Annotated in this window: 51 protein-coding genes (2 of these 51 only partly in view); 9 read left to right on the top strand and 42 right to left on the bottom strand. The window is 52.9% G+C overall.

The genetic code is table 11. From position 1 onward, the window contains the following. The 6 genes from nrdF to CBE73_RS18400 form a co-directional block, all read right to left on the bottom strand. A protein-coding gene (nrdF, locus tag CBE73_RS18425) for a class 1b ribonucleoside-diphosphate reductase subunit beta (protein WP_094095473.1) crosses the window boundary here: on the bottom strand, nt 1-551 show its 5' portion. It extends 409 nt beyond the left edge of the window; 551 of the gene's 960 nt are visible here — the first part of the coding sequence; it begins with the start codon at nt 549-551; its stop codon lies beyond the left edge, outside the window. A 90-nt stretch (nt 552-641) separates the two neighbouring features. Continuing rightward, a complete protein-coding gene (gene nrdE / locus CBE73_RS18420) occupies nt 642-2,726 on the bottom strand; it encodes a class 1b ribonucleoside-diphosphate reductase subunit alpha (RefSeq protein WP_094095472.1) in 2,085 nt (694 codons plus the stop codon). Further along, nucleotides 2,713-3,072 carry a class Ib ribonucleoside-diphosphate reductase assembly flavoprotein NrdI gene (gene nrdI, locus CBE73_RS18415; RefSeq protein ID WP_094095471.1) on the bottom strand — a complete coding sequence of 120 codons (360 nt, stop codon included), beginning with the start codon at nt 3,070-3,072 and terminating at the stop codon, nt 2,713-2,715. The genes nrdE and nrdI overlap by 14 nt, the downstream gene beginning before the upstream one ends. A 282-nt stretch (nt 3,073-3,354) precedes the next feature. Beyond that, nucleotides 3,355-3,906, bottom strand: coding sequence for a mismatch-specific DNA-glycosylase (locus CBE73_RS18410; protein ID WP_094095470.1), 552 nt, complete (start codon nt 3,904-3,906; stop codon nt 3,355-3,357). A gap of 128 nt (nt 3,907-4,034) precedes the next feature. Next, a complete protein-coding gene (gene chrS, locus CBE73_RS18405) occupies nt 4,035-4,511 on the bottom strand; it encodes a chromate efflux transcriptional regulator ChrS (protein ID WP_094095469.1) in 477 nt (158 codons plus the stop codon). Between the two features lie 123 nt (nt 4,512-4,634). After that, nucleotides 4,635-5,840, bottom strand: coding sequence for a polysaccharide deacetylase family protein (locus tag CBE73_RS18400; protein ID WP_094095468.1), 1,206 nt, complete (start codon nt 5,838-5,840; stop codon nt 4,635-4,637). Between the two features lie 236 nt (nt 5,841-6,076). Between CBE73_RS18400 and CBE73_RS18395 the strand changes: the two genes are divergently transcribed. Then, complete coding sequence (locus tag CBE73_RS18395; protein ID WP_094095467.1) at nt 6,077-6,754, top strand: futalosine hydrolase; 678 nt, start codon at nt 6,077-6,079, stop codon at nt 6,752-6,754. Nucleotides 6,755-6,775: 21 nt separating this feature from the next. Continuing rightward, on the top strand, nt 6,776-7,624 hold the full coding sequence (locus CBE73_RS18390) for a 1,4-dihydroxy-6-naphtoate synthase (protein WP_094096410.1): 849 nt from the start codon (nt 6,776-6,778) through the stop codon (nt 7,622-7,624). Between the two features lie 371 nt (nt 7,625-7,995). Here the strand turns inward: CBE73_RS18390 and CBE73_RS18385 are convergent, their stop codons facing one another. The 3 genes from CBE73_RS18385 to CBE73_RS18375 form a co-directional block, all read right to left on the bottom strand. Then, the gene (locus CBE73_RS18385) at nt 7,996-8,295 is read right to left on the bottom strand and encodes a Dabb family protein (RefSeq protein WP_094095466.1); all 300 of its coding nucleotides are present in this window, start codon (nt 8,293-8,295) and stop codon (nt 7,996-7,998) included. Between the two features lie 214 nt (nt 8,296-8,509). Further along, the gene (locus CBE73_RS18380) at nt 8,510-8,965 is read right to left on the bottom strand and encodes a kanamycin nucleotidyltransferase C-terminal domain-containing protein (RefSeq protein WP_157739621.1); all 456 of its coding nucleotides are present in this window, start codon (nt 8,963-8,965) and stop codon (nt 8,510-8,512) included. A 70-nt stretch (nt 8,966-9,035) separates the two neighbouring features. Further along, nucleotides 9,036-9,914 carry a helix-turn-helix transcriptional regulator gene (locus CBE73_RS18375; protein WP_094095464.1) on the bottom strand — a complete coding sequence of 293 codons (879 nt, stop codon included), beginning with the start codon at nt 9,912-9,914 and terminating at the stop codon, nt 9,036-9,038. Nucleotides 9,915-10,070: 156 nt separating this feature from the next. Between CBE73_RS18375 and CBE73_RS18370 the strand changes: the two genes are divergently transcribed. Then, nucleotides 10,071-12,266 (top strand): alpha-galactosidase, encoded by a 2,196-nt coding sequence (locus CBE73_RS18370; RefSeq protein WP_094095463.1) that lies wholly within the window; start codon nt 10,071-10,073, stop codon nt 12,264-12,266. Between the two features lie 191 nt (nt 12,267-12,457). Here CBE73_RS18370 and CBE73_RS18365 read toward each other — a convergent pair whose 3' ends face one another. From CBE73_RS18365 to CBE73_RS18325, 9 genes are all read right to left on the bottom strand, one after another. Next, nucleotides 12,458-12,910: a cupin domain-containing protein gene (locus tag CBE73_RS18365; RefSeq protein ID WP_094095462.1), complete on the bottom strand. Its 453-nt coding sequence runs from the start codon at nt 12,908-12,910 to the stop codon at nt 12,458-12,460. 157 nt (nt 12,911-13,067) lie between these two features. Continuing rightward, nucleotides 13,068-13,670, bottom strand: a complete 603-nt coding sequence (locus CBE73_RS18360) for a hypothetical protein (RefSeq protein ID WP_094095461.1) — start codon at nt 13,668-13,670, stop codon at nt 13,068-13,070. A gap of 140 nt (nt 13,671-13,810) precedes the next feature. Beyond that, nucleotides 13,811-14,791, bottom strand: coding sequence for an ABC transporter ATP-binding protein (locus tag CBE73_RS18355; RefSeq protein WP_094095460.1), 981 nt, complete (start codon nt 14,789-14,791; stop codon nt 13,811-13,813). A 118-nt stretch (nt 14,792-14,909) separates the two neighbouring features. Next, a complete protein-coding gene (locus tag CBE73_RS18350; protein ID WP_094095459.1) occupies nt 14,910-15,710 on the bottom strand; it encodes an ABC transporter permease in 801 nt (266 codons plus the stop codon). Continuing rightward, a complete protein-coding gene (locus CBE73_RS18345) occupies nt 15,707-16,483 on the bottom strand; it encodes an ABC transporter permease (protein WP_094095458.1) in 777 nt (258 codons plus the stop codon). The genes CBE73_RS18350 and CBE73_RS18345 overlap by 4 nt, the downstream gene beginning before the upstream one ends. 237 nt (nt 16,484-16,720) lie before the next feature. Further along, entirely contained in the window at nt 16,721-17,980 is a 1,260-nt protein-coding gene (hflX, locus tag CBE73_RS18340) for a GTPase HflX (RefSeq protein WP_094096409.1), read from the bottom strand. A gap of 689 nt (nt 17,981-18,669) precedes the next feature. After that, nucleotides 18,670-20,592: an ABC transporter ATP-binding protein gene (locus tag CBE73_RS18335; RefSeq protein ID WP_094095457.1), complete on the bottom strand. Its 1,923-nt coding sequence runs from the start codon at nt 20,590-20,592 to the stop codon at nt 18,670-18,672. Next, nucleotides 20,573-22,522 carry an ABC transporter ATP-binding protein gene (locus CBE73_RS18330; protein WP_094095456.1) on the bottom strand — a complete coding sequence of 650 codons (1,950 nt, stop codon included), beginning with the start codon at nt 22,520-22,522 and terminating at the stop codon, nt 20,573-20,575. The genes CBE73_RS18335 and CBE73_RS18330 overlap by 20 nt, the downstream gene beginning before the upstream one ends. A 7-nt stretch (nt 22,523-22,529) precedes the next feature. After that, on the bottom strand, nt 22,530-23,312 hold the full coding sequence (locus CBE73_RS18325; protein WP_094095455.1) for an HAD family hydrolase: 783 nt from the start codon (nt 23,310-23,312) through the stop codon (nt 22,530-22,532). Nucleotides 23,313-23,508: 196 nt separating this feature from the next. Here CBE73_RS18325 and CBE73_RS18320 point away from each other — a divergent pair, with 196 nt between their 5' ends. Beyond that, nucleotides 23,509-24,450 carry a hypothetical protein gene (locus tag CBE73_RS18320; protein ID WP_094095454.1) on the top strand — a complete coding sequence of 314 codons (942 nt, stop codon included), beginning with the start codon at nt 23,509-23,511 and terminating at the stop codon, nt 24,448-24,450. An 83-nt stretch (nt 24,451-24,533) separates the two neighbouring features. Further along, nucleotides 24,534-25,067 (top strand): hypothetical protein, encoded by a 534-nt coding sequence (locus CBE73_RS18315; protein ID WP_094095453.1) that lies wholly within the window; start codon nt 24,534-24,536, stop codon nt 25,065-25,067. Between the two features lie 136 nt (nt 25,068-25,203). On the opposite strand, the gene CBE73_RS18310 is transcribed toward CBE73_RS18315, so the two are convergent. The 3 genes from CBE73_RS18310 to CBE73_RS18300 all read right to left on the bottom strand — a co-directional run bounded on the left by CBE73_RS18310 (nt 25,204) and on the right by CBE73_RS18300 (nt 27,489). Beyond that, a complete protein-coding gene (locus tag CBE73_RS18310) occupies nt 25,204-25,773 on the bottom strand; it encodes an isochorismatase family protein (RefSeq protein ID WP_094095452.1) in 570 nt (189 codons plus the stop codon). A 70-nt stretch (nt 25,774-25,843) separates the two neighbouring features. After that, nucleotides 25,844-26,287, bottom strand: a complete 444-nt coding sequence (locus tag CBE73_RS18305) for a MarR family winged helix-turn-helix transcriptional regulator (RefSeq protein WP_094095451.1) — start codon at nt 26,285-26,287, stop codon at nt 25,844-25,846. Between the two features lie 206 nt (nt 26,288-26,493). Beyond that, the gene (locus CBE73_RS18300; RefSeq protein WP_094095450.1) at nt 26,494-27,489 is read right to left on the bottom strand and encodes a Gfo/Idh/MocA family protein; all 996 of its coding nucleotides are present in this window, start codon (nt 27,487-27,489) and stop codon (nt 26,494-26,496) included. Nucleotides 27,490-27,703: 214 nt separating this feature from the next. On the opposite strand from CBE73_RS18300, the gene CBE73_RS18295 reads away from it, so the two are divergent. Then, nucleotides 27,704-28,471: an SGNH/GDSL hydrolase family protein gene (locus CBE73_RS18295; protein WP_094095449.1), complete on the top strand. Its 768-nt coding sequence runs from the start codon at nt 27,704-27,706 to the stop codon at nt 28,469-28,471. A gap of 153 nt (nt 28,472-28,624) precedes the next feature. Here the strand turns inward: CBE73_RS18295 and CBE73_RS18290 are convergent, their stop codons facing one another. From CBE73_RS18290 to CBE73_RS18265, 6 genes are all read right to left on the bottom strand, one after another. Then, nucleotides 28,625-29,209 (bottom strand): SLOG family protein, encoded by a 585-nt coding sequence (locus CBE73_RS18290; protein ID WP_094095448.1) that lies wholly within the window; start codon nt 29,207-29,209, stop codon nt 28,625-28,627. A 66-nt stretch (nt 29,210-29,275) separates the two neighbouring features. Continuing rightward, nucleotides 29,276-31,096 carry a methyl-accepting chemotaxis protein gene (locus tag CBE73_RS18285; RefSeq protein WP_094095447.1) on the bottom strand — a complete coding sequence of 607 codons (1,821 nt, stop codon included), beginning with the start codon at nt 31,094-31,096 and terminating at the stop codon, nt 29,276-29,278. 156 nt (nt 31,097-31,252) lie between these two features. After that, on the bottom strand, nt 31,253-32,101 hold the full coding sequence (locus CBE73_RS18280) for a MetQ/NlpA family ABC transporter substrate-binding protein (protein ID WP_094095446.1): 849 nt from the start codon (nt 32,099-32,101) through the stop codon (nt 31,253-31,255). A gap of 144 nt (nt 32,102-32,245) precedes the next feature. Continuing rightward, entirely contained in the window at nt 32,246-32,914 is a 669-nt protein-coding gene (locus tag CBE73_RS18275) for a methionine ABC transporter permease (RefSeq protein WP_094096408.1), read from the bottom strand. A 65-nt stretch (nt 32,915-32,979) separates the two neighbouring features. Then, complete coding sequence (locus CBE73_RS18270) at nt 32,980-33,774, bottom strand: methionine ABC transporter ATP-binding protein (protein WP_094095445.1); 795 nt, start codon at nt 33,772-33,774, stop codon at nt 32,980-32,982. Nucleotides 33,775-34,037: 263 nt separating this feature from the next. Beyond that, complete coding sequence (locus CBE73_RS18265; RefSeq protein WP_094095444.1) at nt 34,038-37,064, bottom strand: efflux RND transporter permease subunit; 3,027 nt, start codon at nt 37,062-37,064, stop codon at nt 34,038-34,040. Between the two features lie 289 nt (nt 37,065-37,353). On the opposite strand from CBE73_RS18265, the gene CBE73_RS18260 reads away from it, so the two are divergent. Both CBE73_RS18260 and CBE73_RS18255 read left to right on the top strand, forming a co-directional pair. After that, the gene (locus CBE73_RS18260; RefSeq protein ID WP_094095443.1) at nt 37,354-37,851 is read left to right on the top strand and encodes an RrF2 family transcriptional regulator; all 498 of its coding nucleotides are present in this window, start codon (nt 37,354-37,356) and stop codon (nt 37,849-37,851) included. Nucleotides 37,852-37,965: 114 nt separating this feature from the next. After that, nucleotides 37,966-38,883, top strand: a complete 918-nt coding sequence (locus CBE73_RS18255) for an NAD(P)/FAD-dependent oxidoreductase (RefSeq protein ID WP_094096407.1) — start codon at nt 37,966-37,968, stop codon at nt 38,881-38,883. A gap of 170 nt (nt 38,884-39,053) precedes the next feature. Here the strand turns inward: CBE73_RS18255 and CBE73_RS18250 are convergent, their stop codons facing one another. From CBE73_RS18250 to CBE73_RS18235, 4 genes are all read right to left on the bottom strand, one after another. Beyond that, a complete protein-coding gene (locus CBE73_RS18250; RefSeq protein WP_094095442.1) occupies nt 39,054-39,752 on the bottom strand; it encodes a DsbA family oxidoreductase in 699 nt (232 codons plus the stop codon). 40 nt (nt 39,753-39,792) lie between these two features. After that, the gene (locus CBE73_RS18245; RefSeq protein WP_229752538.1) at nt 39,793-40,263 is read right to left on the bottom strand and encodes a GNAT family N-acetyltransferase; all 471 of its coding nucleotides are present in this window, start codon (nt 40,261-40,263) and stop codon (nt 39,793-39,795) included. Nucleotides 40,264-40,371: 108 nt separating this feature from the next. Beyond that, entirely contained in the window at nt 40,372-41,586 is a 1,215-nt protein-coding gene (locus CBE73_RS18240; RefSeq protein WP_094095441.1) for a threonine synthase, read from the bottom strand. A 224-nt stretch (nt 41,587-41,810) separates the two neighbouring features. Beyond that, nucleotides 41,811-42,581 carry a protein-glutamine gamma-glutamyltransferase gene (locus CBE73_RS18235; protein WP_229752537.1) on the bottom strand — a complete coding sequence of 257 codons (771 nt, stop codon included), beginning with the start codon at nt 42,579-42,581 and terminating at the stop codon, nt 41,811-41,813. 96 nt (nt 42,582-42,677) lie between these two features. Here CBE73_RS18235 and CBE73_RS18230 point away from each other — a divergent pair, with 96 nt between their 5' ends. Continuing rightward, nucleotides 42,678-43,073 carry a DoxX family protein gene (locus CBE73_RS18230; RefSeq protein WP_094095440.1) on the top strand — a complete coding sequence of 132 codons (396 nt, stop codon included), beginning with the start codon at nt 42,678-42,680 and terminating at the stop codon, nt 43,071-43,073. Nucleotides 43,074-43,152: 79 nt separating this feature from the next. On the opposite strand, the gene CBE73_RS18225 is transcribed toward CBE73_RS18230, so the two are convergent. From CBE73_RS18225 to CBE73_RS18175, 11 genes are all read right to left on the bottom strand, one after another. After that, complete coding sequence (locus CBE73_RS18225; protein WP_094095439.1) at nt 43,153-44,121, bottom strand: aldo/keto reductase; 969 nt, start codon at nt 44,119-44,121, stop codon at nt 43,153-43,155. A gap of 74 nt (nt 44,122-44,195) precedes the next feature. Further along, nucleotides 44,196-44,438, bottom strand: coding sequence for a hypothetical protein (locus CBE73_RS18220; protein WP_094095438.1), 243 nt, complete (start codon nt 44,436-44,438; stop codon nt 44,196-44,198). A gap of 153 nt (nt 44,439-44,591) precedes the next feature. After that, nucleotides 44,592-45,776, bottom strand: a complete 1,185-nt coding sequence (locus CBE73_RS18215; RefSeq protein WP_094095437.1) for a YecA family protein — start codon at nt 45,774-45,776, stop codon at nt 44,592-44,594. Nucleotides 45,777-46,202: 426 nt separating this feature from the next. Then, nucleotides 46,203-48,821, bottom strand: coding sequence for a discoidin domain-containing protein (locus tag CBE73_RS18210; protein WP_094095436.1), 2,619 nt, complete (start codon nt 48,819-48,821; stop codon nt 46,203-46,205). A gap of 105 nt (nt 48,822-48,926) precedes the next feature. Further along, nucleotides 48,927-50,444: a glycosyl hydrolase gene (locus CBE73_RS18205; RefSeq protein WP_094095435.1), complete on the bottom strand. Its 1,518-nt coding sequence runs from the start codon at nt 50,442-50,444 to the stop codon at nt 48,927-48,929. A 197-nt stretch (nt 50,445-50,641) separates the two neighbouring features. Continuing rightward, on the bottom strand, nt 50,642-52,066 hold the full coding sequence (locus tag CBE73_RS18200) for a sugar phosphate nucleotidyltransferase (protein WP_094095434.1): 1,425 nt from the start codon (nt 52,064-52,066) through the stop codon (nt 50,642-50,644). A 14-nt stretch (nt 52,067-52,080) separates the two neighbouring features. Beyond that, nucleotides 52,081-53,421, bottom strand: a complete 1,341-nt coding sequence (locus CBE73_RS18195; protein ID WP_094095433.1) for a UDP-glucose dehydrogenase family protein — start codon at nt 53,419-53,421, stop codon at nt 52,081-52,083. After that, complete coding sequence (locus tag CBE73_RS18190; protein ID WP_094095432.1) at nt 53,418-54,530, bottom strand: glycosyltransferase; 1,113 nt, start codon at nt 54,528-54,530, stop codon at nt 53,418-53,420. The genes CBE73_RS18195 and CBE73_RS18190 overlap by 4 nt, the downstream gene beginning before the upstream one ends. Nucleotides 54,531-54,558: 28 nt before the next feature. Beyond that, nucleotides 54,559-55,701: a glycosyltransferase family 4 protein gene (locus tag CBE73_RS18185; RefSeq protein WP_094095431.1), complete on the bottom strand. Its 1,143-nt coding sequence runs from the start codon at nt 55,699-55,701 to the stop codon at nt 54,559-54,561. Continuing rightward, the gene (locus tag CBE73_RS18180) at nt 55,698-56,903 is read right to left on the bottom strand and encodes a glycosyltransferase family 4 protein (RefSeq protein ID WP_094095430.1); all 1,206 of its coding nucleotides are present in this window, start codon (nt 56,901-56,903) and stop codon (nt 55,698-55,700) included. The genes CBE73_RS18185 and CBE73_RS18180 overlap by 4 nt, the downstream gene beginning before the upstream one ends. Beyond that, nucleotides 56,890-57,671 carry the 3' portion of a glycosyltransferase family 2 protein gene (locus CBE73_RS18175; protein WP_094095429.1) on the bottom strand. 76 nt of this gene lie beyond the right edge of the window, so only the last 782 of its 858 coding nucleotides appear in the window; the start codon falls outside the window, past its right edge; the stop codon is at nt 56,890-56,892. Before CBE73_RS18175 ends, CBE73_RS18180 begins: the two co-directional genes overlap by 14 nt.

Below are 57,671 nucleotides of genomic sequence, written 5' to 3'. Positions count from 1 at the left end.
CCGCTGCAGGTCATTTTGCCTTGGCCCGCCAAATAAAGCGGGTAGAAAAAGCCGCTGTAGAACAGGTAGCTTTCCAGCAGCACGGATGCCGCCATCGCCAGGAACAGCTCCTTAGGCGAATTGATGTTGTTGTAATATTGGCGAATCGTCTCCGCTTTGGTCTGCAGATAAGTGTTCTGCTCCACCCAGCGGAAGACGGAGTCGATTTCTTCCGTAGAAGCCAGTGTCGTAAAGATGCTGCTGTACGATTTGGCGTGAATTTGCTCCATCATACCCATGAAACCAAGCACGGCTTTGCGCTGCAGGCCGTCCACATGCTCCATGATCTGAGGCATGCCGACGCCGCCCTGAATCGTATCCAGCAGGGTCAATCCGCCCAGCACTTTCATATAGGCGTCCTTCTGATCGTCGTTAAGCGTCAGCCAGGACATTTTATCGTCAGACAGCGGAATTTCATCGTCCGTCCAGAACTGCATGATATTCTGGTTCCAGAACATCAGCGTGAAATCGTCGTCCGGACGGTTCCAGTTCACCGCTTTGATTGCATTCATCCTTAATTCCCCTTCCTTTGATACCTGTCAAATGATACTGCCAAAGTTAAGGCGCTGCAGAAGCAGCGCCATGTCTCCCTCTCTTCTCAATCAGACGGAGCAAGTCAGACATTCTTCTACGGACAGCTTTTTGGTCCGCGTGTAATACAAGGATTTCAGTCCTTTATGAGCCGCGTACAGATAGAAACGAGCCAATTGACGTGTTGTCACGTTGCTGTTCACGTGCAGGATGGTCGAAATACCTTGGTCCACGTGCGGCTGAATCTCGGCGATGAGGTCCAGCACCTTGAACTGATCCATGTTATAAGAAGATTTATAGAAAAAGATATTATCGCGCTGCAAATAAGGCATTGGATAATAAGTCGTTGAATTCGCATAAGTCCGCGTTTCGATCTGCTCCACGATCGGCATTACGCTGGAAGTGGAGTTCTGGATATAGGAAATGCTGGCCGTCGGCGCAATCGCCATCCGGTAAGCATGGTACAGCCCGTTCTTCATAACAGCTGCTTTCAGCTCGGCCCAATCCTGCGGAGAAGGAAGCTCCAGGCCTTCGAACAAAGCCTTCACGCGGTCGCTGGTCGGACGGTAGTCCGTGTCCAGGTAGCGCTCGAAATAATGACCGTTAGCGTATTCGGATTTCTCGAAGTCCGCAAACGTTTCGCCGGTTTCAACGGCGATCATCATGCTTTTTTCGATCGAATAATAGTTCATGGCCATAAAGAAGGCACGTGCGAATTCTTTGGCGTCTTCGCTTTCATAAGCGATTTTGTTCTTCGCAAAATAGCCGTGCAGGTTCATCACACCGAGTCCAACGGAATGCATTTCGCGGTTGGCTTTCGCCACGCCCGGCGCATTGCCTACGTCGGTCATATCGCTGACGGAAGTCAAAGCGGTCATGCCTTCGTGAACGGACTCGCGGATCTTCTTCGACTCCATCACGTTTACGATGTTCAGCGAAGCCAGGTTGCAGCTGATGTCGCGGCGGATCTGGTCTTCCATGCCGTAATCGTTAATTTCGGAAGTTTCCTGCAGTTGGAAAATCTCCGTGCACAGGTTGGACATTTTGATCTGTCCGATGCCTTTCAAGGCGTGGTCCTTATTGGCGTTGGTTTTGTTCATAATATAAGGATAGCCGGATTCCAGCTGGACCATAGCGATCTTCGTCAGCATGTCGCGCGCGTTCATGACGGCTTTCTTCTGCACGCGGTCGTCTGCCATCAGCTTGTCATACATTTCGTCCATATCCATGTCATCGAGATGTACGCCGTAAGCTTTAAACACGCTGTAAGGACCAAACACATGCAGCGGCTGGTTGTCCTTCGCAAGCTCATAGAAACGGTTAGGGACAATCAGGCCGATGGACAACGTTTTGAGGCGGGTTCTTTCGTCCGCGTTGATCTTTTTGCTGTCCAGGAACTCGATAACGTCCCAGCCGAAAATGTTGTAGTAACCTGCGCCCGAACCTTTGCGTTGTCCCATTTGATCCGCATAGGAGAAAGCATCCTCCATCAGCTTCAGGACCGGCATGATGCCTTTGGCTGCGCCTTCCACGCCTTTAATGGCTTCGCCGCGTCCGCGCAGCTTGGACAGGTTGACCGCTACGCCGCCGCCGATTTTGGACAGCTGCATGCAGGTGTTCAGCACATAGTTAATGGAGTTGAGGGAGTCGTCCATTTCAAGCAGGAAGCAGGATACAAGCTCGCCGCGGCGGCTTTTGCCCGCGTTCAGGAACGTCGGGGTCGCAGGCTGCAGGCGCTGCTCCATCATCGAATGCGCCAGCGTGCAGGCTGTTTCGGCGTTGCCGCGTCCAAGATGGAGCGCAACTACCGCCACACGATCCGGATAATGCTCCAGATACTTGGAGCGGTCGTTGGTTTTTACCGCATAATCGGTATAAAACTTCGAAGCCGCCATGTAGGACTGGAACTGGAAGTTGTAGCTGTGCGTTATATCATAAACCCGCTCTACTTCGTCAGGTGTATATTTCTCGTAGAAATCCTCATAATAATCATTCTGAATCATATAAGCGACTTTCGCCGCCGTGCTTTCAAATTTCAGGCTCTTCGACTCGACATCCGCCAAAAACTCGCGAACCGCCTCGCGATCCATTTCCAATTGGAAAAATCCGTCTTCGCCCGTTTTCATCAACATGTTATTTAACTCAATATGCCGCAAACCGGCTCACCTCCTGTTTAAATCGTTCTGCATCTCCAAACGTTCCGGACAGCTCAAACTTGCTGATGACCGGAACATCATATTTTTCTGAAATAATGTCCGCGCTCTTCGCGAACCTGTCACCCCAGTTGCGATTGCCACTTGCCGCTACCCCGACCAGCCGGTCGTGATTGCGCTGCAGAAAAGAAGCGACCCGCTCCGGAACCTGTCCGAAGCCAGTCGTATATGTAACCAGTACAAAGGGCTCGTCAATAGTCATCGACTCGTCGATTTGCACGGCCTGCATTTTCAATTTGTTGATAAATCTTCTAACATTTCCTGTCTTGGAATCGTAGGCGATCAGCACTCGAAATCATCCTTTCACCCTTATCGGACGCGCTCTGGTGAGGATTTTGTCCTCTTGTGTCATTAAACGTATTCCCGGGCTTCAAAACCCAAGATCTAGATGCTGATATTAAATTTAACCTCTAGATATAGTGATGTCAATCCTACCAAAAGCCCGATAAGAGGGGGTTGTCCGCCGAAATTCCGCTCCTTAGCTGGGTTTCTGACCATTTTTCGAGGCGAAAAAAAAATAGAGAAAGCGGTTCGCTTTCTCCTGAAAACGTTTCCTGCCAAACTATGAAAATCAAATGTGATCTCTTTCAGAAACAGCCTCAGTCAGCCTTCCATAAATGCCCACAATTTCCTTCATCGGCATCCTGACAAGTCCGCTTGAAGACGGGGCCACAAACTCGTGCATGCCTTCGAGGAAAGGTTCCGGCTGAAATCCCCATTCCACCTTGTTCCGTCTGCTGTACTCCTTGTACACGCCTTTGCCGACGAAACAGACGACCCGCGGCCTGTAATTCAGCAGCTTCGCTTTCAGGATCTCGCGGCCTTCCTTGTAATCCTTCCGCGTTAAGTCATCGATGCCCTTTGTCGGCCTGGCCACAATATTCGTAAACCCGTAGCCCAGCTTCAGCAGCTCGCCGTCCTCGGACGGGTCATACAGCCGCGGCGTCAGGCCGGACTGGTACAGAATCCGCCAGAAGTTGTTCCGGGGATTCGCATAATGATGACCGGTTTCGCCGGAAATCAGACTCGGGTTAAAGCCGACGAATACAATCTGAAGGCCGCTGTCCAGATGATCCGGCACGCCGCCGGAGTCTGTGCTGCCTTTTTGCCCATAAATGTCCATGCTTGTCCCCCTCCTTGCTCCTGCAGGGTAAGGCTTCTGCTTCCGCTTTTGCTTCTGCTTTCTGCATCAATCTGATCCGATACGGTTACCTTTACCGGTTCCCTTACCGTTCTCTTTTTACTTTACCGTTACAGCCGCATGCCCATCCGACTCTTGTAGCGGTTTATGAGCACCTGTGAATCGACGCTCGTGATGCCTGGAAGAATGTACAGCTTCTCTTTCATGAATTCTTCCATCTCTTTGTTATCCGTGAACAGCGCATGCATATGAAGCTTGGACGGCCCGGTCATATGGTACAAACTCGTTACGACTGGCTCCTCAGCCAAAGCCTCTGCAACCCGCTGCAAATATTTAGGCTCCACCTCGACGTTAAAAAAAGCCGATACGGAAATTCCTATTCTCTCAGGATTTATGACGGCTGTAAAGCGTTCAATAACGCCTTCCTCCATTAAAGCATTAATGCGGGTCTGTACCGCTACACGCGACAGCCCGATCTCCTTGCCTAAATCTGTATACGAAATTCGGCCGTTGCTGTTCAGCTCTTTGATAATTTTGCGGTCGATCTCATCGAGCGTTACCCGGCCCTGCTCATCCATTCTCGACATCCGATTCACCTGCTTTTCAAAGATTCTGGATTGGTACTTATACCAGTCTCACCTTTTTCTCTGCCTATTAATATATCCTTTTTCAGTGAAAAAGCCAGTTCCTTTCGGATAAAAGTCCTCCCTCTACCGCTCGTCGTTCCAGAAGTTCACCGGCTTCTGCTCCGCCGTAATCACCGCAAATGCATAACCTTCTTTCTTGAGCTCGGCAAGAATCTTCGGCAGAACCTGAATGGTGGTGGGCAGATCATGCATGAGCACAACCGGGGATGTTTTATGGGCCGATATCGTTTTCACCTGCTTCATGACGTTCGCATAGGTTGAAGCGATATCCTCTTTAAACTTCCAATCCTGCGAATCCACGTTCCAGTCCCACAGATGGTAGCCCGCTCCCAGCACTTTATCCCGGAAGTCCTCCGTAAAATAAGGTTTGCTGCCGTAAGGCGGCCGGACCAGCGCCGATTTGACGCCTGCGGCTTTATAGAGTCTCTCGTTATCGTCGTCCATTTCCTGGAGCGCAGCTTCCGGCGTCTTGTAGAACAGTTCCTTCTGATGGGTCATGCCGTGCAGCCCTACCGCGTCCCCTTCTTTGACCATACGTTTTACCGAATCGGAATAAGAGCTGATATGATTGCCGAGCATAAAGAAGGTAGCTTTGACCTCATACCGGTCCAGAATATCCAGCAGCTGCCCGGTATGGGCGCTTGGACCGTCATCAAACGTCAGATAGAGGGTTTTGCCGGAATCGCCATGTCCGGATTTCGGGGGAGCCGGCTTGGCCTGCTGCTCCGCTTCCTTAACTGCCTTGAGATGGCTGTCGATTTCCGATTTGTGGGCGGCATCAAACTTTTCATTGTCCAAGGCTCCTTTGGCCGTCACTACCCGCAGCAGACGCTTGTCTGCCTCATAGGTAATCGGATACCCAAAGGATCTGGCCAGCAGACCGAGCTGCACCCGGGTGGAACCCTTTTCTACAAACATAGAGGTTTCTGCCTCCATACCATCCGGCTTAACCGCTTTCCCTCCGTCAGGTTCCAGAAGCAGTACAGCTCCGCCAGCCGAGGTCAGCACAATCTCTTGCGGTGTGCCCGTAAGCTTGAGACCAAGCAGCTGCGCGGCCTCACGTACCGGCACATAATAGCTGCCGTCCTTAAATACCGGAAGCAGGTCCGTCAGCTCGTCATTAAGCCCAAGCAGGGCGGTGGATGCGGCTGGGGCGGCTTTTGACGAAGCTTTTAATGAACCAGACGCTGCATTTGCCTGCGGGCCCGGCAGTGCCGCCAGCAGCAGACAGGAGACGAGCACCATCCAGAACGTGCGTTTTCCAGGCATAAATCCTTTCCCTCCAATCTCGTATTGGGTTAATCCTTTTATATCAAAAATAAAAAAACAAAACAAAATTTAAGATAAAAAATACTAGATTAGCCGCGTTTTCAGCGGCTTTGTCCGCAGCTCATCCAACCATCCAGCAGCGCGTCATGCTTGTTCCGCCAAGCGGCCGAGCGCTATAATAGATTCTATGAGGTTGAATACGAGAACATGAATGAAAGACAGGAGTTTGTGCCGAGATGCCCCAATTTCACCATAATGAGAGCCATAAAATATTGGTCATGACCGCCGTCGAGGCGGAAGCGGAAGCGGTGCTCCGCGGCTTGGGCGGAGACGGCCGTTTTGAGGTGGCCCTGGCCGGCGTAGGCCCGGTCCAGGCAGCCATCAGCACGACGAAACTGCTGGCCGCAGGGAGCGGCCGCTACAGCCTCGTCGTGAGCGCCGGCATCGCCGGCGGTTATGCGGGCCGGGCGGAGATCGGCTCGCTGGTTGTGTCCAGCGAGATTGCTGCGGCCGACCTCGGCGCGGAGACGCAGGAGGGCTTCAGCAGCCTGGACGAGCTGGGCTTCGGCAGCGCGGTCGTGCCTGTAGACCGCGCTTTGGCGGAGCGGGCGGCCGGCATGCTGGCCGCCGCGGGACTGCCGGTCACACTGGGACCGGCATTGACGCTGGCGACCGTCACCGGCTCGGCCGCCACCGCCTCCATGCTGGCCGCGCGGTTCCCCGGCGCGGCCTCCGAAGGCATGGAGGGCTTCGGCGCCGCCGCGGCAGCCGCTGACTTCGGGCTGCCTGCCCTCGAGCTGCGGGCCATTTCGAACGCCGTCGGCCCGCGCGACAAATCCTTGTGGCGGATCGGGGATGCCTTGAAAGCTTTGGAAGCTGCTTTTGCAGCGATCACACAATCTTGGAGGGATTAACGGATGAGCAACACTAGCATCATGAACATCGCTTATTCACCGTGTCCAAACGACACGTTTGTGTTTCACGCCTGGGCGCACGGCCTGGTTCCAGGTGCACCTAAATTAAACGTAACCTATGCGGATATTGATATTACGAATCATTTGGCTGCCCGCGGCGAAGGCCCTGAGGTGCTTAAAATCTCTTATGCAGCCCTGCCATGGGTATTAAAGGATTACGCCCTGCTGCCATGCGGCGGAGCGCTGGGACGCGGCTGCGGCCCGCTCGTGCTGACACGCAGCGGCCTGTCCGCTGAAGCCGACCCTGGGCTGCTCTCCGGCAAACGGGTAGCCGTACCGAGCGACCGCTCTACAGCCTATCTGCTGTTCCGCCTGTGGGCCGCGCAGAAGGTGCCTGGCGGTGTAGGCGAAATCGTCGTCATGCCGTTTGACGAAATTATGCCGGCCGTCCGCGACGGCAAAATCGACGCAGGTCTGGTCATCCACGAAGCACGCTTCACTTACCCGTCCTACGGACTGGCCCTGCTTCAGGATCTAGGCAGCTGGTGGGAAGAGGATACCGGCACTCCGATTCCGCTGGGTGCGATCATTGCCCGGCGTTCCCTTGACCTGGCACCAATCCCCGGCTGGGTACGCGCCTCAATCGATTACGGCTGGGCCCATCCGGAGGCTTCCAAAGCCTACATTCTGGAGCACGCCCAGGAGATGGATCCCGATGTAGCGCAGCAGCACATCAACCTGTACGTTAACGAGTTTACGCGCGATCTGGGTACAGACGGCTACAAAGCCATCTCTTCCCTGCTCGGCCGGGCCGGTGCGGAAGGATTGATTCCAGAGTTTGATCTGGGACTGCTCAAATTCGAAGCGTAGAAAGCAAAGCTGATGGCTGTTGCAGCGGAGCAGATTGCTATTGAAACGAAAGAACCTATTGCTAACCAAGCAAACTTATTGCTATTGAAGCAAACCTGTTGCTATTAGAGCGAACCTCATACTAGTGAAGTGAATAACACACTTAATAGTAGAAAGCGGTATAGCAGACAGCAGCAGACAGTCATTCAAGACAAAGAATCAAGCCGCTTAAGCTAAGGCATAAGCGCAGCAAAAAAAAGGGCGGGCACATCAAGTGCCGCCCTTTTCTTTTTCGAGTGTGATGTTTCGTGCATTATGTTTTGAGCGTTATTTCAAGCTTTTATTCTCCATATATCCTGCTTTACGCTCACTTGCTGCTGAGCTAATACGAATTAAAAAGGATAATCCGCAATGATAATATCTTCCGTATACGGCCCGATTTCCTGCAGAAACGCCTGATGAGCCGGATGGGCATCATAATCGAGACAAGCCTGCTTGTCTTCAAAGGTGAGGCGGAGGGCAAGCGCAAAGCCCTGTTTATGCTGAGGATTCTCCGTTTCGATGATCCCGGCACTAATGCTGAGGATGCCCGGAACGGCTTCTTTAAACGCGAGCGCCTTCTTTACGGCTGCTTCCTGCTGCTGAGCGGTAAAGCTGTCTTTTACTTTTAATAGAACAAGATGTTCATACATCGGACTTTTTCCTCCTAAATGAGATGTGAAGCTGAAGAAAGCTTTTTTTATTATACGACTTTATTATACAACTATTGGCGGCATATTTTAAACAAGAGTCCAATACACGGGCTCCAGAAGGCAAAAGTCCCCCGAAGGCAGTAAGGTTAGATCGTCGGTTTAGATCGTCAGCTTAGATCACCAGCTTAGATCGGCAGTTCCCTGCTTATGTAAGCTACCCATGCTCCTCGATCCACTCGTTCAAACCTGTCCATAGCCGCTCGCACAGCTCATAAACTTGCTGCTTATCGCTTAATTCCCCGTCCATGATCCGCTCGGCAAGTTCTACGTACCCCTCCGGTTTGCTGGACATAGCCACCGACTCCTCTAAGGTTTTGGCGCGTGTACTGTAGTAATGTCGGTTGGCCAGGCCGATCAGCTTGGCTGTCTGCCACTTCAAATCATAAGCTGCCCTGGGCAGATAGCTGAAGCTGCCGGTTTGGCGGCTGTTTCTGAGTTTCCCCATCGTTTCATAGGGCTCCCAAATCATAAACTCACGCATAACCTCTTTAATTGAAGCTTCCGATATCGAAAGGGCAAGGGATCTCGCCTGCTCAAAAAGCCCTTGTGGATCAAACAGAGAAACCACGTTTATGAAAGCTCCAGCTTCAATGGGCCAGGAATCATCCACGGCTGCTGCCCGCTCCAGCCGGGTAATGAAACATCGGCTTTAGCCCCCTTTAGCTCCTGATGGGTCGGTTTTAACTTGGAAAAAGCATCCGCCGGATCTCATAGAGATCGCTGCCGTGCCGGAATTCGCCGGGTGACATACCAGTATGCCTGCGGAACACCTTGCCGAAATAATTGGCATTCGAGAAACCCGTCATCGCCGCTACCTCCTCCAGCGTCCATGCCTCCGGCGAGAGCAGCAGCACCGAAGCGCGCTCAAGCCGTACCATCGTCAAGTAGCGGCCTGGTGTAGCTCCGAGGGTACGCTCGCATTCCCGGGTCAGGTGATATTTGGAGCAGCCCGCCGCCTGCGCCATTTCGTCCAGCCCGACCGGTTCGCTGAAGCGCTCCTCAATGAACAGCTTGCATTTCTCGACCGCGGCTGGCAGCCTGCGGTTCCCCCGGCGGCTCTCAAACAGACTGGCCAGCTGCATGACGATCGAGTAGGCAGCCTCGGAGCATTGATAAATGTCTTTATAGCGGTCTTGCACTGCCTCGTCGTAAATTCGCCACATCAGCTTCATGAAAGCCGAGTCCAGCCCGATCCGGACAACCGGTCCCTCAGCAGCTATCAGTTCCTTCCAGAAGCCCAGCGCATCATGCGACAGCTCCACATACAGCAGTTCCCAGCTTGATGAGCTCTCAGGCAGCCGGTAGACGTGACTGCCCGGCACATCTACCAGGAAGACATGGCCAGGTTCAAGAACGTGCTTCCGCCCATTCAGCTCAATCTCGCCCCGCCCTGCCAGCGTGATCTGCAGAATACAGTGATCGCCGGGCCGGTTCCGGCCATCCCATACATATTCATGACTCGTTACCATCTCCCAGCCGATGGCCTTGAGCATCATCATCGGCATAGGTAGCACAAAATGGAACGAAACCGAGGTTTGTCTGCGGCAGCTATTAGTCATAGCAATATTCTACCTTTCTTCAAAAATATCTTACTCTTGTTCCCGTAATTGAAGCGCTTTATCCTGATTATAGCTTATAAATTAGGATTTACGATACCGCGAACAACAGACTGAAAGTAAAGCAATTATTTTTCGAGATTAGGAGGACAAGTGAATATGGCTATTCATTTTGATGCGGAGCAGCGCGTCTTTCACCTGCAGTCCGCTAATTCCAGCTATGTGCTGCAGATTGTAAAAGGAGAATTCGTAGCCCATCTTTATTGGGGCAAAAAAATCAAAGCTTACCGGGACAGCAGCCCGCTCGCTTTTGTTGGCCGGGCGTTCGCCCCAAACGTCGATCCGAAGGATCACGACATCTCGCTGGACACCCTGCCGCAGGAGTATCCGGGGTTCGGTACAGGGGATTTCGGCGCACCCGCTTATCAGATCGGTCAGGAGGACGGTTCCACCGTCACCGACCTGCGTTATATTTCGCATAAGATCTATGCAGGCAAACCGTCCCTGCCGGGCCTTCCCGCCACTTATGTCGAGTCTGACAGCGAAGCGGACACGCTGGAGCTTCTGCTTGAAGACCAGCTGACCGGACTGCAGGCGACACTCCTTTATACCGTCTACAGCACGCAAGGGGCTATAACCCGTTCCGTCCGTCTGGAGAATCACGGGCAGCAGAACCTGAAGCTGCTTCGGGCGCTCAGCGCCAGCGTTGATTTCCGTGATGACGAATATGACATGCTGACTTTTTACGGTGCTCATTTGAAAGAACGCAATATCGCCCGCCGTCCGCTTACGTCCGGCATTCAGGCGGCCGAAAGCCGCCGCGGAGCTAGCAGCCCGCAGCAGAACCCGTTTCTCGCTTTGCTTCGTAAGGACACCAACGAAGATGCAGGCGAAGTATACGCCTTTAACCTGGTCTACAGCGGCAACTTTATTGCCCAGGCCGAAGTCCAGCAGTTCCAGACAACCCGGGTATCGATCGGCATTAATCCGTTTGATTTCTCCTGGGCGCTGGAGCCGGGGGCTTCCTTCCAGACGCCTGAGGTTGTTATGGTTTATGCCAGCGAAGGGCTTGGCGAAATGTCGCGTATTCTGAACAAGCTGTATCAAAGTCGGCTGGTCCGCGGCAAACACCGCGACGCCGTGCGGCCGATTCTGATCAACAACTGGGAAGCTACGTATTTTGATTTTGACGCCGACAAAATTACCGCCATCGCTTCCGCCGGACACGAGCTCGGCATGGAATTGTTTGTGCTGGATGACGGCTGGTTCGGACGGCGGGATGACGACCACAGCTCGCTCGGCGACTGGGTGACGGATCTGCGCAAGCTGCCCGAAGGCCTGGATGGTCTGGCCCGCCGCATTACGGATATGGGCATGCAGTTCGGCCTTTGGTTTGAACCGGAAATGGTGTCCCCGGACAGCGATCTGTACCGCAGCCATCCGGACTGGTGTATTCACGTGCCGGGACGTGCCCGCTCTGAAAGCCGGAATCAGCTGGTGCTGGATTTGGCGCGACCGGAGGTCTGCGATTACATCATCCAGGCGGTTGGCAGCATTCTGGCCTCAGCGCCGATCAGCTATGTGAAATGGGACATGAACCGGCATATGAGCGAAGTGGGCTCGGCCGGGCTTCCGCCGGAACGTCAGCGGGAGACGGCTCACCGCTACATGCTGGGCTTATACCGGGTCATGGAGGAGCTCACCACCGCTTTCCCTGATGTGCTCTTTGAAAGCTGCTCCAGCGGAGGCGGACGTTATGATCCGGGCATGCTGTATTACATGCCGCAGACGTGGATGAGCGACAACACCGATGCGATCAGCCGCTTGAAGATCCAGTATGGCAACAGTCTCGTGTATCCGGCTGTCACCATGGGTTCCCATGTCTCGACCGTCCCTAATCATCAGGTAAAGCGGATCACTTCGCTTGACATTCGCGGCCATGTCGCCATGTCCGGCAACTTCGGCTATGAGCTCGATCTGACCAAACTGACTGAAGAGGAGAAACAAACGGTTAAGGAGCAGATCGCTCTTTATAAAGAAGTCCGCGAGCTGATCCAGTTCGGCACGTTTTACCGGATCCTGAATCCGTTTGAAGGCAACGAAGCGGCCTGGACGTTTGTGTCCGAGCAGCAGGATGAAGCGGTGCTCGCCTTCTTCCGCGTCTTGTCCCAGCCGAACGAGCGGATCCAAATTCTGCGGACCAAAGGCCTGAACCCGAACTATCTGTACCGTCACCTGGACACCGGCCGCGTCTACGGCGGGGATGAGCTGATGTATAACGGGATCACCCTCCCTCGGCTCGAGGGCGACTTCGTCAGCCTGTTCTGGCGGTTTGAGAAGGTAGGCGAGCAGTAAGGGAACAAGAACAGCCTTATTATTCAGAAAAAAAGATCCTTTGAACGTTTCAGTTCAAAGGATCTGCAGCAAAGAAGCCAGCCGTATCCGGAATCGGATCAGGTTGGCTTCTTCTTTATCTTTGTCTTTGTCTTTGTCTTTGTCTTTGTCTTTGTCAATGTCTGCACTTTGTCTTAGTTTACACTTTATCCCTATTTCTCCAGACTGAAATCATCATAATGGAACCCCGGAGCTACCACGCAGGATACAAATACCGGCTCGTCACCCAAAGGTCTGGCCGACTGCCAGACGCCTGCAGGTACAAGGGCCTGCGGGGTTTGCCCATTTTCAATGTCCATGCCCAGAATGAATTTCTCGCCCTCTTCCGGACTGTCTCCGCTTCCGCCCAGCGTCAGCTCGAGCGGACCGCCGGAGTGATACAGCCACAGCTCGTCAGACAGCACCACATGCCAAGCCGAAGTTTCGCCTGGATGCAGCAGGAAATAAATAGAGCTGGCCGCCGCGCGGGCGCCTGAGTATTTCGGTTTCAGGACTTCGTGCGGGATTTCAAAGGAAGACTTCCACAGCTCCTTAAACCAGCCGCCTTCGACGTGCTGCTCCATATTTAATGCTTTGACAAGCGGGGATAATGCTTTCTCGTTCATATCGACTCTCCTGTTCTGTTCACTCATCTTCCCTCTACTATAAACAAACCGGGAGAACCGGGCAAGGCGGGAGGCTTATTTAGTCTCGATTGTTGAATGCTTGGCTATGTTAAATTCTAATATTGATTATACCTGAGTAACCTATTGGGTTTTGTTTTTACTTGCTTGCTTTATTTATATAATCTTGTATCAAAGGATAGATATCCAATTTCCATACCTGATCTTCCCGTTGCAGTCCTAAAGCCATAGTATGGGTCGTTGTTTCAATACTAACCGTTATAAGTACAGTTACTTGCTTTTCCTTGGCCGTACTCTCATCCACTTTTATAGAATCATAATACCTGTAATGCATGGCTGTTTCAGAATCATAATTCATTACATACTCGAAGTAATCTTTCCGAAATTGATCTCGGTCAGGAAGTTGCCCCCCATTAAAAGTAATCTCATATATTAAGTCCGGGTCGCCTATTGATAGACAATAAAGATAAACCAGCACCATATCTTCAGGAGTGAACTCGTAAAGTTCTTGCAGGTTCCTCTCCGATTTAAATCGAGCAAAAGCCTCCTGCTTCTCTAAAGACAGCTGTTTCAGATAAGAGAACCTTTCAACGTATTTCTCACCAGGGTTCGAGTTTATATGCTCATTGAGAGCCTTTTTCACTTGGTCTTTGTCTTGGGCTTCCACGAGGGGTTCGGACATCATGACCCTGTCTGTGTCGTCATTGCTGCAGGCTGACACTAAGGACATTCCTGCTAGCACTAATAAAACTACTCCTGCACGCCTCAATTTACCACTCCTCAATAAAACGATTCATTTCACCCTTAAGCCTGCATTCATACTACCATATATTGGATTTTTCTACCCGTTTATTTATGGTTTAGCTCATTTCCGAATAATCCCTAATAAACCCGGTGAATGACTTCCTCGAAATCGGGTTCTGCCATCTCTACGTCTTCGATTTCTCCCCAGCTGCCCAGCTCGCGAAGCACCTCCATCGTGTTGATGGTTTTCCGGTTGGCTTCAACGGTGATGACGCTGCCTTCCTGTAAGGTGACAGCCAGTCTGGCATGGTCCAGCGCAGGAATCGCAGGAATGTTCACTTCACCGCGATAAGTGACTCTGAATCTCGTCGGCAGGCCGATCGTATCCCGCAGGGACTGGACCGTGCCGTCAAACGACAGTTCCCCATTCCCGATCACCATGACCCGGCTGCACAGCTGCTCGATGTCGTCCATATCGTGAGTGGTCAGCAGAACCGTTTTGCCGAAATCGGCATTCAGCATCTTCAGAAACTGGCGGATTTCACGTTTGGCATTGACGTCCAGCCCGATCGTCGGCTCGTCCAGGAACAGCAGATCCGGATCGTGAAGCAGCGCAGCGGCCAAATCGGCCCGCATCCGCTGTCCCAGCGACAGCTTGCGGACCGGAGTCAGCCAGAATTCCTCAAGGTCCAGCAATGCTGCAAACTGTGCCAGCCGGCTTTGCTTGAGCGCCTCGTCTACGCCGTACATTTTGGCGAGAATATCATAGGAATCCTTGACCGGAAGGTCCCACCACAGCTGGCTGCGCTGTCCGAACACAACTCCGAGCCGCCGGACGGCCCTTTTCCGTTCCCGGTGCGGGTTGATTCCGCCCAGCAGCACCTCCCCGCCTGTAGGGTGCAGGATGCCGGTCAGCATTTTGATTGTTGTTGATTTGCCGGCACCATTAGGGCCGATATAACCGACAAATTCGCCGGATTCAATGTTGAAGCTGATATCCTTGACGGCTTCTTTAATTCGGTAATCCCGGGCGAACAAAGACCGCAGTCCGGCAAATCGTCCTTCCCGCACCACCGGGGTTTTGAACTGTTTGTTTAAATGTCTGGCTTCTATGCGCATGTTTCCTCCTCCTTCACGGATACCTTTATTAGGATTGTTTATTATGGTTCGCGTTGTCCCCCGGCCCTTCTCCGCCCTTTTGTCTTTCGACCGCCCGGGGGGGGGACATGTGCTGCCGTCAGCTTCCAGTGCTTTGATATTTGGTCAGCCCAAACCGCCAGAACCACAGGCTCAGCAGCAAAAAAAACACCGCTCCCAAACCCGTCAGGCCAACGGCCCATAGACCTAATTCTCCCCGCAGAATATAAAGGGAAGGTATGTAGTTGACCAAGCCAACCGGAATTACGGTCAGCAGGAGGCCGGACAGCCACTTCGGATAAAGCGTCAGCGGATATTGCGCGGCGGCTCTCGCCGCATCTTCCGTCAGATTTTGCAGCTCGGAAATCCGTGTCGTCCAGAAGCCCATCGTCGCCGTCGCAAGTCCAATGGCAAACAAAATCCCCGCTCCAGCCACGATAATAAACATTGTCAAAGGGATGGCCGTCCAGCCTATCTGCCCGCTGCGCAGCAAACCGATGAACGCCAAGACCAGGACAAAGCCGCCCTGCAGCACTTCACCGATCATCAAGCGGAAGCCTTGCGGCATTAAGGCCAAGAGGACAGGCAGCGGCCGGATCAGCACGCCGTCAAGGTCCCCGCTCACCAAATATTTTTCCAAATGATGCACTTCATCTCCCAAGGTGCGGTAAAGCGTTCTCGCCAAGGTCAACACGGCATACAAATAGCCGATTTCATAAAGCGACCAGCCCTTAATTTCCCCAAACTTATACAGCACGATAGCGACCATCAGGAATTCATTAATCTGGACGATTGCCGCCATCAGCGAACCAAATACGAAGTTGAATTTATACTGCATCCGGCTCCGCAGCGTTGTCAGAATCAGCAGCTTATAAATAGACAGCCAGGACTCGCTTCTCATCCGCCCTGCACCTCCACCTTTTGCCGCAGCAGTCTGGTAACCAACAGGCAGAGGATGGTCAGCAGCAGACACCAAAACAGGGTTCCCCAAAGCAATGAACCGGCGCCTAATCCCAGAAATAATCGCGAAGGAACATACAGCAGATAAGGATAAGGGGACAACCAGGCAAGCCGGGCCAACCAATCCGGGAGCCATTCCAGCGGCACAAAAAAGCCGGACAACAGATTGCTCAGACTGTAATTGCCCCAATACAGCCAATTCGATTCTGTCGTCCAGAGCGCAGTAACGCCTATTAAATAGTTGATGCAGATCGACATATAGGAAGCTCCCAGAAGGCCCAGCAGGCATGAAAGTACGCCGGACAACGTTCGCGGCAGCTCCAAATGGAACAGGAAGAAATAGAGAATAAAGATAGGGAGGGATTTGTAAACAAACTGGTAGGCAAGCTGCCCCCATTCCCGGGCCATCAGGTGGCTGAATAAATGGATCGGCCTCATCAGATCCAGCGAGATCTGGCCTGTCCTGACCGACTGGGGAATCCCAAGCCCGTTTGAGGTAAAAGTTGTAATCCATAAGGCGGCCTGATTAAAGGCAATGTAGGCCACCATTCCCTTCACACCGTATTCGCCTAAGCTGTGATCCTGTCCCAGACCGATCCAAAGGCTGGCGTACAAGAACCCAAACGCGGCGCTAGCGATGTTGTGAAACAGATGCGCGCCCCTGAACTGCAAATTGCGGGCGTAGGCTTTGGAAGCCAAAGTGAAATAAAGCATGTGGAGCACCTCCGATAAGTGTGAGTGACGGCTGATCCGTCTACTTCAGACAAGGGCAATTTTGTGAGAAGGCTTCGATCATACCAGAATGTTCCAATCCAGGCAAGATTTTTTGAGAAATGTGCTTTACTAAAAAATACGGTCCCTTTAGGGAACGATTCTGTAAGGAACCGTCCTGTAAGGGACCGTGAATTCATGCATTTATCCAGTTTAGAGCTTAGCTTTTAGAGTTCCGGGCTACAGCACGAACTGCTTGTATTTCTCCAGATCCTTCGTTTTGCACTCCAGTCTCAGCCGGGTTCCTTCGTTCTCATATTCCGTCTCCAGCACATTGGCATGCTCATTGAAATAAGAAACGACAGCCCCCTGATCATAAGGAATCAGCATTTCGCAGGTTACATAATCCTTGAAAACTTGCTGCTTGATCAGGTCAACTAATTCGACAACGCCGGTTCTCGGTTTGGCGGCCATATAAATCGCCGCGTCTTCGACTCTCGGAATCTCAACGCCAGCCAGATCACCTTTGTTGTAGGCCATAATCGTCGGGATGTCCTTAACCCCGATCTCCTTGAGCGTATGCTCAGTGATCTGGATCAGCTGCTCGTATTTCGGATTGGCGTAATCCACCACATGAACCAGCAGGTCGGCTTCCGCCACCTCTTCGAGGGTCGAGCGGAACGCTTTGATCAGATGGTGGGGCAGCTTGCTGACAAACCCGACTGTATCCGTAAGCAGGAACGATTTGTTGTCCGGCAGCTCAATGCTGCGGACGGACGTTTCCAGCGTGGCGAACAGCATGTTTTTCTCGAAGACCTGCTTGCCTTCTCCACCGCCAAACACCTCCAGCAGCGCGTTCATAACCGTCGATTTGCCAGCATTCGTATAGCCGACCAAAGCGACGACCGGAACTTCATTTTTCCTCCGCTGCTTGCGCTGGATTTGCCGCTGGGCGACCACCACTTCAAGCTCCTTGGACAAAGCGCTGATCTTCTCTTCGATCCGCCGGCGGTCCAGCTCCAGCCGGGTTTCCCCGGCGCCTCTGTTCTTGGTGCCGACGCCGCCGCTTTGGCGGCCCAGCGATTCGCGCAGGCCAATCAGGCGCGGCAGCATGTACTGCAGCTGGGCTACCTCGACTTGAAGCTGGGCTTCGCGCGTTTTGGCCCGCTGCTCAAAGATGTCCAGGATCAAAATGGTCCGGTCAATGACCTTGCAGTCCAGATCGCTCTCCAGGTTGCGGATCTGCGAGGGGGACAGCTCGTCATTAAAGATGACCAGATTGGCTTCGAGCTTGCTGTACAGCTCGCGGACCTCTTCCACTTTTCCCGTACCGATATAATGCGATTTATTGATCTTCTCCATGTTCTGGGTCAGCTCGGCAACGACTTCCACGTCACAGGCAGCGGCCAGATTCGCCAGTTCCTCCATGGAATATTCGAAGTCCGGCTGATTGTTCAAATTTACACCAACCAAAACCGCTTTCTGCTCTTGAATGTCCATCATCTATTCATCTACCTCCGTTTGATCTGAACCTCTCCAATAAGGGCAACCCACCCTGTTTAAGGTTCAGGCGGCTTCTATTTCCCGCTGTATGCACGTCTGTTCCTTCTCCGCAGGCTGTCGCCTGGTCCCTGGTCCCTGCCCGGGACGGCGGATGGATACGAACGGAAAAATCTGATTTTATTGTACCCGGCCTGAATATCCTGAATCCTGAATCCTGAATTCGAATCCTGATTCTGAACCCTGATTCTGAATATCAGAGCCCGGAATGTCCTATCCGAAAAAGGTTAAAGGCCGGTGCAGCAAAAACCGCCCTCCAGCCTCCCCGCTTCTACTAGCGTCCAGGCGCACAAAAAAAGAGGGCGCTGTTGTCCGCCCCCTTCGATGAAGCCGCAAACCAACCTGCAGCTTATACTGCAGCCTGGCACGGCTATCTATTCCGGTTTACGTACATATGCAGACCAATCCCGTTCGTCCCGCTGTCCAAGCAGGAACCTTGAGCTCTATTCAATTAGATGCACAAAGCGTAATTACGCAAACGGATAAAGTTCCACATCGCTTCGCAAACCCTCCGATCCTTAGAATTGTTTTTACCTTACCATAAAAGACCACCCAGCACAAACGAGCAAACAGCCTAAATTGTTTTCTACCCGGCTGAGCTTAGGGCCTGCAGCTGCTTCGTGGTTCCCCTAAACCTCCTGCTGCTGTTCTTCCAGCCGCCCGTAATACAAGCTGCTGTAGAATCCGCCCTGGGCCAGCAGCTCCTCATGGGAGCCCTGCTCAATCAGCCGGCCTTCCTTCAGCACGAGAATTTTGTCAGCCTGGCGGATCGTATTCAGGCGATGGGCAATCACAAAGCTCGTGCGGCCCTGCATCAGCCTCTGCAGCCCTTCCTGAATTTTCAGCTCGGTAACGGTATCAATGCTGCTCGTCGCTTCATCCAGCACCAATAGTGCGGGATTCGACAAAATTGCCCGGGCAATAGCAAGCAGTTGCTTCTGTCCCTGGCTGATGCCGCTGCCCCCTACGTCCAGCACCTTGTCGTAACCGCCGGGCAGCCGGCTGATGAAGCCGTGGGCGTTTGCCAGCTTGGCCGCCTCTTCGACTTCCTCGTCGGTAGCGTCCAGCCGGCCAAAGCGGATATTTTCCCGGATCGTCCCTTGAAACAGAAAAGAATCCTGCAGCACAAACGCCATATGGGAGCGCAGGCTTTCCCGTTTCATCGAACGGATATCCCGGCCATCCAGCGTAATCGTGCCGGAAGTGGCGTCATAGAAGCGGGAGAGCAGCTGGATCAGCGTTGTTTTCCCGGCTCCCGTCGGACCTACCAAAGCGATCATCTCACCGGGTTTGGCCTCAAAGGTAATGCTGGATAGTGTATCGCCATTCCCCTCATAAGAGAAACCAACATGGGAAAAAGACACAGCCCCCTTCACCCGGCTGACCGGAGCGGCTTCAAGCTCATCTTTCGTTTCGACTTCCTCGTCGATCACCTCAAACACCCGCTCCGCACCGGCCACGGCGGAAAGCAGCGTATTCCACTGGTTGGCCAAATCATTTAAGGGCCGGGTGAACTGCCGAGCATATTCGACAAAGACGAGGATAACGCCTACCGTAATGGAGCCACGAATCGCCAGAATCCCGCCCATACCAGCAACGATCGCAAAGCTGAGGTTATTAAGTCCGTTCATCAGCTTCGGAATAAAGCCGGAAATCGTCTGCGCCCAAAATCCCGAATAACGGATCTCTTCGTTCCGCTGCCGAAAGCCCCGAATCACTTTTTCCTCCTGGGAAAAAGCCTTGATGATCCGCTGTCCGGACAACGTCTCTTCGATAAACCCGTTCAGCTCGCCGAGATTGCGCTGGCGCTGCTTATATAGCGGACCCGTTCGCCGGGTAATCCAGCGCATGCCCAGCATCATGAGCGGCACCACGATGAACGTCAGCAGGGTCAGCAGCGGGCTGAGAAACAGCATAACTGACAATGTGCCGATCAGAATGAGCACGCTGGAGAACAGCTGAATGGCCGAGCTGTTGAGGGTTGAACTGACGTTGTCCACGTCATTCGTCAGCCGGCTCATAATCTCCCCTTGCTGCCTTTTGCCGAAGAACGGGATAGGCAGACGGTGCAGATGAGAGAACAGGTCATACCGCATCCGGTAAACCGTCTCCTGGGCAATTTCGATCATCCAGATATTTTGCAGCCAGGAGGTCAAGGAGAACAGCAGGTAGACAAAAGCAAGCCCCGCCAGGAACTTCACCCACTGCCCGTCATTTCCTCCTTCAAGATAGTGGTCGACCGCTGTGCCGATCAGGTAAGGCCCGAGCAGCGAAAGCGCCGAGCTGAATACAACCATCAGCAGCACCAGTATCAGCTTCAGCTTGCGTTTGGCCAAATAAAGCCAAATCCGGCCGAGCGTGGCAGACCAGTTCTTCGGTTTGGCTTTAGGTTTAAGCCCGCCCCTGGCGCTGCTTCCGACTCTTGCGCCAGGGCCTGCTGCCGGGGCCGGGACGGCCGTTCCCGTCTTCATGCCAGCGGCCCCTGCACTTGAATCCAGCTGCTCCAGCTTCGGATAAGGATGTTTAAAGGGTTCAACGAAGGTTTTGAACATGGGCTGCTCCCTCCCTTTTATCGTTATCAGACTCCGGCTGAAGGCGTTCGGCCTGGGCAGATTCCTCCTGCCGAGCCGCCTTCGAAAGATCCGCACCCGTGAGGTCCGCATCCGAAAGCTGATTCTGCGATTCGCAGATTCGCCGGTACAGCGAAGAGTCTGCCAGCAGCTGCTCATGCCGGCCTTTAGCAATCAGCCTGCCTTCATCCAGAAGAAGGATCAAGTCGGCGGAACGGGTTGAGCTGATCTTCTGCGTGATCAGGAAGGTTGTGCAGGACAGCTCTTTTAGCGCGTTCAGCAGCGCCGCTTCCGTCCGCAGGTCAAGCGCGCTGGTGCTGTCGTCCAGAATCAGAATCGCCGGCTCCCGAACCAGCGCCCGGGCAATCGACAAACGCTGTTTTTGCCCGCCGGAGAGGTTAATGCCTCTTTGTCCCAGCATCGTGTCATAACCTAGCGGCAGATGTTCAATCGTCTTATGAATCTGGGCCCTGCGGGCGGCTTGCCGAATTTGCTCCAGTGTAGCGTCTTCACGCCCCCAGGCGATATTTTCCCGAATAGTACCGCCAAACAACACAATTTCCTGCGGCACATACCCGATGGCTTTGCGAAGCTGGGAAACATCCAGCGCGGATATCTCCTGTCCGTCTATGATCAGATTGCCTTCGGTCGGTTTATGCAGACCCGGGATCAGCTGGACCAGTGACGACTTGCCTGAACCGGTCGCACCCATAATCGCAATGGTCTGCCCGGGCTCGGCCGCGAAGGAAATCTGTTCGAGGATTTGCACCTCGCTGCCCGGATAGCGGAAGCCGACCTCCCGAAATTCGACGGCTCCTCTAAAACGCGGGATCTGGACCGAAACGTCCGAAGGAGCTGCTGTCCTATTAGCCAAGTGATCCGGCCGCCCGGTTGACCGGCTCTCTCCCACGGCAGAAGCTGAACCAGAAGTACGGTCAGCCTCTGATTGTTCCTCGAACATCGCCTCATCGCTTTCTGTATCCAGCACTTCGCTGACCCGCTGCGCAGAGGCACCCGCCCGCGAATAAGAAGCCATGATCCAGGACAACGCCGACAATGCCCCCGTAACGCGCAAAGAATAGTTGATCACGGCTACAACCTCTCCGACCGTAGCGCTGCCCGTATGAATGTCCACCCGGCCCATCCACAGGATGACGATTACTGCGGCATTGATCATCAGCAGAATAAACGGTGTCGTCGTTTCGGTCAGCCGCAGCGCTTTTATCGTGTCATTCATCAGACGGGAGGCCATTTGAGAGAATCGCTCCACCTCATGTCCCATCCGTACAAACACTCGAATCAGCCGGATACCGACCAAATTCTCCTGAATAATGCCGTTCACATCATCCAATCTGCGCTGGGCCTTGCGAAACTGCCTGGTCGTCGCTTTCATCATGAAGAAAGCAAACACAAACAGCAGCGGGACCATCACCGTCAGGAACAAGCCCAGCTTCACATTGACGACAAGCGCCATTATCATGCTTCCCGCGACGACGAGCGGCACACGGGTGGCAAAGCGCAGACTCATAAAGATCATATCCTGCAGCACCGTTATATCTCCGGTAAGCCGGGTAATGAGCGAGGACTCCGCAAACCGGCCAAATACGGAATAGGAAAAAGACTGGACCTTGTTATACAACCGGTCACGCAGATCATAAGCAAACCCCTGACTGGTATGCGAAGCGAAGAAAGAGCTTGAAACGCCGGCCAGGAACGCCAATACAGCGCTGACAACCAGCACACCGCCCCATAACCAGACAACTGAGAGCTGCTGCACGCGAATCCCGTCATCGATGATTTTGGAAATCAGATAAGGCTGAATCAATTCCACCGCCAATTCGACCAGCATCATAACAAAGGCAGAAACAGCTGCTACGCGGTATTTGTTCAGAAAAGTAAAAATGAAAGCCATTTCTTCCTCACTCCCCCGTACGATCTCCTAATAAAATCCGGCTTATCTCGGCATAGCTGGACACCACATGGTGCGGATCAAGCCCAGACTCCGGCTCCGCACGGCGGTGGTTAAACCAGATCGAGGTCCAGCCGGCCCCAAGGCTGCCTGCTACGTCATTTCTCCAGGAATCCCCGACATAAATGCTGTGTTCAGGTTTGGTTTCGGTAACCCGGTTCACATAGGCAAATAACCCGGGATCGGGTTTGGCCATACCAACAACACCGGACACGAATATTCTCTGCTTCGGTATAAGACCCTCCATCTGAAGGGCCTCGATTTTCTTCATTTGATGCGGTCCCGCCCCGTTCGTAATTAACCCTACGAGATGCCCCTGCCGGCTCAACCCGGCGATCAGCTCCACAGCGCCTTCAAACGGCCGGATCGCAAACTGCCTGGCAAGATAAGCCGACTGAAGGCGCCCGGCTTGTTTATCGTCAATCGTAATCCCCAAATCGGCCAGCATCAGCATAAACCGCTGCTTCTGCATATTGGCGATTTTGTCCTTGTCCGGAGAAGCGGACAGGCCCTCTCTGTCGGATAGCAGATCACTGTAATAACGAAACAGATAATAAGCCCGTTCATAGGGAAAATCAGACGGCAGCCGGAGCTCCTCCGCCAGCGCTTCCCGCATAGGACTCAAATGGTCGTACAAAGTATCGTCTACATCCAGAAAAATCGCTTTGCGCACCCGTTCTCCAGTCCTTCCGTCCAAAGAGGACGAGGCTGATAAATGAGGTTCATCCTTCATGAACAAGCTCCTTCCTTTTGTATATGCTCATTTCCCCCGAAACACCATTAAAACTAAGTATAACACGGGTTATAGAGAAGCAGCGTTGTCAGACTATTTCCAGTCTGAATTTCAATTTTTCGGTGTACAAAGCCCATTAAATTACTTACCATGAAGAATAGAAGAACTATTTATGTAAATTTTAGGAGGAAGTGAATTGGAAAATCCAGACCAGCGTTTCAGAAACTCTAGCAACATTAGCCTCAACAATAAGCAGGAAGAAGATTCAATCCTACATAAGACTTCTCAAGAGAGTACCCAAGCAGCTTCATCTTCAGCCGAACTAACAGCCGAGCTAACCCATGCTGCTGCTCCTTATTCGCCGGAGGACCGGGATCATTACGTATTCCCCAGAGTTCCCCAGCGGAGCTTGCAATCCGGCGCTGCTGAGCCAGACTCCCCATCAGCATCCGGACAAATGGCCGGCCAACCCGGCCATAACTTGGGCCATGAAACAGCGGGCCGGGGCTTAGCCGGAAATGAGCGGATACAGCTGGCGGCGAAAGCAAGTCAAAGATACCTGAATTATTTCTTGAATATGCTGGGTCAGCCCTATCAGACGGTCCGCGGCATCAGCAGTGTCCACTTGGTTCACGGCTTGGTGACGATGTTTATCATTTCTTTATTATCTGCCTTGTATTTCGTGATCCGGCTGGAGCCGCTGCATATTTCCTTCGGAACCACGTTCATCAAGCCGCTGTTCCTGATGGCCTTAACATTGGCGGTATCCGCAGGGCTGACCGGCGGCCTCCTCAAGCTTAATGGTACGGAAAGCCGGGCGGCCTTCACCGTCTCCCGCTTTGGAGCACTGCTGGTGCCTGTGGCCGCTTGCCTGCTCCTGGCCGATTTGTCCGCGCTTATTACGCTGTATGGGTTGTCATATCTCTTCTTCATGGCAGCCATTCTATTTATGATTCTGGCAGTTAATGTTGTTCTGCTGAGCCATCCGGTTTCCAGATTGGCGATCGGCAGGCTCGACGGTATGTACAGTCTGTTTATCGTGAATGCCATTACGTTCTATTTGATCTATACAATGTTGTATTCCACAGTGCTCAGCGCCGTACAGGCCTTGTTCGGCGGGTTCATGAGCATGTTTTAGAAACGTCTTATGGTATAATCACAGACGAATCTATAAAGATCATGCCTACAAGCCATGATCACCCCGAAAGGCTGGATAAAACGATGTTAACCTTTGAACAGAAACTAGAGATTCTTGAATCCTTCCCGCAGCTGGAGCGGAGAAACGTCTCCCTGAAGCGGGTTAATTTTCACTATGAGCAAAGTGTGCACGACAAAAAGACCGTAGCCTACCATATCCATCCAAACGGTAACGGCTTCATTTACGCGGGCCTTCTGGAAGGCTATGAAACCGATGATAAAGGTTTCGTTAATATCCGCGATTACTCGGAAGCTGAACTGCGCAGCTTGGTCGCAAAATCGATTCTATCCCTGTCCGGAGACGGCAGCGAACCGGACAAACCTGCCGGTGCTTCCCCTTCCCCGGCCGCTTCCGACGCCCCGCCTGTTCCGTCTGTTGTACGCACGCAGACCTCCGGCGGCATCTGGACGAATGACAGCGGTCAAACGCTGACCTTGAAATACGAAGACGACCTTTGGTACATCTATTCCGGGGAAAGCCTTGAAATGGCTTTTGAAACCCGGGAAGAAGCCGGCGAATATTTAGCTGAAGAAGGTTTCACGCCGCAAAAGGGCTAACGCCGAACTGGAACAAGGGACAGAAGAAAGAAACCAAGAAACCAAGAAACCAAGAAATCAAGAAACAAAGAGAACAAAGAAAAGGGCTGGCCCACCACCGTCTGGTTGACGGAGGGGCCGGCCCCTTTTAGTTCAATCAGGCCTGCACTTGAGCCAGAAACTGTTCGGTAGTTCTGATCTTACCAATACGCGGGAAAATATAGTTCACCGTTGCATCATGCTGCTCCTGGCTGAACGTCTTCATCGCATCCGTCACAAAAACCTGGTTGTAGCCGTGCTGGAATGCTTCCCTTGCCGTGCTCTCTACGCCAATGTTGGTGGCAATGCCGCAAAGCACGATCGTATCGATACCGCGGCGGCGCAGCTGAAGATCAAGATCCGTGCCGAAGAAAGCTCCCCACTGCCGTTTCGTAACGACATAGTCTGCAGGCCCAACCTCAAGCTCGGGTACAAAATCCGCAAAATCGGCCGGACGTTCGCCGCCTGCCTGGGCTGCCGGCTGATCGGTGAACGGCTGCAGCATGTCTTTCCCGTCATGAAAAGCTACGTTTACGAAAGCGGTAAAGCCGTTATTTTTCCGGAACAGCTTCACAAGTTTCTCTGCTTGATTGACGACTTCCTGTCCATCCGACATTTGGACAATCCCTTTCTGCAGGTCGATCAGCACCAGCGCTGTTTTGCTAAAATCCACATTCAATTCGTTCATAATAATCCTCCTTGGAATTTACTGTATAGTATTGGCGCGAATATACGCCGGAGTTAATCGATTCCGTGGTTTATTTCCGCCGCTTATAGGCGTCAATCGTCCGGTTCAGCCGCGTTAACAGTGAAGAGAAGGTCTCCACTTCTTCATCCGTCCAATCCTGCAGCAGCCTGCCGTATGATTCCGTCCGCTTGCTCCGGGCTGAGGCAACGGCCTCCGCGCCGGTCTCCGTGATGCCGATCACGCTGATCCGTGCATCCTCGGGGCTTGGCGTCCGCTGTATCCAGCCTTTGCCTTCAAGCGCCGCAATTTGCCGGCTGATCGTGGAATGGTCCAGCTGGAAAGCCTCGGCAATCGCTCCAATCGCCGCCGGTCCATCCTTCTCCAGCCACTTCAGCAGTAAATAAGCCGAGCGGTCCATCGAGGTTTCCGAACCGTCCAGCGTCCGTTTGAAATCGGCCCGCCGCATCATCGCGATCACTTCATGCTCGATCTCTTCGACATATCGTTGTCTCACAGGTGCTCCTTTCCAACCAATTTATATGTATCATACACCTAATTAGGTGTATGATACAAATTTATGCCTTTAAGCCACAGATGACCGACGAACAGCAGGCAGCTTGAGGATCTGAACACGGAGAAAAACCGCCCTTCCCCTTCAAACTTGAAGGTTAAAAGGACGGCTTCATTGGCCTGTGCCATGATTAACTTACCTTGCTCTATTTATTCCGTAGGATAAACCAGGCCCCACTGGCCGCGGACCTTGTCGAGCAGCTGCATCAGCTTCAGCGATTCGTCCAGCGAAATGATATCACTTTCCGCTTTGCCTGCCAGCAGATATTCGCCGACTGCTTCCGCCTCAAATTTATAGCCGTGGATTTCGCGGTCATCTTTAAACGTTTCAGCCTCTTCCCCGTTGATATACAGGGCTGCCGCTGTGGCGCTCAGGAAAGAAGGAACCCGGATATATCCCTCGGTTCCGTAGATGATCGCTTCGTTCGGCATGCCAATACGTACACCTCCGCTAAGCAGCGCGGATTTGCCGCTGCCGTAATCCAGCAGGATGGAGAAATGCTCATCCACGCCGGTTTCGCCGATATGAGCGGTGCTGTGCACCTGCTCCGGAGAAGGACCGAGAACCATCGATGCAAAGGATACCGGGTAAATCCCCGCATCCAGCAGAGCTCCGCCGCCAAGCTCGCGGTTCAGCAGCCGGTGCTGCGGGTTCCAATCCGCCTTGAAGCCGAATTCGGCTTTGACGATTTTGACTTCGCCAATCCGCCCTTCGGCAATCCATTCTCTGACTTTGCGGATCGCAGGCAGAAAGCGGGTCCACATGGCCTCCATGAGGAACAAACCTTTCTCCTTGGCCAGGTCGATCATTTCCTGCAGCTCCCGGGCGTTGAGCGTAAAAGGTTTCTCGCACAATACCGCTTTGCCCGCGCGAAGGCAGGTTAACGTATTTTCCTTATGATAAGGATGTGGTGTGCCTATGTAAATGACATCGATGTCCGGGTCCTGAACCAGTTCTTCATAACTGCCGTAAGCGCGCGGAATGCCAAATTTCTCAGCAAATTTAGAAGCGCTTTCCAAAGTTCGCGAGCCAACCGCCACACATTCCCCGTTAGCAACGTGAGCCAAGTCCTGAACAAACATCTCGGCAATCCAGCCGGTGCTTAGAATGCCCCATTTGATTTTCTTCGGTTCTGTTTGTGCCATGCGAATCCCTCCTGATCCCTAGTCGTAGTGGGTGTTTCCTCTTATTCGGTTCTATTCTATTCCGGTTCTATTCTATCACCTCAAAGAAAGTTTGGATATTTCATAATGGAAGCCTTTTCAACTATCTCCCGGGCAGCCGGGCCGCTTGCCCTGCCCATTTGCGCTGGATTACAATAAAGATAACCCATATTAATCGGATAAAAGAGGTGAGAGCATGCTGGAAATCGACCATATTATCCCTGCGGCAGACAGCGGCGAAGAGCTCAAATATATCGTCAGTGGCGATTCCATTTCCAAAGGGGTCGTGTATGACGAGGACCGGAGCAAATACGTGATTCTGGAGGAGAATTACGTTTCTTTGCTGCAGGATAAGGTAAAGGGGGCTGTCCGGAATACGGCCAGATTCGGCAATACGCTGATGAGAGGCATTAGCAGCCTCAAGAAGGATATTTCTAAAGACAAGCCTAACATCGTGCTTATCGAATACGGAGGCAACGACTGTGATTTCAACTGGCAGGAGATTGCCGAGAATCCCGAAGCCGAGCATCATCCAAAGACGGATTTCAATTTGTTTGAGCGCATGCTGACCGAAACGATCGAATATCTGCGCAGCCAGCAGATTACCCCGATTCTGATGAATCTCCCTCCTCTGAACGCAGACAATTACTTCAAATGGGTCAGCGGAAGCAGTTCCGCAGCGGAGAGCAACATCATGAAATGGCTGGGCAGCGTCACGAAAATTTACTGGTGGCAGGAACGCTACAGCTCTACCATTCTGAAAGTATCGGAGCTGACCAAAACGAAAATGATCGACGTACGGAGCGCTTTCCTGGCTCATCCCGATTTCACTAAATTTCTATGCGTTGACGGCATTCATCCGAACAAAGACGGCCACCGCATCATTTGTGATAAAGTGCTTGAATTTCTGAACAACAATTATGGGCATTTGCTCCAGCCGGGTATGAAAGAACAACTTCGGTAAAGAGAAGCTACAGAAACTACAGAAGCTGCGATATAAGATAAAGGTACTCTGATACCTGCTTTCCCTGGTTCATCCTAAACATAAAAGAAGCTTTCCCTGTATGGCTGCCCGCGGCTTCCATGGTTCAGGGAAAAGCTTCTTTTTTCGTTTATGTTATACATCCTCCGGTCCGAAGTCCATCCCGGGTTCATCCATTCTCGCTTCGTTCACGACGCTTTCGATATCCTCGGCACTAATGGTGATGACCGGATAACCTTCCTGCTGCTGTTTCTTCAAAGCTTTCAGCTTGATGAATTTGGGGCTGGCTTCTCCCGCGTCTTCGTCGTATATGAGCAGCAGTCCGTCGGTTTTGCGCAGCAGCAGATCGTCGCGTGCGGTGAGCTGCCATACTCCGTTGTAGGGCTGCTTGCTGACGGCTCCGTAATAATTAACCTGCTCCGTGATTTGCCGGAAATACTCCTGCTTGTCTTCCTTCCAGTTCTCCTCCGGATTGGTGTATGCGGCCAGGATCGAACACTTCAGCTGGGGATAAAGGGTTTTGCGCAGCTCAATGGCGGCTTCGCACGCCCACAGATCAACGCCGTATTGGCCGGGGGTAATCACCCATTCCAGCCCTTCCTCAATCAGCGGGATCAATTTATTGATAATCGCTTGTTTGATATAAGGAATACCTTCATGCTTCTGGTTAAAAATATTCAGCTCATGCGCGCGGTAGCCGGTAACGAGCAGGTTTTTCATACTTCTAATAACCTCCGGTCCAAAGATGCCCTTCATTATAGTACATTCCGGAGGCGGATGGAACGTTTAGATCGTAAAACCGGAGGTCAACGTGCGCAGACGCTGCGCGGTCAAGGCCAGCTCCCCGGTCGTCTTCTCCACTTCCCCCATCAGACCAAGCTGCTGATCGATTTCGGACTTCATGTTGTCTGTGCCTTCCGCAATATCTGAGGACGCCGCAGACAGCTGGTCCATCGCCTTGGACATTTCATCCGCGCTTTGGGCCTGTCTGGCGTTGGCGTCTTCAATGGCTTCGATCTGCTCAACAATATAGGTAATGCTGGCCAATATCTCCTCGATATTGCCGCTGACCTGAGATGCTTTCTCTACCCCTGCGGCCACCTTATCTTCGACCCGCTTGACCGAATCAACGGCAGAGCTCGATCTCTGCCCGTTCTCCTGAACAAGCCCGGCTATCTGTTTAGCCGCGGCTGCGCTTTCGTCCGCCAGCTTGCGGATTTCATCCGCTACTACACTGAACCCGCGTCCTGATTCACCAGCCCGGGCAGCTTCGATCGCTGCATTGAGCGCAAGCAGATTAGTCTGCTCAGCAATATCGCCGATCACCTTCAGCATGTCGGCAATCCGTTTTGAAGATTCGTCCAGTTCCGACATCACGCCGGAGACGTGTTCCGAGGAGGCCGCGATCTCGGTAATGGAGGCGACGACTTCGGCAATCCGCTCGGCACCATCCTCCGCAGCGCTGCGGGCCCGTCGGCTGCTCTCTGTAGTGCCCCGGCTGGCCTGCGAAGTCGCGGCCGAGAAGGCGGCCGCTTCAGTTAAGCTGGCCGTCGTCTCCTCGGCAACCGCTGCCCCGTCGGAGGAACTGGCTGCAATTTCGGCAATCGTGCCGGAAACGGACTTCAGCGACTTCGACGTCGCTGCGGCCTGAACGTTCAGCTGCTGGCTGGAATCGGCCACATTTTCCGCCACGCTCGATACCTCTTTAATAATCATCTGCAGCTTGCTGGCAAATTCATTAAAACTGGAGCCCAGCTCTCCGATCTCATCCCTGCTGTTATAATCGATCCGCCCGGTCAGATCCCCGCCGCTGCTGGCGATTTCTTTCAGCTTGGTCGTAACCTTCTTGACCGGAACCGTAATCGAGCGGGTAATCAGGAAACCAATCAGCAGGACAATAAGTGCGCTGACCAGAAGGGCGGTCGCCAAAGTAATCAGCGTGCGTTTGTAAACGTTCCTGCTGTCGTCATAAGTGGCTTTAGCGTTTGCTACCTGCTGATTGATCAGTTTGTCGAAGGCATTGACGACCGCAGTTCTGGACGCATCAAATGCCTGAATTTCCTCAAGGCCGCCTGCAGCCGGGACCGCCGATCCGGCTCCTATGCTATCCGCTGCTCCAGTCTGTCCCGCTGAGCCTCCTGCTGCAGACGCTGCTCCTTCCAGTGCGGTCCCCGGTATTTCCCCTGGTATGCCGTCATTAACGGCCCCTACCCCATGCTTTTTCAGAAAAACATCTTTGGCCGCTATAAAAGCATCATACGCTTCGATGGCCTCTTTAAAGTCCGTATTGTTCCTATACGCCTCTACTTGTTTCGTTGTTTCCGCCGCACGGTTGTTGATTTCATCCTGAATCGGTTGTTTCTTGGCATCATCGCTGCCGACCGTCATCATGGAATTGGCTTGTGAACGTATGTATTCAATGCTGGATTTGATATCTTCCAAATTTACAATCGGTACCAGTCTGGAATCATTTAATTCTACGATTTTGGCATTACCGTCTGAAACCCGGCCCAATGCCGTGAATCCTATGAAAGCTAAGAAAACTAAAAAACAAATCAGCAGCATACTCATTTTGTAGCCGATCTTCATATTGCTAAACCACTGCATGACGTTCCCTCCCCAGAAGCATCTAGTCTATTATGCCTATTTAGAATAAATCGACAAGCTGAAGCCCATATGAGTAGAAACTGAAATTTTTCTGAAAAAAAGATCCCCACCCTCGCTGCTTGCCGCAGGAGCATGGGGACGAGACAAACTCAAACCTTATTCAAATGCAGGAATGGCAATATCCGAATAATTGTCATCCAGGAATTTCTTCACTTCAGGACCGGAGATGGCTTTAGCCAGCTTCTGGATCGCGTCGGAATCCTTGTTGTCTTCACGGGCAACAAGCGTAATCGCGAACTCGGAGTCGTCTTTGCCTTCCTTGATCAAAGCATCTTTGGTTGGCGTCAGGCCGACCGGCTTGGCATACGCCGGAGTCATCAGCACCAGATCCGCATCATCCAGCATGCGGGCCAGCATCAGCAGATCGACTTCCTGAAACTTGAATTTGTGCGGGTTCTCGGTGATATCCGCCTGCGTGGAGTTGATGCCTGTTCCTTCTTTTAATTTAATCAGACCCGCTACATCCAGCATATTCAGGGAACGGCCGATGTTGGACGGATCGTTGGCGATCACGATCGTTGCGCCGTCCGGAAGCTCGTCGATCAATTTGTAACGTTTGGAGTAAGCGCCATAGATGGCGTTATAGACCGGCTGCACAGCAACCAGGTTTGCCTTTTTGCTTTCATTGTACTGCTCCATGTAAGGAACGTGCTGGAAGAAGTTCGCGTCCACTTCTTTATTAGCCAGCGCGTCGTTTGGCTGTACGTTATCGGACAGGACGACCTGCTCCAGATTAACGCCCTCCTCTTTCAAAATCGGCGTTACAATATCCAAAATATCCGTCATTGGCGGAATCAATGTAGCAACCTTCAGCGTTACTTCCTTGCCTGCATCGTTTGATGCAGTAGCCGCTGCATTCCCGGCGTTGTCATCCTTTTTCCCGCAGCCTGCTGCGGCAAACGCGATCGCCAAGGTCAGCGAAAGCAATCCCATTTTTCTAAACATGTAAAACCCACCCTCTCTTCTCATTATGCCTTACCTGATGCTGCCGCATAAACGGCTATATTTGAATCGCAGCGGGGGCTGCGAACTGCATCCTAATTGCATGCTCAATCTCTTTACTCCATCGCTTTTGCCTTCCGGCGAAGCTCAGCGTTTGTCCAGCCAAGCGGCCAGACGGCTGCCCGCAAACTGCACGGCCTGGACCAAAATGATCATCAGGATAATGATAAATACCGTAATATCCATCTCATATCGCTGATAGCCGTAGCGGATCGCAAAATCCCCAACACCGCCGCCGCCTACAATCCCCACCACGGTTGAATAAGAAATAAAACTGATCGTAGAGGAGGTAAGTCCAAGCACCAGACCCGAACGCGCCTCCGGATAGAGGAACTTCCGAATGATCTGCAGCCTTGAAGAGCCCATTGATCTCGCCGCTTCAATGACGCCGCGCGGAATTTCAAGCAGCGACTGCTCCGCCAGCCTCGCATAATGAGCAATAGCGACGATCGCCAGCGGCACCGAAGCCGCGATGGTTCCGATGGACGTGCCCACTAGCAGCCGCGTGAACGGAATCAGGAAAACAACCAGCAGCAGAAACGGGAACGAACGGACAACGTTCACCAGCGTGTTAACCACCATGGACAATGTACGATTCTCGTACATTTGCCCGCGGCGGGACAAATACAGCAGCGTGCCGACCGGCAGGCCAAGCAGAATGGCGGCGAGAAGCGAAATCCCGACCATCTCGAACGTTTGGCCGATCGACTTCCAAATTTCGGTCTGATAATGGACAAGTTTGTCGTACAGCGACATGCCGTCCGAAGCGGAAGCCAGCCAGGAGGTAAACAGCACCGCCTGCTCGTTAAGCCCTGTTCCTATCATTCCCGCTCACCCTCTTTCCCAAGCAGCTGCTCGCGGTAACTGGCCGGAGACGGGATGAGGAGCTCATCGCCGGAATCGGCGCCCTCTTCCAGCAGTCTCGTTCTCCGGTTCGGCAGCGCGAACTGATCGGTCAGACGGCCGCCCTCCATCACCGAAACCTCGTCGCAGAGCCGGCGGACCACGTCCATTTCGTGTGTCACGACCACGATCGTAACTCCCAGACTGCGGTTAATCTCCCGCAGCACGCTCAAAATATCAACCGTCATCCGCGGATCCAGCGAGGACGTCGGTTCATCGCAGAGCAGCACCTTCGGATTAGGCGCAAGCGCCCTGGCAATCGCTACCCGCTGCTTCTGTCCGCCGCTCAGCGCCGCCGGATATTGACGGGCTTTATCGGTCAGGCCTGTAATGGCCAGACATTCTTCAGCCCGCTGCCGCCGCTGCTTCCCCGGTACGCCCGCCAGTTCAAGCGGCATCTCCACGTTGCGGGCAACCGTCCGGTTGTGCAGCAGATTAAACTGCTGAAAGATCATGCCGGATTGGCGGCGAACCTCCCGCAGTTGATGTTCCGTCATGCCGGTCAGCTCAAGGCCTTCAAACCAGACCTGTCCGGTATCCGGACGCTCCAGCATATTCATCATGCGCAGCAGCGTCGATTTCCCGGCGCCGCTTTCCCCGATAATGCCATGTATGCTGCCGGGCTTTATATGGAGGGAGACATCCTGAACGGCTGAAAAAGCCTCTTGTCCGGGTGTCCCGTAGGTTTTGCCGACCTGTTTAAGCGAAATCATGTTCTGCCTCCGCCTTTCCCACAGGGTGTGATTATTGTTGTATTACAATTATTAAATATCTGTTATAGTTTGCAATCCTCAGCAATTATAGTTCAAATTGAAGACTGTGTCACTATTTTTAGCATATTGATTACCTGAATCCACCGGACCCAAACAGGCAAAAACCGCCCAAAACGCAGCAGCCGTGCGCCTTGGGCGGTTCTCGGTATAAGGAAAGAGTTTGATATGCTACTTTGCATTTCCCTGCGGGTCCGGTGGAATCTTCAGCCCTCCACAACCCCGGCTTCCTGCGCCTTCGCTTGACGGGCTTGATCCCGCCGCTGGCGTGCCGATTTACGGAAATGAAGCAGCTCATACATGGCCGGGATAACAAACAAAGTCAGCAGCGTGGCTGCAGCCAATCCGCCGACCACCACGATGGCCAGGCTTTGTGATACGATGCTTCCCTCTTCGGAAGGATGAAGCAGCAGCGGCAGCATCGCACAGATGGTAGCAATCGCCGTCATCAGAATCGGACGCATCCGGACACCGGCAGCTTCAATGATCGCTTCCCGGATCGGCATATGCTGTTCGTTCTGTTTGATACGGTCAATCAAGACAATCGCGTTGGTCACGACAATGCCTATCAGCATCAAGGCGCCAAACAACGCGGTGAAATCCGGAGTCACCCGGGACACGAGGAGCGCAGCGACGGCCCCGATTGCAGCGAGCGGCAGTGAGAACATAATCGCAAGTGGAGCCCGCAGCGTCTTGAAGGTCAAGACCATGATCAGGTAGACCAGCCCGATGGAGATCAAGGCGGTCATGCCCAGATCCATGAAGTCTGCGGCCTGATCGGCCGAGGCGCCGCCCAATGCGAGCGTTACCCCTTCAGGAAGCTTGATTTTGTCCGTTTGCTCCTTAATTTGAGCGCCTGCTACTGAAACCTTTTTGGGATCCATTTCGGCGCTGATCCGAAGATAGGTTTTCCCTTCCTTGTGATACAGCATGGCCGGCTGGTTCTGAACCTCGAATTTGGCCAATTTTGTGATTTGCACAGGACCATTTGCCGTCACCACGGTCAAATTCTTTAGATCCTGCTCGGATTTCGGCTCAATCATCGGCTCCAGAATGACGTTCACCGGGTTGCTTCTCCATTCAATGGTTCCCAGCGGAACCGGACGCAGCATCGCTCCGAGCTGCTGGGCCACCTCCTGGCCGTTCGCCAAAGCCGGATTAACTTCAAAGCTGTATACCGGTTTGGTATTCTTCATATTGCTGGTTACTTTGTCGACGCCATCCAGACCTTGAATCGCAGCCTGAACCTCATCCCCTACCTTGCTGATAGCCGCAAAGTCGTCGCCTACGATGTCAATGTTCTCCACGGCCGAGCTTCCGCCGCTGATAAGCCCGGATGTGGCAGCGGTAAGCGTGGCGCCTTCATAATCCGGTTTCAGTCCATTCACATGGTCAACCAGCTTCTCGGCATCCGCTCCATCCTGGAGGACAATCGTCAGATCGACCTGAGTCAAGGAGCTTACGTTTCCGTACTGCGCGCTGTCCGAGCTGTTGCCGGATTGTAAAACGACCGTCTTGGATTGTTCCTGCTTCATCAAGTCCTGTTCCAGCTGGCGGCCTTTCTCCAGCACTTCCTTGACCGGCACATCACTTGAATAACTGAGCTGTACCGAAACAAAGCTTGCGTCCGAGGAATCAAGCGCGGCCTTTGGCATCAGGATATAAGCCGCGATAGAGCCGGCAAACAGGATCAGCGTCAGGGATAACGTTACCCATTTATAACGAAGATTCCAGCTGAGGAACGAGGCGAAGCGGCGCGATGGTTCCGGCTCCCTCAAATGCGACTTCTTCAGCATCCAGGAGCTGAGCAGCGGCACCACGGTCAGCGCCACGATCAAGCTGGTGAGCAGCGAATAGGTAACGGTAAGCGCAAACGGCAGCAGGAAATCCTGCAGCGAGCCGCGCAGCATGCCCATCGGCAGAAAGACCGCCACGGTGGCAATCGTCGAAGATGTGATGGCGCCAGCCACCTCTTTGGTTGAGTTGACGATCATGTCCAGCGAGAACTTCTCTTTTTGCAGCCTTCTATAGATGTTCTCGATCACGACAATGCTGTCATCCACCAGACGCCCGACAGCTACCGCCACGGCCCCCAAGGTAATAATGTTCAGCGTAATGCCGGATACTTTAAGCAGATAAAGTGTAACGGCGAGCGAAAGCGGGATAGAGATAGCCGTCACCAGCGTTGCCCGCAAATTCCGCAGGAACAGGAGGATAACGATCGTGGCGAACAAGGCACCCATCAACACTTCACGCATCATGCTGTTAACGGAGTCCACCACCATATCCGACGTGCTGACGAGCACCTCAACCTGCACGTCGCCCGATTCGCTCAGCTTCTCGGCTTCATTCTGCACCTCTTGACCGACATCGACGGCATTGGCATTCGCTTCTTTCGTTACAATAACGAACAAAACATCTTTGCCATTCGACCGGCTGACGCTTTCCTGCTGCTGCTTGAATTGAACCGAAGCGACATCCTCCAGCTTCACTCCAGGCACTACCGGCAGTTCCTTCAGCGTGTCCAAATTATCTACGGTAGACGTGATATTCACATTGCCGGCCTGACCGTTGATCGCCTGCTCCCCCAGCGAAACCGAAAGGCTGCGGCCCTGAAGCACCGTCATCAATTGGGGATACGTGATCTGATGAGCAGCCATCTTGCCTGCATCCGCCGTTACGCTGACCACGGACTCCGGTTTGCCGCCCAGGCTGACGTTCGCTACCCCTTCAAGCTGCTGGAACGCCGGCAGAATTTCGTCTTCCGCCTTCTGCACGTTCTGCTCCGTTAATCCGTCCTTAAAGGAGATCGTCAGCTGCGACACCGGGATCATTGAGGTATTGAGCTGTACGACAAAAGGTTTCATCACCCCGTCCGGGAGCGCCACGCTGTCTGCAGCTTTCTGCACGTCCTGCGCTGCCTGCTTCATATCCGTCTTGGAATCAAAATACAGATTGACCTGGGCGTAACCGTCGCCCGAAGTCGAGAACATTTCTGTTTTGCCCTTGATGGCGCCGACTGCCTGCTCCATCGGTTTCGTGACCTGGCTTTCCATCGTCCCGGCACTCTGCCCCTGTCCCAGCACGGTGACGGTCACCTGCGGATTGTCTGCCTCCGGCATAAATTCCATCGGCAGCGATGTGTAGCTGAACACCCCGATGACCAAAGCCATCGCAATCAGCAGTCCGACTGCAGCTTTGTTGTGAAAAGTCCATTTGGTTAACCTCTCCATTTTGTTTCCTTGTTCCCCTTCCTCTTTATGAATATCTGTTTTTCGTATGTAGGTCCGTGTTCGCCCGCTTCTAAGTTTAGAGAAAGCCGGCGCCTGTAAAAACCGCCCCATGGCGGTTCTTGGTCCTGGACCTTGGTCGGAAGGCGGGCAGGTCTCGAGAAGGAATAAAGTTTGTTACAAATGGTTATTGAGTTGCAATAATAGTTACTGAAGTGTATTATGGATACATGATATCCACATTTCAGACAATCAACATCGCTAGTCCGTAAAGAAGAAGGAGCAGATCCACATGCAATTTTCAAAAAGCACCGATTACGCGCTTCATGCGTTGATTCATCTGGCTCTTTCGGAGCACGAGCACAACATCGGGATCAAAGAGCTGTCGGCCACGCTCGGCGTTTCGGAAAGCTATTTATCCAAAATCATGTCCAAGCTGAGACAGGATGGCATTGTCCGCGCCGTGCCAGGTGTTAAAGGCGGTTATGAGCTGGCCCGTCCGGCCAGTCAGGTGACTTTTCTGCAAGTCATTCAGGTCATTGAGGGCAGACAGCATTTGTTCGAATGTTCAAATCAGAACTCGCAGCAGCACCGTCTGCTGTCAGCAGAACCGGCGGATTCTCAGGAAGACGAGTCGTCTTCCACCCCTGCACGCGGCAGTGAATGCCTGGTCAAACAAGTGATGGACGGCGCAGAACGGCAGCTGTATCAATATCTCGAACAGCACACGATCCAGTCCGTGCTGGACGCTGCGGCGGAAGCTCCTAAATGCGGAGTACACGAGGGGTGAGTCCAGTTTACAGTTTCTTGTAAGGAGTGAAACACTCCTTTCTCGCACTCCAATTATGGATATTAAAGATCTATTATATACACAAAACTAAAAAGGAGCTGAGTTTCTATGAACATGGAAAATCAAACATTTGATGTAGTTATCATCGGAGGCGGCCCTGCCGGCTTAAACGCCGCCCTTGTCCTGGGAAGAGCCAGAAAAGCGGTGCTGGTTATCGACGAAGGCAAACCCCGCAACCGTGTCACCCACGAAGCCCACGGCTTCCTTACACGAGACGGTATCCAGCCTGGGGAATTAAGACGGATTGCCAGGGAGCAAATCACCGTTTATCCGTCTGTTATTTTTGCCGATGATAAGGTGGTTTCGGCCGAGGGGGCAGATGGCCATTTTCAAATTTCGACAGCCTCAAGCCAAACTTATCATAGCCGTAAATTGCTGTTCACCGCCGGGATGAAGGATCGGCCGCTGCCCGTTAAAGGACTTGCCGAGGTTTACGGCACAAGCGCGTTTGTCTGCCCTTACTGCGATGGCTGGGAGCTCAGGGATCAACGCCTTGTCGTGATCAACAAAGGCACGGAGGCCTTTCATTTCGCGCAGCTGATCTCCGGATGGACAAAACGGTTTACGCTCTGCACGAACGGACCCGATGAGCTGTCCGATGAACAGCGTCAGGAACTGCTTGCCCATCAGGTACAGGTCCTTGATTCGCCGATCAAAGGGATCGAGTCCGTGAACGGACAAGTCCGGCAGGTCGTACTCGAAGACGGAACGACAGTTCCTTGCGAGGGGATCTTTTTTAAACCGGATTTGGCTGCCGGGTCGGATCTTCCCAAAACGTTAGGATGTGAGGTTACGGAAACCGATATGGTCGTCGTCGATGAATTTGGGAAAACGACCGTCCCGGGTGTCTATAGTGCCGGAGATGCTGCCTCCCGGGCCCACCAGGCGATTATGGCCGCTTCCGCGGGGGCTTTTGCCGCTGCTGCCCTGAATAACGAGCTGAATATGGAGGCATGGAGACAGCATGGATAAAAAGGCGGAACAGGAACCTGTTTCTTAATCCCTTTCCGTCCAGGAAATGAGCTGAAAGTCTGCGCAAAAAAAAGCCGTTCCCGAGTCCGGTATCAATCCGGTCCAGGAACGGCTTTCTCTATTCTGTTTATGGGCCGGGCCGTCATTGACATGAGGCCCTTTCCTTTCAGTTACAGCTTGCAGCCGTCATCCGTACAGGTCGCGGCAGAATCCGCACCAAGAACGGTAAACGGCTTGCTTTCTTCCCAAGCCTTCTCCAAAGCCTGCATAAATACGTCCTCCGGCTGGGCGCCTGATACCGCAAATTTACGATCGAAGACAAAGAACGGAACGCCGGTAATGCCCAAAGCACCAGCTTCTTCTTCATCCCGCCGAACCTCGGCTGCATAAGCGTCTCCCTCTAGTACCTGAAGAGCCTCTTCACGGGATAAACCAACTTCAGCTGCCAGCCCGGCCAAAACCGCCGGGTCTCCGATGTGTTTGGATTCCGTGAAGACGGCGCTGAACAATCGTTCGCTCATCTCTTTCATTTTCCCGAAGGAAGCTGCCCAATGGGTTAATCGGAGGGCATCAAACGAATTGGTAGGCACCATGGATTCCATGTTGTATTCCAGTCCTGCAGTACGGGCATTGGCCGTCATCTGCTCGTTCATCGCTTTGGCCTGTTCGACGCTGACGCCGAATTTGCCTGCCAGCTCCTCTGCAATGGATTTGCCGCTGTTCACCTGAGCCTGCGGGTTTAATTCAAAGCTGCGAAACTGAATTTCGATTTCGTCCTGATGGCCGAAACGCTGTACAGCCGTTTCCAGCCTGCGTTTGCCTATATAACAAAAAGGACACATGTAATCCGACCAGATTTCTATTTTCATGATAAAGCCTCCATTTGCGTCGTTCTTGAGAGAACGAGCTTTATTTAATGACCTTACTTCCCGGTTCCAGCTGTTTCTTCATGGACCAATGCGGAATGCCTATTTCCGTATAAGGCTCCCCGTATCTGACATATCCCAGCTTCTCATAGAAAGGCACCGCCGTCATGCGGGCATGCAGGATGATTGTCCGGGTCTCTTCTAGTATAGCTGTTCGTTCCGCAAAGGCAATCAGCTGTCTGCCGATTCCTTGGCCCTGGAGGCTTTCATCCACCGCTACCTGCTTCATCTGCAGCGTATGATCATCAACTCGGCGCAGCAGCAGGACACCAACCGCCGTCCCTCCTTGACGGGCCAGCAGATGGATATCCTCTTTCTCCCCCTCTAAGTTATCCTTATAAATGCTCATACCGAGAGGTTTTCTAAGGATCCGATCTCTGAGCTCAAGCGCCTGTTTGTAGGCCGGAGAACCCCAGGGAATCACTTCCAAACTAATCTCCTCAGAATGCCGCAAAAAGTTCTCCTCCCCCTGTACTTCTTTCCGTTAACTTCATTTCATATACTGCAACCCATAATCTGGTTTCGTTACTTAATTAGGTTTCATTTCCATCATTAGGTTTCGTTATGGCCGCTGCAGCGGATCACCCGGCTGTAGAACCGGAGCCTCCACTTTGACCGTTTCCGGATATTTAATTCCGCTGCCGGTATTCAGAACGAGCACCGTTTCTTCGCCCCGAATCCAGCCGTTTTGCTTAAGCTTGCGGGCTGCGGCGAAAGCCGCGGCGCCCTCCGGACACACAAACGCACCCTCAAGCCGGGCGATTAGTGCCTGTTCCTGCAGCAGCTCTTCATCTTCTACGGCAATGGCGCAGCCGTCTGTTTCGGCAATCGCCGCCAGCACCAGAAAGTCGCCCAGCGCTTTCGGCACATTGATGCCAAACGCAGCCGTCTCGGATTGCTCCCAGAACTGCGATTCGGCTTTGCCCTCTTCCCAGGCTTTCACAATCGGGGCGCAGCCCGCCGCCTGTACGGCTACCAGACGCGGCAGTTTATTTTTAATCCAGCCCAGCTCGGCCAGCTCTTTTAACGCTTTATGTATGCCGATCAGTCCAACTCCCCCGCCGGTCGGGTACAAAATAACATCAGGAACCTTCCAATGCATCTGTTCGGCAATTTCAATGCCCATCGTCTTCTTGCCTTCAATCCGGTAAGGCTCCTTTAACGTCGAGGCATCGTACAATTCATTATCTAGAACAGCTTGTCCGACAATTTTTCCGGCGTCACTAATAAGACCGTTAACCAAATTCAGATTGGCACCCGATACAGCTACCTCGCTTCGGGTAATGACCGGAGCTTCCACCGGCATTACAATTGAAGCCTGGATACCGGCTCGCGCAGCGTAAAGAGACCAGGCCGCTCCGGCATTTCCGTTAGTCGGCATTGCCAGCTCCTTTACACCAAGCTCCTTGGCCTTCGAGACACCGACAGCAGCGCCGCGGGCCTTAAAGCTCCCGGTCGGAATAATGCCTTCGTCTTTCATCAGCAGATGAGGGATTCCCATATCCTGTCCTGCACGCTCCATAGGCAGCAGAGGCGTCATGCCTTCCCCCAGTGTCACCACGTTCTTCTCGTCCGTTACCGGCAGAAGCTCATGGTATCTCCATAAATCGTTGCTGCGTCCTGCCAGATCGGCAGGCATCCAGTTTTTCTTCAACTCTTTCAGATCATAATCGACCAGAAGCGGAGAACCGCATTTGCACAGCTGCTGAATCTGGTCCGCGGGGTATTCAGTTCCGCATTTCGGGCAGTGCAGGTGGCTGATGTAACTGAATCGCATATCCTTCGTATCCTTCTCTCTGCTATTAAATATAAATAGTTTCCGTTTATTTCAGGAATGAATTTATCACGCCCAATATAGGCTGTCAACTTGCAGGCGGCTCCCCCGATTCTCTTCTTCCCTCCCTATCTTTGTACCGGGAAAAACAAGAGGATCTCCGTTCTGTCTGCTGCTCTGAAAGCAAGCGGAGATCCCCTCGTATGAAACCTTTAGGCGCTTTTCGGTTAAGCAAACAAATATTTCTGATGTCCAATCCGCGCTGCGCCCCCCTGCAGCTTGCGAATATGCTCAAAATCAAGGGCAAGCGCATCCTTCATCAGATAAGCCGGCGTCATACTGCCCGGGATTCTATTGGCATTTAAGATCGCAAGCAAAGCTTCAGACGGCAGAATACCGGGACCATGGCCAAAATACAAATTACGTTCGAGCATAATTACATTTTCGCCGCGCCAGCCTGGTCTCGCCGGGTTAAAGTCAGGATTGTTGAAATAGAGCGCGTCTCCCGGATAGACATTCGGCACCTTAACCCGGTTAAACTGCAAGTCATTATCGAAATACCAGGTGAACAGCAGCAAATTCGGAAAATAAGTATTAAAAGTCGTTTGACCTACGGTATCCAAAATCGCTTTATACATCACCAGAACAATCGCCGTGGCACATTCGAACCCGTACAGCCGGCCGTTCTGATAAATGTCGTTAATGCCGTCTGAAGGCAAAACATCATTTCTCAGCTGAAAACCGCCCAAGCGGGTTCTGATCCAGTAGCGGCCGTTGCATCTGCTTCGGTTAAAATCAGCAAAAGAAGCCCCGCTCCGGTACAAATCCGTGGCTGCGTCCACAATGGCTTTTCTCATTTTAAGCTCAAATGCTAAAGCTTCGGCCGTGCTGTACGTGTAAACTACGGAGCTGTTTTGTTTCATATTGAGAATATTCTGTTCCCAAGGTGTTAAATTTAATGCATGTAAGGCGTCACTGCCGGACAAAATAGTAATCATTGAAGAGATCCTCCCCTTGTTCAGGCAAAAAATATAGGTTATTGTACGTAACGCCGGCTCTTTTGGTGTAAGTATTATTTTACGGAGGGTTTTCCCATGCTCAGTTTTGGTCTATTGCTTATTCGTTTGATTATTGGATTGATCTTCGCCGGGCACGGCGCCCAGAAATTATTTGGCTGGTTCGGCGGTCACGGCCTTAAAGGAGCAGGTGCCTGGATGGAGTCCGTTGGCATTAAACCGGGAGTTCCGGCCGCAGCAGCGGCAGGATGGATTGAGTTTGCAGGCGGCCTCGCTTTTGCAGCGGGACTCTTCACTCCGGTTATAGCTATTCTTCTGGCCTTGACCATGGTTATGGCAATTATTAAGGTTCATGGGCGGAACGGCTTCTGGGCTGCTTCAAACGGTTACGAACCAAATGTAATTTTGATTGCTGTTTTTGTAGGTATTGCCTTTACAGGCGCCGGCTCCTACTCTATTGATGCACTATTGTGACATATTATGAACTACAAAGAAGCCAAAAAAGGTGGAGCAGGGATATCGATCCTCTGCTCCACCTTTTTTTTAGAACTTGTTATTGATAGAAATTGCGAACCCAGCGGTGTTTCTTCAGCTTGGCTACCAAGTCGTCCGGCAGGCCTTTTCCGTCTCCAACCGCCATGTTCCGTTCGACGTTCCGGACGGTACGCATACCCGGAATAACCGTCGAAACAGCCGGATGGCTGAGCACATAACGCAGTGCCGTTTCCGCCATCTCCGTGTTCGAGATATTCAAATCTTGCGTAATCTTATTCACACGATCGACAACCTGCTGCTTGCGGTCACCATTAAAATAACGATTGCGGAAATCTCCATCCTCAAAGGTTGTCTCCGGTGTCAGTGTGCCGGTGAGCCCGCCTTCATCCAGCGCAACGCGGACGATGACGCCAACGTTATGCTTCAGGCAGGCCGGAAGCAGCTCATCCTCCGGACTTTGATCGAACATATTATAGATCACCTGAACCGTGTCCACGACACCGGTTTCAATCAGTTTGATCGCATTAGCCGGCTGATGGTCATTGATCGATACCCCGAAGAAACGGATCTTCCCCTGCTCCTTCAGCTTCTGAACGCCTTCCAGCCAGTCACCCTGACCGACCCATTCGTCCGACCAGACGTGGAACTGCTGAACGTCCAGCGTATCCATGCCCAAATTCCGCAGGCTTTGCTCCGTGCTGGAAATGACATGTTCGGCCGTAAAGGTTTCAGAAGACGGCACGCCTGCGCGGGCAGGCCACTGACCGTTCTTCGGCGGAATTTTGGAAGCTACGTAGATCGTCTCCGAACGTTCCCGGACCACTTGCCCGACCAGGCTTTCACTGTGGCCATTTCCGTATCCGAGCGCCGTATCGATGAAGGTCAAACCCAGGTCGATGGAGCGGTGAAGCGCCTTAAGCGATTCCTGATCCTCTGCACCGAGCCAACCCGACTTGCCAATGCCCCAGGCTCCATATCCGATTTCCGATACCTGGAGTCCTGTTTTCCCAAGTGTTCTATAATTCATGCTTCCTATAAACCTCCCTAGAGCAGATTGGTCATTCGCTCTCTATTATATACTCCTCCGGAAAGCGGAAACAATCATTTGGAAGCAGCTTCGCTTTGTATTTCGCTCTCTATTCCGCTTAGCCTTGTGCGGCCGCTGCTCCATCCTTCGCCCTGTTCTTTGGCATCTTTGACGGTCTGAGCGGCTTCCTGCAGACGCAGACATTCCTCATACATTTGCCTGGCATGCAGCATGGCAATGTCTATATTGTTTAAATTATTCACTTTATCTGACCCCATTTCCGTTTCAAACAAATTAATCCAAACTTCCCTTATCATAGGAGGTATTCCCCAGCCCCTCACTATAATAGTTTGATTTACGAAAGTTGGTAAGGGCAGAAAACAGCTTTAGTTCTTTTTTCCACTTTCATACACAAAAAAACAGCCCCATCTGCTAATGCGAAGGGAGCTGTTTCGGACGTATCTGCTTTCTTATTGCGCTTTACCGCAGCATTTCTTGTACTTAAGTCCGCTTCCGCAAGGGCAAGGTTCGTTGCGGCCCACTTTGGTTACGGTAACCTGCTGCTTTTTGTTCGGAAAATAATGAGTCGTATGTGCGGCTTTCACCACGTCCGGCTTGAGCAGCTTGCGGAGCCCGGTCGGCGTATGTCCACCGTTCGACCACATCCGGGTGTTGTTGTAAACGTCGATGACGAGCTCGGTCAGCTGCCGGGTTTGTTCCTCGGTCTCAAACTTGATGCCAAACGGCTCGAATTCGGCAAAAATCTCTTCCATCGGCGATTCGACCGCGCAGGCCAGCTGCACATTGTCCACGAGGGCATCGGCCTTCGCCTCTTCCGCTCCGAATTCCTTGACGATATACTCTTTCAGGCGGGTCAGCTGCGGAGTAATTTCAAAATAAAGATCGTCTTTATATTTCAGCAGCTCGGACTGTTCAGGAATATAGAAAGGTTTATTGCCCCGAAGCTCAAACAGGCCGTTCAAATCCTCTTCCGTTTCCTCCGGTTCGAGCGACAGATCTACGATATATTCCCCGAAGATGGTAAAAAGCTGATCGCGCAGCTGGAAATGATTCAGTGCGATCGAAAGCTCTTCTTCCGTCAGTTGATCTTCATTTTGCGCGTTGAATATGCTCAGCAGCGTATCGGTTTTATAAGCGCCGTAAAGATTCGTCAAAGCGGCAGCGTAATCATGGATCAGCCACAATCGGCTTTGCTGCTTGCGGAATTCCGTCTTATTCAGCTTGCTGTAAGCGGCTTTAACTTCATCAGGCAGAATAAAATACGTTCTCTCCTCTTCCTCGACAGCCAGCACCAAACCGTATTCCAGCAGAAAAACAAATTCACCGAAGGCGTCTCCCTTGTCTTCCAGAACAGACTTCTTCAGCAGACGTTCAAACCATTTCCATTCCGGCTCTTCAGCAAGCAGCAGAACGGATTTGACATAAGCCGGATCGGTCATCCGGTCTACAAGCGCTTCCACCAGCTGTTCTTTCTTCATCTTGGAACGGCCGGCAACCTCATAGGTAGCGGCTAATGCCGACAGTCTGGTTTTGTTCAGCATGGACAGCAAATCCGCCAGACCTGTTACGACCTTCCCTTTAATTGCGTACTCTCTAGTCAGTTGTTCAGAAAGAGATTGGATTTCAGTTAACATTGAAAAAACCTCATTTTCTCTAATTTCCCCATAAGACTGAATATACCCTTCGAATATATCATATATGACCCTCAATTTATATCCCGGCGGCCAATCTGTCAAGCCTAGGCCCTGGCAATTTCCAATGTAAAAAATGGCCGGAAGCCGATTTCTATTGGAAAGCAGGTCTTGGCCTATGGTAAGTTATACGTAAAGCACGGAGCCTTTCAGGTCCGTTTATTTCATAGTATTGGAGAGAACGTCATGGAAGAGAACAATAACTCGTCTTTTTCCAAAGGATTCCTTTGGAGTCTTGTGATTTCCATCCCGATCTGGATTCTGCTGATTTGGGCCTTCATTCGTTTCGTCCTATAACCGGAATATAAAAAAATAGCCAGGCCCCCCGCTTGCAGCGAGGAGTTGTCCTGGCGAATCTTCCCCCTTCATTTAACCCGAATAAACATGCAGCTCATGGATCGACCAGAAATTGCCGCCCGACCCGGTCTGGCTGATTCGAATCTGCTTCACTTCAGCGGGAGCAAAGGTGATTTCCGTCTGCTCCTTCTGTCCATAACCCTCCGCAACCTGCCGCCAATTCCGCCCGTCCAGCGAAACTTCTACCCGGTAATGACGGGGATAGTCATACGGTGATTTCGCATATTCCAGCACAATCTTGCCCACTTGGCGGACAGCCCCCAAATCAATCTGGAAATACGGACCCGGAGTCTGGTTGCTGCCGGTATCCCAACGGGTGCGGGGATTCCCGTCAATTGCAGCCCTCGGATCGGATTTCTGGAGCGGAATATTCGAGCTGACCGTAAACGCCGAACGATCCAGCTCGGCGGTTCCCGTATACAGGACTTTAGCTTCCTCCGAACGTTCGGTTTTGCCGTTCACCCGGATCGCATACCGGTAAGCCTTGCCTTTCTCTACCCCGCTGTCGGTATAGGTTGTCCCCTTCACTTGCTCGGCTATAGGCATCAACGCCCCCGACTGTCCTTCTGCCCGGAGGACGTCATAGCTGGCTGCCCCTTCCGATTCCAGCCATGAAACCTGAATCCCGCTGCCTTTAGCTTCAGAGGCCGTTATCCAGGCCGGCGGCTTCGCAGCTACAGTGGAAGAAGGCTGCAGAATATACTGCACCGCTTCTCCAGGACCAAGCGTTTCGGTGAAGGTCAGCTCCGGTGACGCGTTCAGCCCCGTCACGTAAGTCCGGGAATCTGCATAGGTTTCCCCGGCTCCGAATCTCTCCCCTTCATAAACAATTGATTCCGGCATTGTGACTTTAACCTTCAGCGTTTGCGTACGATTCTCGAAATTGACGAAATTAATCAGCAGTTTATTGGAGGTCGCCCCTGATACCGGCAGCGGAGCCAGCTTCGAGGTATCGACGGCCCTCACATAGACCAGCTTGTCCTTGGTCTCATCTTGGTTCAGCACCTCATAGACTAACGGTTTGCCGTGCGTCGCATACGCAAGCGTCAAACGGCGCATAATATCGACCCTTGTCTCCCCGCCTGTCTCGAATTGATACTGCCGGGTATCCGCCGGATTATGTCCGGACAAATCAAAGCCGGTTTGGAACAACGAGAAATCTTTGTAAAATGCCGCATGCTGGATAAACAGATCGGCAAACCCGATATGAGCCCGCATGATCCGGTCAAAGACGGCCGACTGCGGCTCCGAAGCGCCGTAGATCGGCAGATCCGTATGGCCGCCTGATGTCCCGAACTCGGTGGACAACATCGGCTTGCTGAAGGAATCCTGCGTTCCTTTGAATGTCAGCAGGTTTTCCGGCAGGCTGCCGCCCTGCGGATCGGCGTAAGAATTGCCGTAAGCATGGCCGTTGGTATAATCGGTTACACGTTCCAGCTCCAGCCGCTGCGCCGGATCCCGTTCCCAGCCGTCCGGCGTTCCGCAGGTGCGGCTGCCGCCCTTCTGGTTCTGGCACGATTTGATGGAATAAGCCGGCCAATATGCCCAGCCGGGGGCGACCGTTTTAAGTTCGGGCGAAAGCTTCTTCCCTTCCTCATTCAGCCACTTGGCGACAGCCAGATCCACCGCTTTGGAACGATTGAACAGACCGGGCTCATTATCCACTTCATAATATTGAAAATAGCTGCCATACCGCTTAAAGTAATCGGTCAGCTTCTGTTTTGCGCCGTCCGGCAGCGTACCGTCCGCGTTCAGCTTGATATCGCCTGTATACAAATACAAGGCCGCTGCCTGTGTATTATATTCTTTCAGAACCTTATAATAATCCAGCACGTCCGAACACGCTTCTCCGACATTGCTGGCGCAGCTGACCCGCATAATATTGCCGCTGTACGCCAGCCCCAGCCATTTCAACGCATAAGGCAGGTGGCGGACGGCGCCTTCATCATAATAAAATTCGAAGTTGTTAAGATTGGTACCCGTCTGCACATAATGACCATGAATCGGCTCATCAGCCGGGGCAGCCAGCGCTTCGAGGCTGAGATCATCCCAGGTCAGCCAAAGGAAAGGATCTTCACCCGCGGAACAATACATACAGCGGATCAGCTGCAGCTTCAGCTGATTGCTGCCGGCTTGCAGCTGCTCCTTCGGAATATAAACCTCGTAGGACTTGTTGTAGGAATAACCGCTGCCCGTCCCGGACGAGCCGGCCACCTGAATGATGCCCGACAGCTGATGATTGGTGAAGACCGCCAGCTGCGGAACGGATTTGTAGGCATCCAAAATTTTAACCCGAAACAGAACCCCGTTCTCCGGAATTTGCTTCAGGTTATAGTTCATTTCAAATACAGGATTCTTGGCTGCGTTCAAACCGGACGGAATCTGGCTCCAGTCAGCCTCCACACTTGTTACGGCAGCGGAAGCGGTCCTTACAGCACCCACGGAAGAACGAAATTCAGCAGACTTCCCGTCTTCGCTGCCCAGCTTCCAGATCACGGTATTGCTGCCCATGGCGTTTGCCGCGAGGTCTGCATGCCCGGACCGGCCCGCATGAGATAACAAGACGATAAGTCCGATGATTTCCAAGATGAACAGCCCATATTTAATTCCAGCAAGACGTCTTAATCCCATTTGGTTTCACCCCACGATTGCCAGCCGGACAACCTTGAACCCGGATAGGCATGATGTTAGGGCGCCAGCCGTTTGGCTTAGCGGCAGTAAATTTCGCCAGCCGATCTATTGGAGCAAAGCCCCGGAATGGAAGAGCACTTCCGGCGGAACCGTTTGTTTGGTCTGGCTTGCGCTTTGCCACATCAATCTGGCCATGCTGTCGCCCTGCCCCTCATAGTATTCCACCTTGATGTCATAGAGCTGACCGGCATTAAGCGCAATGCTGCCGAAACGCTCGTACCAGCTCTGCTTGAACCAGCTGTCTATGATGAGGCTGCCATTCACCCAAACGCGTACTCCATCGTCGGACAAGGTACTGAACGTGTACGTTTCGCTGTACAACGGTTTGATCTGCCCTGTCCATCGGACGGAATAATTATCGTTTGGAATAGACATACCCGGCGAACCGCTGCGCCAGTTGAAATCGATTTTGGCATCGGTTCGGGTCAGCGGAACGCCGGTCAGATTTGCATTTGAATAATACTCGCCAAACAGTCCGCTCGGCAGAGGGACCACCGGCTGCTCAAGCAGCGGCAGCACCGGAAGCTTGTCCAGCAGTGAAAGCTTGAACTTGGACAGGAAATAATTGCTGTTCATGAAGGTATCAATCGTAGAGGTCGAATTATTGTCCGTCAGCATGCTTCCCCAAGTCATGAAATAGGACCAGCGCGGCTGAGAGGAGGCCAGTACGCCCGGATCGGGCATTTCTCCGCTCTCTCCGATCGCAATCGGCTTGCCTTGTGCCAGCTTCAGAAGATTATCGTAATAGGATTGTCTGAAATCATTATTGTAGATATCCAGCGCCAGAACATCGACATTCGCCAGTCCTGGAAAATAAGAACCATAAGAATAATTGCTGTTGGTCGGCGCATTCGGAGACCAGACCCAAATCAGGTTGTCCAGATGGTGGACATTGACGAACCGGTCGTACATCAGGTTCCACAAGGCCGGGAAGTTGGTTTTCTTGCCCCACCAGAACCAGTCGCCGTTCATTTCATGATACGGCCTCCACAGCACGGGCACTCCGGCATCCTTCAGCGTCTCAAGGGAAGCGGCTACGCTGTCCAGATCCGCAATCAGCGCCTTGTATTCGTCGGTTCCAGGCGTTACGTATTTATCGAAATCCGCTTGGGAGATCGACTTTTGCACATTGCTCCAGAGCGGGCTTGTGCCTGGCAAAGCTTCATGGAACGTCATGGCCACAATACCGCCGGAGCGGTACCAGTTGATGGCGCTGTTTACGACATTCCGGCGCTGCTCGGCAATCTGGCTTGGCGTCTGCCCCATAATCGGGCCGAGCTCATAGCCGTGAACTCCGGCGTATTGCCCGCTGAGACGGGTAAGCCGGTTATTGATTTCATCGGGGCTTTCCAGATAGTCATGCTGCCCCGTGATAATATTTTTACCAGAAACGGTGTATAACGTATTCAACAACTCTTTTGCTTCCGAAGTAGCGCCCGGATTGATCGGATTCGCGCCCGCCAAGGCGTTTGCAGGGACAGCAGCAGAGACAGTAACAGCAACAAGCGGCAGGACGACGAAAAATAAACGACAAACAGAGCGATACACACGGCGGTAATTCATGTTGATATTTTTCCCCTTTCGGACCTGAATACCGTATGTATCGACATTTCTTTTGACTGTTATTAGCGTTTTTAGTCGATTTTTGAAAAAATATATAATTTTCATACATTGGCATGAATTTTTACTGAAAATCCTTACAAAATGGCATTCCAATAGGTCCAATCTTTTCATATTTGCTTTATACAAGCTGAATACGATCAGGAAATAAATTGGTGCAGGACAATGTCATCCCAATCCATGCAAATCCGGATATTGTCCTCCTCCACCAGCTCCGGTCCGGTTTGGACCTCGATAAATTCAACATCCGTCACCGCCAGAATGCTGTGTTTGGTTCCTTCCGGAATCCGGACGACATCGCCTGCGCGGACATCGTGCATTTTCTCGTTCAAGATCACCTTCGCCTGGCCGCTCACAAGTGTCCATACCTCGCAGCGTTTGTTGTGAAGCTGGTAGCTGATATTCCGTCCCGCATGGACGAAGATCCGTTTGGTCAGCACCTTGCTGCCGTCATCATACTGGATGTAATCCACCACCCGGTAGTGCCCCCAGCGCCGTTCTTCATACATCGGACGCTGCTCGAAAGACTTCAGCACCTCTTTGACCCGGGGCGAGGCATCCTTCTGTGTGACCAGAATGCCGTCGGGGCTTGCCGCCACGATCAAATCCGGCGCGCCGATTACGGCAACCGGAATGTCCAGCTCGTTAATCAGGCAGCTGCTGCTTGAATCTACAGTCATCGTGCCTTTGCCGAGCTGCGGATTGGCCATTTCCTCCGTCAGCGTATTCCAGGTGCCGAGGTCTTTCCAATAGCCGTCGTACGGCACGACCACAATGTTCGGCTCCTTCTCCACAACTTCATAATCGAAGCTGATCTTGGCCAGCAGCTTGTACTGTCTTTGCAGCTCTTCATACTGCAGCGGCAGCCCTTTGGCCTGCAAAATGTCCAGCAGATAACCCAGACGGAAGGCGAACACGCCGCAGTTCCAAAGAGCACCCTGGCCGATCAGCTCCCGGGCCGCTTCCTCTGAAGGTTTCTCCTGAAAACGGCCGACCGGCATAAAGGACACATTATCCAGGGCCTGTGCACCATCCGCTGCATCTGCACCGTCCACAGCTTTCGCTTCATTCCCTCCATCTGCCGGAATGATATAGCCGTATTTCTCCGAAGCGTGATTCGGCACTACGCCGATCAGCGCCAGATTGGCACCGCTTTGCCCCAGCGTATCCTCCAGGCTGGATACCGTATGGAAAAAGGCATCCTCCACATAAGGGTCCACCGGCAAAATCGCGACGGCCGTTTCGGGGGAAACGCCCTCTACCGAATAAAGGTAGGCTGCTGTAAGCGCAATGGCCGGGAAAGTATCCCGGCGCTCGGGCTCTACAATGATCGGCACTTCCGGGCCGAGCTGGCTTTGGATCATTTCCACCTGCGCCCGTCCGGTGGCCAGATAAGCCGAATCGGCCAGATTCACCTGGCCGAGCTGACGCCAAACGCGCTGCACCATCGATTCCGGGCGTCCGTCCGGATCATGAAGCACCTTGAGAAACTGCTTGGATCTGGAGTCGTTCGAGAGAGGCCATAATCTTTTTCCTGAACCGCCTGAGAGAAGTACCAATTTCATTGTCATCCACCCCTTTACAGAACCTCCGCAATTTTGCGGGGATATTCGGAATAAGCGCCCATATGCGGTCTGCCGACAGAGACATACTCCAATCCGGTGCCTTCAATCTGCTCACGCCCGTAAACATTCCGTCCGTCGATCAGCACCGGCTGTCTCATCATGCCGGCCAGCTTGTGCAGGTTGATCTCCTTAAATTCATGCCAGTCGGTCAGCAGGCAGACCGCATCGCAGCCGCCCGCCGCTTCTTCAGCCGAGCTGCACCAGTGCAGGCCCGGGTGGTCGAACTGCTGCCGAAAATTGTCCAGCGCAATCGGATCATACAGCTTGACAACCGCGCCTTCGCGGATCAGCGTTTCGACGATCTCCAGCGCCGGAGCGTCCCGGATGTCATCGGTGTCCGGCTTGAAGGATACGCCCCAGATGCCGATGCGGGCGCCTTTCAGTGTTTCGAGCGACTCCTTCAGCTTGGCAATAACGTTGTAGCGCTGACCTGTATTCACTTCCACCACGGACTTCAGCAGCTTGAACTCGTAATCGACATTGCCGGCGATCTGGATCAGCGCTTTGGTATCCTTCGGGAAGCAGGAGCCTCCGTAGCCGATGCCCGCACGCAGGAAAGCGGAGCCGATGCGCTGATCGCTGCCCATGCCTTTGGCTACCTCCGTCACATCCGCGCCCACCTTCTCGCAAATGTTGGCAATTTCGTTGATAAAGGAGATTTTGGTAGCCAGAAAAGCGTTGGAAGCATACTTAATCATCTCTGCACTGCGAATGTCGGTCACAAAAATATTGTCCGTAAACGGTCTGTGCAGCGCTGTCAGCTTGCCTTCGAGCTCAGGGTTGTCAAGGCCGATCACAACGCGGTCCGGCTTCAGCGTATCCTTAATCGCCGTACCTTCGCGCAGGAATTCGGGAACAGAAGCTACATCAAACGAAAAGGAGGTATGGGAGGCGATCACCTGCCGTATCTTCTCATTGGTGCCCACCGGTACCGTGCTTTTGGTCACGATGATTTTGTAGCCGTCCATGGCTTCTCCGATGTCGGCGGCTGCCCGCTCAATAAACTGCAGATTGGCTTCGCCGTTCGGCAGCGAAGGCGTGCCCACAGCCAGAATGATCAGCTCGGAGCGGCGCACGGCCTCCTGCAGGTCGGAGGTGAAGGATAAACGTCTTTCCCGGACATTCTCCTCCATCAGCTGTTCAATGCCGGGCTCGTAAATAGGGGACTGCAGACGGTTCAGCTTGTCGATCTTGCTTTGGTCCACATCGACGCATACAACCTCGTTTCCTTTCGAAGCAAAACATACTCCCGACACAAGCCCTACATAACCGGTTCCAATGACTGCCAACTTCATGATCCGCTTCCTCCCTTTAGAAAGTTTAAATAAGCCTGCTCCACGTACTGCTTGAACTGCGCTTTAAAGGTATCCTCATCGAATTTCTTCGCGTGACCCATAATTTGCTCGACATCCCAGGCATGCCGTTCCACCTCTGCGACCGCCCCGAGCAGATCGTCAACCTTCTGATTGCGGAAGAATACCCCGTTCACGTAAGGCACGATCGTATCAAGCGCACCGCCGGCCTGGTAAGCAATCACCGGACGTCCTGCCGCGTTGGCTTCGAGCGGTGTAATGCCAAAGTCCTCTTCCCCCGGAAAAATAAACGCCCGGCACTTCGACATCAGCTCATTGACCTGGGCGTCGCCCAGACGGCCGAGAAACCGGATATTATTCCCTTTGGCCATCTCCGTCAGCCGCTTCCGGTCCGGTCCATCGCCGACGATGTACAGCGGCAGGCCGCTTTGGTTAAAGGCTTCAACTGCGAGATCGATCCGCTTGTAAGATACCAGCCGCGATACGATCAGGTAGTAGTCCTCAACCTCAGCCGCTCTTTGGAACCGGGAAGTATTGATCGGCGGAAAAATCACTTCGGCATCCCGCTGATAATAATTCTGTATGCGTCGCTGCACGACAGAAGAATTCGCTACAAACTGATTCACATGCGAGGAGGTCCGCTGGTCCCAGGATTTAAGCTGTTTGATGTACAGCTTGAGCAGCTTCTTCACCATGCCGGGTTGGCGTTCCCGTTCCATATAGGTGTCATAATCCCAGGCAAACCGCATCGGCGTATGACAGTAGCACAGATGGAATGTGCCCTGGGGCACCTGAATGCTTTTGATGAAAGCACTGCTGGAGCTGAGGACGACGTCGTAACCCCGGAAATCGAAATCGCGGATCGCCAGCGGATAGAGCGGCAGCATTTTCTTGAAATTCGTCTTGACCCCCGGAACATTCTGTAGCCAGGTCGTCCGGATGTCTGCATCCTTCAGCGAGTCCGGCAGACGGCTGCTGTGAGAAACGGTAGTGAAGATCGGAGCCTCCGGGTACATGTCGTGGAGCACCTCCACCACCCGTTCCGCTCCGCCCATCTGTATCAGATAATCATGAGCAATTGCCACTTTCATCCCCATCATCCTTTAGCCCAAAGGTCGGTTAAACCGTGGAAAGAAGACCTTGGTAATATTCAACGATGTCCTTGACCGTATTTTCGATCACAAAACGTTCCTTCACCCGCTGGATGCCTTTCTGGCCCATGCGCTCCCGTTCCTCCGGATGCTCCAGCATCCAGCGGATCGCCTCCGCGAGAATATCCGGTTTGCCCGGTTCAATCAGCATCCCGGTCTGGCCCGGAACGACAATTTCGACTGGACCGCCTTCGTTCGAGGCGATGACCGGCAGCCCTGCCGCCATCCCTTCCACGATCACCTGGCCGAAAGGCTCCGGCGTAATGGAGGTATGAACAAGCAGATCGGCCGAAGCCATCAATGACTGAACATCGTCCACATGCCCCAGCATGGAAACGTTCTTCAAGCCGCTGGCCTGCATCTGGTCCAGAAGCTGATCTTTATAGGCTTCTTCCCCGAACAGGGCATCCCCGGCCAGCCAGAAGTTGACCCGCGGATCGTCCTTGAACGACTTCGCCGCTTCCAGCAGCACGTGCTGCCCTTTCCAGTGGGCCAGCCGACCGACCAGCAGGACGTTAAAGGATTGTCCCGGGTCGCGGGCCTGCTGTTTGTCGCTGATCGCTTTCGCGAAAGCCGAATAGACAACCAGCGTCTTCTTCGACTTCGGCAGCTCCAGCGCGTTCAAGGTAGAGTTGGAGTTGGCGATAACGCCATTCGGCAGGCTCCTTGACATAAACCGGATCGATTTGGCTACAATCGGCTTCAGGTAAGGCGGACCGATGTGGTCTCTGATATGCCAAACCAGCGGAACGCCGGCTTTCTTTGCAGCTATCGTGCCGTACAAAGCCGATTTGAGCGAGTTGGTGTGCACGCAGGCCACCTTCTCCTCCCTGAGCAGCGGAGCCAGCTTTCTGCCATAGTTGAACAGCTTCAGCGCCGCTCCGGCAATTCCAGGACTTAAGGCATTTCGTCCTCTTGTCCTTACGCGTTCATCTAGCGGCACAACCCGGACGTCAATGCCGCGTTCCCGCAGTCTGTCGGCCAGCGCCCCCTCTTCCGCAAGGATAACGAGGGGTTCGACGTGGTCGCCCACATTCGTCAGGATATTGAACAAGGCGACTTCACCACCGCTCCATTTCGCCGTATGGTCAATGTAAGCCACTTTAATCATCCTGGCACAGCCTCCTTTCTCAGCGCTTCATAGAATCGTTCCTGTACCTGATCAGCTACCCCGGCCCAGGTATACTTCTCCAGCACATGGCTGCGGCACTGCTCACGGTCCGGCAGCAGACGGCGGTTATCCAGCATCCGGACCAGTCCGTCTGCGATATCGGCGCTGTCCGCGCTTTTAAACAAAAGCTCCGGCCGGAATGCGCTCAGAATTTCGCGGTTGCCGCCGATCGGCGTAGCCATGACCGGCAGTCCGGCAGCCAGAGCTTCAACTGTTATCAGTCCAAAGCCCTCCAAGGCCTGGGTCGGTACGACGAACATATCCGCCGCCTGATAATAGGCAGGCAGCTCTTCGTCGGGAATATAGCCGAGCAGGCGCACCTTGCTGGACAGGCCGTAATCGGCGATTCGGCTCTCAAGCTCCGCCCGCAGCGGTCCACGCCCCCCGATGAGGAGAATCGCGTTCGGGAATTTGGCCGAAACTCTTCTCCACGCATCCAGCAGCTGCAGCAGCCCCATCCGGTTCACCAGGCGCCGCACGGTGAGGATCGTAGTTGCGCCTTCCGGCAGATTCAGCTGGCGCCGTACGGCAAGTCGGTTCGGAGCCGGTGTAAAGCGGTGAATATCCGCCGCTCCGGGAATAATGGAAATTTTGTGGAGCGGGACGCCGTAATTGCGGTGCAGAATGTCCTGGAACGTCTCGCTGAGCACAATAAAGTGGTCGGCCAGGCGGTAAGCCTTGCGTTCAATCGTTTTGGCAATTGTGGTCTTGACCCGGTGCTGTAAACCGCGGCCTTCGATCTTCATCTCTTCGTTCCACGGACCGTGAAAGGTCATGACGACGGGAATGCCCCGTTTCCTCGCTTCGAGCGCCGGACCTACCCCATAAGGGGCAAAATGGGAGTAAAGCACATCGACATGCCCCTGATCCATTCTCTCCGCAGCCAGCCGCTGAAAAGCATCCTTGCGCTTCCAGACCGTCATGCCCGGTTCTCCGGCGAGATGAATATCCAGACCCTCCCGGACATCCGGCTTCTCGGCGCTGTAAATCAGAGCCTGGACGCGGTTGCGCTCCGCCAGCTGCTCGCAAATATTTTTGAAATAAGTGTTTAATCCTCCCGGCTGAACCGTGGGCCAGCTCATGCCGGTCGTTATAATATTCAGGCCATTCGGGCCATTCAAGCGATCATTATTGTACGGCATAACTCGTCTCCCCTTTCTTCTCCGGGTCGGCTGCTTTTCTTGCGCTGGAAGGCTGATGCTGATCCAGCCTTTTGCGGGCCGAGGTCAGCTCGTAGTGTTTAAAGCAAGCCAGGAATTCGTACATCATCCAGAAGATCGCCACGGCGAACCCGGCTACCCCCTTACGGTACAGCCCGTGAAGGAAATATTTCTGCACAAACCGGGCCGGCGGGCGGAACAGCAGATTGACGATCCGGAACGGCTTGCGTACGCGCAGCGCCGTCTGTGCCTCCAGATCCGTATATTTGTTGAAGCGGTTCACATGGTCGTTAATGCTGCGGAAGCCGTAATGCCACAAAACGCCGTTCAGCTTTATGATCTTAGAGGTTTCCACGTCAGGCATCTCATGAACAAGGGAATCCGAGATTTTGTAGGCTCTGCGGTTGTACAGGCGTACCAGATACTCACCCTTGTCGAGCCAGCGTCCCAGGAAGTCTCCGATCCGGTAAACCGAATAAGCCGCTGTGGGGTCGGTCAATTCGGGTTTCAGCTTGATCAAGGCGGCGGCCAGCTTCGTGTCTACCACCTCATCCGTATCGATGACAAAAATCCAATCATAAGAAGCCTGATTCTCCCCGAACTGCCGCTGTTTGGCATACCCGGGCCAAGCGTTCTCATACACGCGGCACCCCAGCGCTTCGGCGGTGGCTACTGTGCCGTCTTCACTCCCTCCATCCACAACGACAATTTCATCCGCAAATGAGCGGCATGAAGCAACAGCATCTGGGA

It is taken from the genome of Paenibacillus physcomitrellae (assembly GCF_002240225.1).
GTDB lineage: Bacteria > Bacillota > Bacilli > Paenibacillales > Paenibacillaceae > Fontibacillus > Fontibacillus physcomitrellae.
This window is presented reverse-complemented; position numbering and strand designations above follow the sequence as displayed.

Coding starts and splice junctions, on each gene's coding strand:
- CBE73_RS18410 (WP_094095470.1), bottom strand. CDS start 3,906: ATGGACATTTATGGGCAAAAAGGCAGCACAGACTCCGGCGGCGTGCCG.
- chrS (WP_094095469.1), bottom strand. CDS start 4,511: ATGTCGAGAATGGATGAGCAGGGCCGGGTAACGCTCGATGAGATCGAC.
- CBE73_RS18400 (WP_094095468.1), bottom strand. CDS start 5,840: ATGCCTGGAAAACGCACGTTCTGGATGGTGCTCGTCTCCTGTCTGCTG.
- CBE73_RS18395 (WP_094095467.1), top strand. CDS start 6,077: ATGCCCCAATTTCACCATAATGAGAGCCATAAAATATTGGTCATGACC.
- CBE73_RS18390 (WP_094096410.1), top strand. CDS start 6,776: ATGAACATCGCTTATTCACCGTGTCCAAACGACACGTTTGTGTTTCAC.
- CBE73_RS18385 (WP_094095466.1), bottom strand. CDS start 8,295: ATGTATGAACATCTTGTTCTATTAAAAGTAAAAGACAGCTTTACCGCT.
- CBE73_RS18375 (WP_094095464.1), bottom strand. CDS start 9,914: ATGACTAATAGCTGCCGCAGACAAACCTCGGTTTCGTTCCATTTTGTG.
- CBE73_RS18370 (WP_094095463.1), top strand. CDS start 10,071: ATGGCTATTCATTTTGATGCGGAGCAGCGCGTCTTTCACCTGCAGTCC.
- CBE73_RS18365 (WP_094095462.1), bottom strand. CDS start 12,910: ATGAACGAGAAAGCATTATCCCCGCTTGTCAAAGCATTAAATATGGAG.
- CBE73_RS18355 (WP_094095460.1), bottom strand. CDS start 14,791: ATGCGCATAGAAGCCAGACATTTAAACAAACAGTTCAAAACCCCGGTG.
- CBE73_RS18350 (WP_094095459.1), bottom strand. CDS start 15,710: ATGAGAAGCGAGTCCTGGCTGTCTATTTATAAGCTGCTGATTCTGACA.
- CBE73_RS18345 (WP_094095458.1), bottom strand. CDS start 16,483: ATGCTTTATTTCACTTTGGCTTCCAAAGCCTACGCCCGCAATTTGCAG.
- hflX (WP_094096409.1), bottom strand. CDS start 17,980: ATGGACATTCAAGAGCAGAAAGCGGTTTTGGTTGGTGTAAATTTGAAC.
- CBE73_RS18335 (WP_094095457.1), bottom strand. CDS start 20,592: ATGTTCAAAACCTTCGTTGAACCCTTTAAACATCCTTATCCGAAGCTG.
- CBE73_RS18330 (WP_094095456.1), bottom strand. CDS start 22,522: ATGGCTTTCATTTTTACTTTTCTGAACAAATACCGCGTAGCAGCTGTT.
- CBE73_RS18325 (WP_094095455.1), bottom strand. CDS start 23,312: ATGAAGGATGAACCTCATTTATCAGCCTCGTCCTCTTTGGACGGAAGG.
- CBE73_RS18315 (WP_094095453.1), top strand. CDS start 24,534: ATGTTAACCTTTGAACAGAAACTAGAGATTCTTGAATCCTTCCCGCAG.
- CBE73_RS18310 (WP_094095452.1), bottom strand. CDS start 25,773: ATGAACGAATTGAATGTGGATTTTAGCAAAACAGCGCTGGTGCTGATC.
- CBE73_RS18300 (WP_094095450.1), bottom strand. CDS start 27,489: ATGGCACAAACAGAACCGAAGAAAATCAAATGGGGCATTCTAAGCACC.
- CBE73_RS18295 (WP_094095449.1), top strand. CDS start 27,704: ATGCTGGAAATCGACCATATTATCCCTGCGGCAGACAGCGGCGAAGAG.
- CBE73_RS18290 (WP_094095448.1), bottom strand. CDS start 29,209: ATGAAAAACCTGCTCGTTACCGGCTACCGCGCGCATGAGCTGAATATT.
- CBE73_RS18285 (WP_094095447.1), bottom strand. CDS start 31,096: ATGCAGTGGTTTAGCAATATGAAGATCGGCTACAAAATGAGTATGCTG.
- CBE73_RS18280 (WP_094095446.1), bottom strand. CDS start 32,101: ATGTTTAGAAAAATGGGATTGCTTTCGCTGACCTTGGCGATCGCGTTT.
- CBE73_RS18275 (WP_094096408.1), bottom strand. CDS start 32,914: ATGTCGCTGTACGACAAACTTGTCCATTATCAGACCGAAATTTGGAAG.
- CBE73_RS18270 (WP_094095445.1), bottom strand. CDS start 33,774: ATGATTTCGCTTAAACAGGTCGGCAAAACCTACGGGACACCCGGACAA.
- CBE73_RS18265 (WP_094095444.1), bottom strand. CDS start 37,064: ATGGAGAGGTTAACCAAATGGACTTTTCACAACAAAGCTGCAGTCGGA.
- CBE73_RS18260 (WP_094095443.1), top strand. CDS start 37,354: ATGCAATTTTCAAAAAGCACCGATTACGCGCTTCATGCGTTGATTCAT.
- CBE73_RS18255 (WP_094096407.1), top strand. CDS start 37,966: ATGGAAAATCAAACATTTGATGTAGTTATCATCGGAGGCGGCCCTGCC.
- CBE73_RS18250 (WP_094095442.1), bottom strand. CDS start 39,752: ATGAAAATAGAAATCTGGTCGGATTACATGTGTCCTTTTTGTTATATA.
- CBE73_RS18240 (WP_094095441.1), bottom strand. CDS start 41,586: ATGCGATTCAGTTACATCAGCCACCTGCACTGCCCGAAATGCGGAACT.
- CBE73_RS18235 (WP_229752537.1), bottom strand. CDS start 42,581: ATGATTACTATTTTGTCCGGCAGTGACGCCTTACATGCATTAAATTTA.
- CBE73_RS18230 (WP_094095440.1), top strand. CDS start 42,678: ATGCTCAGTTTTGGTCTATTGCTTATTCGTTTGATTATTGGATTGATC.
- CBE73_RS18225 (WP_094095439.1), bottom strand. CDS start 44,121: ATGAATTATAGAACACTTGGGAAAACAGGACTCCAGGTATCGGAAATC.
- CBE73_RS18220 (WP_094095438.1), bottom strand. CDS start 44,438: ATGATAAGGGAAGTTTGGATTAATTTGTTTGAAACGGAAATGGGGTCA.
- CBE73_RS18215 (WP_094095437.1), bottom strand. CDS start 45,776: ATGTTAACTGAAATCCAATCTCTTTCTGAACAACTGACTAGAGAGTAC.
- CBE73_RS18210 (WP_094095436.1), bottom strand. CDS start 48,821: ATGGGATTAAGACGTCTTGCTGGAATTAAATATGGGCTGTTCATCTTG.
- CBE73_RS18205 (WP_094095435.1), bottom strand. CDS start 50,444: ATGAATTACCGCCGTGTGTATCGCTCTGTTTGTCGTTTATTTTTCGTC.
- CBE73_RS18200 (WP_094095434.1), bottom strand. CDS start 52,066: ATGAAATTGGTACTTCTCTCAGGCGGTTCAGGAAAAAGATTATGGCCT.
- CBE73_RS18195 (WP_094095433.1), bottom strand. CDS start 53,421: ATGAAGTTGGCAGTCATTGGAACCGGTTATGTAGGGCTTGTGTCGGGA.
- CBE73_RS18190 (WP_094095432.1), bottom strand. CDS start 54,530: ATGAAAGTGGCAATTGCTCATGATTATCTGATACAGATGGGCGGAGCG.
- CBE73_RS18185 (WP_094095431.1), bottom strand. CDS start 55,701: ATGATTAAAGTGGCTTACATTGACCATACGGCGAAATGGAGCGGTGGT.
- CBE73_RS18180 (WP_094095430.1), bottom strand. CDS start 56,903: ATGCCGTACAATAATGATCGCTTGAATGGCCCGAATGGCCTGAATATT.